This window comes from Paenibacillus thiaminolyticus, from assembly GCF_003591545.1.
In the GTDB taxonomy this organism is placed as follows: domain Bacteria; phylum Bacillota; class Bacilli; order Paenibacillales; family Paenibacillaceae; genus Paenibacillus_B; species Paenibacillus_B thiaminolyticus_A.
Genome location: NZ_QYZD01000016.1, coordinates 1 through 57,671, shown reverse-complemented (window position 1 = coordinate 57,671; position 57,671 = coordinate 1). Strand labels below are relative to the sequence as shown.

Below are 57,671 nucleotides of genomic sequence, written 5' to 3'. Positions count from 1 at the left end.
AAACGATTTTATCCACATGAGCGGTTCCCCTTTACTGAAGATACATTTATTTTATCGAGGCAGGGCGGTAATCATCCGGCGGAAAGTCATATTCAACCATGGTAATTTTCAGTATTGCTTCGTGAGCGTTATACGTGAGCGCGATACAGGATCAGCAGCTTCGCGATCAAAAAACACCGCCCTTATTGGACGGTGGAGGCAAACGAGTTCAATTGTGATTCGGCGGCAACAAGCACAGGCGCAAGACCATTCCTGCATTCCAGCTTTCTTCTGTAATAAAGGGAGCGCACCATGTTTTTGCTGTTCACCTGGGCGAAGCCGGCCCTCTGCATCGCATTCCGGACACTGCACCAGTTCCGTCAAAGCATCCGCCGCGTGGGCGGCGCTGTGAGCCCAGCCTCCTTCATTCACATAAATCATCCGTTGCTCGCTCACTTCCCCATCCCCTGTAACATAATTAAGATCTCTTCAATGACAACATCCGGCTCATCATGATGAATATCATGCCCGCTGCAGCAGGCTATTCGCTGCTTGCTAGACGCGGACCATCGCATGAATTCGGCTTGCAGCTTCTGCTCCACGGCCAATATGGCTTGAGCTGGCCATTCCTCCCCGCTGTCATCCGGTAAGCCCCTTGTAATAATGGCGAGAGGAATGCTGCTTGTCCGGGCATGCTCGGCGACCTGGCGGTAACTCTCGACCTTATCGATCTTCTCCCGGTTCACCATTGGATTTTCGTAATATTCTCGGTTGCCGGCTATCAGATGCTCGGGCAACACCTTTTCATAGGCTAGCTCCTTAAATTCGGGCGCAGCATCCACCAAGACGATGCCGCATATGGACTGCGGATATAGGCTGGCATACAATCGGGCGACCAAGCCCCCAAAAGAATGACCCACCATCAGATAGGGCGGTTCCATATCAATCGCCACCAGCAACGCGGACAGTTCCTCGGCCAGATCCAGGCAAGTCCGCGGTACGGGCGCCGCTTCGCTCCTGCCAACGCCAGCCCTGTCATAAGACAAGGTAGACGTTACCTGCGATATCCGGTGCTGGACCTCGTTCCATGTCCCGAAGCTATCGCCAAATCCGGCCTCACGCATCTTCCCTTCTCCTATACCCTTTCATAGAGATAATTAATGCTATTAATTATTTGCTATATTATGGCATCTTCTAACGGATGTTATCTAATTCTCCAATATTCGTAATAATCCTGCATCCGATAAGCGCTCCAGCCATACATTCTTGAGCGAATGGTCAAAATAGGCACATTGGACAGCGCAAAGTAATATTAATGGAAAGGGCGACGGGATTTCCAAGAATTATCGATTACAATGATCCCACTACTCCCTTGGGTCCATTCACGCGCTGGCAATTGTTCCAAAAGCCGAATGGTCAACGGGAAAGCGCTTCGATGGCATTCCTCTCTTCTGATGTAGTAACGCCGGCCGGCCGGGGCGTTCGCGGGCGCAAGCTGACAATACGTTATAAGACAACCGCGCTCCGCATCCTCTTTGCCCGTAAGCGGGCGATTGGAGTGGAGTATCTGCAAGAAGGCAAATGCGTTCGCGCATACTCACGCAAAAAGGTCATTATTTCCGCTGGCATTAACAGCGCTCAGCTTTTACTATTATCCGGCATCGGACCAGCCACTGAGCTAAAGGAAGCCAGTATCCCCGTTATTTTCAACAATCCCAACGTAGGGCTGCGCTTACGGAATCACACGTTAAATTTTGCCGTGTTCTCCACGAATCACAATGATCGCGCATTGCCTGCGAGTGATCCCGATGCCCTGTATACCGGCGGAGCCTTTTTGCCTGATCCAACGGGCGCAGATCCGCATCGCCACGCGGTTCAACTGATCGGTATCGGTTCCGGCGACATGTTAAGTATTGCAATCCTCTGTTTACGTCCGAAAAGCCGCGGATCGATCACGATCCAAAATAAAGACCCGCCGACCATCGTGTTGGCTGATGAAGGTTTCCTCGCCAACCCGGATGACATGGAGTCCGTTAACAACATTTATTAAATATATATTAGAAGTATCGCTTCGGAACTGTCGCGAATTGATCCCTCCTACCAGCTGATTTCGCCCGATCCAGCTACGCTGGACAATGCTGAACAGCTTGAGGCCTTTATTAGAGACAATTTCGATCACAATCATCATCAACAAGGTTCACTTCGAATGGCTCCATTACGAAAAGGCGGCGTCGTTGATCGCACAGGCAGCGTTCACGGAATAAAAGACTTAATCGTTGCTGACGCTTCGATCATTCCAATTACGGTAGACGGCAATACGTCAGCAACCGCATATCTTATTGGGTACACTATTGCGCGACAATTGACCCGCAAAGGGTTGGGCCGAAAAGCACGGCTTTCTCAAGAAATGGAGTGGGAAGAAGAATAACGATCGGGAAGGAGAGCCGTCTTCTCCAAGCTCCGCATGAATCCGGACCCAGCGGTGCATGGAGAAAGACGGCGTCTTCCGAGGAATGGCCTTACGTTGAGCTTAGCCCAAGAAAGCAATCGACCGCTTCGTTTTTCTGGCAAAATCAATAGGATTGTCAATCGACTCCCAGTGGATGTACATCAAACGGGGGCTTTCATTTAACCAGTGGTTGTGGAGTGCCGTTACCTTAATTCCGTTCCGTTGAAGATTACGAATTAACCGGTTGGCCTGATTCTGGAATACAGCTGTTTCCCCTAGGCAAAGAGCGCGTCCGGATCGATCCAGCGATTCGAAGGAGAAGAGCTGAGCACGAACCAAAGGTGAAGTCGTACGTCTTCCGAGAATGGTCGCTCTGAAATTTCTTAAACGGCTGACAAAACAGACAGGCCCCGGGTCGATCTCATGAGTCCCTCCTAATATTCTGGCAAACTGATTACATAATCTTCTGAACCGTGCACTCGCTATTACACTCGCCATGATAAACCTCCTCTTGGTTTTGCTACATTGTATTACTGTCATGGGTGAAGTGTATATGTGAATGCCCAGTTGAACCGGAATGTCGCTAAAAACGGTTTCTTTTTTTCGTTTTGGGTGTACGCCGTGCTCCCGGCAGGCATTTCCCCATAGACTGTTGTTTTCGCCTCTGCTCTTCCCCATCACACAAAAACGCGCCACGCGCGTGTTCAAGGGTAACACACCGTTAAATGCAATACCGCTTCTTCCTCGCCGGCATTGTGATAGCGGTGGGATTCCATCGCCGAGAATTGGATGGAATCAAATCTATTTAACGAGTACGTCTTCTCCCCGATCGTTAATTCGATCGACCCTGCCATCACCGTCACGATCTCCATTGTGCCAGCATGATGGTTCTCCGGGATATAGACGGTATGCGGCTGTACATACGCGCGGTGCATCTCCAGCTTCTCGCGGACATCGCTGAACATCGGTTCAAGCGTCCAGCCCGGATGGTCGCTGTCATATCTCGGCCCTTCGCCGGCACGGGAGAGCGCCACCGCATGTCCCGGCTTCAACAAGGCCATTAAAGAAACCTCCAGCTGCTTCGAAATTTTCCACATCATCCCGATCGTCGGATTCGTGTCCCCGCGCTCGATATTGCCGAGCGTCAATTTGCTTACCCCGGTTAGCGCCGCAAGCTCCTCCAGACTCAGCTTTCGCTCCTTCCGCAGCCTGCGGAGGTTGCCGCCGACTGACTGCATCAGCATCTTCGTCTCCTCTTCATGAACAGGCTTCATACCGCACCACACCTTTACCAAAGATTCATTATAATATTATAGTTTACTTTTATTTATTTATAGTATATTATTCCTTACTATATACGATTGAAAATGATTATCAATGAGGTGAGACAAATGAGAGCCATCATCGTTGGCATATTATCGTCGTTATTCTTCTCGGCGACCTTTATCATCAATCGGGCCATGAATCTGTCAGGCACGAGTTGGGCATGGACCGCGTCGCTCCGTTTTCTGCTGGCGCTTCCCTTTCTGATCGCCATCGTCGCCTTCCGCGGCAATCTGGCCGGCCTCTTCCGCGAGATGCGCAAGCATCCGCTGCATTGGCTGCTCTGGGGCATCCTCGGCGGCATCGGCTTTTACTCGCTGCTCAGCTTCGCGGCTGTCTACGCCCCGTCCTGGCTTACTTCCGGAACGTGGCAGATTACGATATTGGCAGGTGCCTTGCTGTCGCCGCTCTTTTTCGTCACCGTGCCTGCGCCGGACGGGCCGCACAGAGTGCGGCAAGCCATTCCCTATCGAAGCTTGCGTATATCTGTCATTATATTAATCGGGGTCATCCTCATGCAAGTAACCGAAGCGGGGCAGATTACGATGACCGATCTGCTGGCGGGATTCATACCGGTGCTCGTCGCCGCCTTCCTCTATCCGCTCGGCAACCGCAAAATGATGGAGCTGTGCCACGGCAGGCTGGACACCTTCCAGCGCACCCTGGGCATGGCGCTCAGCAGTCTGCCGATCGCGCTCCTGCTCGGCCTGTACGGGACAGCAACCGTCGGCTGGCCCACAAGCCCGCAGCTGCTCCAGGCGCTGCTGCTCGCCGTCTGCTCAGGCGTTATCGCCAGCCTGCTGTTCTTCCTCGCCACTGACATGGCGAAGCATAACACGATGCTGTTGGCCGCGGTCGAATCGACCCAATCCGGCACGATGGTCTTTACCGTACTGGGCGAAGTGCTGCTGCTGAACGGCTCTTTCCCGGAGGGCTGGTCCATGGCGGGCATGATCATCGTCATTATCGGCATGGTGGCGACCAGTTTGTCGGGCCGGCGGTTCGCGCCGGCGAAGCCTGCGGCGCCCGCCAAGGAGCAGGGCGCGTAAGGGCAGGTGGCGACGGGAGAACAAAAAGCGACACAATGGTGTCGCTTTTTGCTTCTTTCTGTGTTTCTTATGTGAGATATATAAAAGACACGCCTCGAGCTCTCCCGGGGTCCCGGTGATCTCCGAAGCATGTCTTTTCCTTTTTCATATCTTCTTGGTATGTGTGTCTATCTCTTGTTGTCTATGAGGATAACTCTTCCTGGATTCCAATGACGCCGGTCGGATCGATGCGCGCCTTCACGCCGAATACATCCGCAAGCGAGCCGAACGGAAAATACAGCTTGCCGTCCTTGATGATCGGGGCCGTGTTCAGTTCGACGTTCATGTTGCCGACCGCTGCCGCCGTCCCGCCTTCCTTGAGCGCAATCCACTTCGCGCCGCGCACGAATTCGTACGCACCCGTATCCTTGTTATACTCGACTGTATAGCCAAGCGCCTTCCCAATCGCTTCCGCCGGCACCATCACGTCATCTTCCGTCGTGAATACGTCCTCAGTCGGGACGCCGATGCTCTCGCCATTGACGACGATCACCCAATGCATGCCCCCGAAGGAATCTTGCGGGATCTGCTCCGGCCGGCTCTGTATCGTGATATCGCCCTGCTCGTTCAAGCTCACGTCTGCCTTCAGCACCTCGGAGGCGAACTGCAGCGGCACATACATCATCTTGTCCTTGAGCATCGGCGCTTTGCCAAGCTGGATCGGCATCTTCGCGTATGGATAGTGGTCCTTGTTCAACTCCACGCTCGTCCATATGGGGCCCTTTACGGCTTCGGCCGACTTGTTCTTGGCGTTCCATGTCAGCTCGTATCCGATGCCCTCCATGACCGGCCGCAGCGGTATGAGAAGATAGGTCCCGTCCAGCACAATGTCGGCATCGACGCTCTGGCCGTCAACGGTCAGGCTGTTCCGCGCGGAGACGTTATGCAGCCAGTCCGTGTTGAGGCTCGTCTCGCGGGTCGTGCCAATGATCTCTCCGTTCTCGTTATGGACAAACTGCTTCATATACTTATCATAAAAATCACGTTCTTGCTCCACGGGCACTGCCGTCCCTTGTTCATTCATCGCGTTCACCGGCGCGGCAAAAGGCTGTGCAGCCGCCAGGGCGATCGCAAGAGCGATAGATGCGGCGATAGCTTTGTTCATTCGATGTCATCCTCTCTGGAGTGCAGGTCACAGGATGGAATCCAATTGCGCAAATGGTTGACCCTTTACTCACAATCTCAGACGGAAAACATACACGGAAAGTTGCACAGAGCGGCGCATTTTTTGGCCGGGAGCCCTGTTCGCCTCCTGCCGCACGGCCGATCAGCGTAGGAGACGCACGACCAGCTTCTCAATGAGCGTCCATGGCAGAAGCGTCTTCGCGGTGAGGAGCAGGCGCACCCCGCTCCCAATCGGGTAGCGAAGGCGCGGCCGCTTGTCGGCCGCGATACGTGCGATCAGATTGGCGACTTCCCATGGATCGGCCTTGGAGGAGGCGCTTTGCCGGGAGAAGCGCAGAATGCTCTCAAGACGGTTCCGGTATGGCGAAGCATCGTCTATCGTAATCGACGCGAACCCTTTCTCCCAGATGTTCGTCGGATACGAGCCAGGCTCGATCAGCACCACATCGACGCCATATGGCTTCATTTCCAGACGGAGCGATTCGCTGAAGCCTTCGATAGCGAACTTGGCCGCGGCATACGGCGCGTACCCGGGGAACGCGATCCGTCCGCTGATGCTCCCGATATTGATGATCGTGCCGCGTCCTTGCTCCCGCATATGGGGCAGCACCGCCTTGGCGGCGGCAATGGCGCCGAACACGTTCGTCTCGAATTGCGCGCGCCATTGCTCCATCGTCACTTCCTCCACAAAGCCGCCCTGCGCATAGCCCGCATTGTTGACGAGCAGGTCGATCCGGCCATAGGTCCCGCTCGCATGCGCCACGGCCGCTTCGATGGAAGCCGCATCCGTGACATCGACTCGGCACACTTCCAAACGGGACTCCACGCCGCGCGCAGCCGCCAGCCTTGTCAAAGCCTCCGGCCGGGACGTGGCCCGCATCGTCGCGATAACCCGGTAACCCTGTTCCGCCAGCTTCACGGACGCCAGCATGCCGAACCCGCTCGAAGCGCCCGTGACGAAGGCCACCGGGCGTTCTGCCGCTTCATCTGCGGCGCGCGTATTCCTATCCATTCTCTCTCCCCTTCCCTACAGCTTATATTTGCGCAGCACCGGAATGCCGACGCGCGTCAGCAGGCCCGCAAGCGAACGCCACGCGATCTGCGTGCCTCGCGGGAGATGGTCGCAGAACACGGCGCTGTACTCGATATCCGCCCGAGCCCCCCGATTCCGCTTGAACTGCGCGGCTCCCGAGCTTTCGTGCAGCAGATGGCCGTTCTCCCGCGCCAGCTCCAGAAGAGCCGCCGACAGCATCCGGTACAAGCCAAGCTCCTGCGGCAGCGCCGTATCGTAGCCGAATAGCGGCGTCGTCATCACCCCGTCACGGCAAAAAAATCCGAGCACCGCGTCCAAGCGGCCCTCTCGGCGCAAGCCATGCAGCTGCAAAATCCCGTCCCGCAGCGCAAGGCGAATGTATTCGCCGGAAAAGTCCGGGTTGAAGCGCGAGTACTTCTCCAGATAGAGCTTGCCGTACAGCTCCTCGATGCGGGGCACATCGGCTTCCCGGATCTGGCCGGGTCCATCGATCGTATAGCCATGCCGTTCGATGAGCGCGTAGTCCCGCTTCAGCAACCAGCGCGCCTTCGCGTTTTGCCTTGTGGGGTCGGCGGGATGAAGCAGATACACCTGCCGGCTCGGCACGAGGCAGGCGCCTTCTTGGCGGCAAGCCTCCAGCAGAGGGGCATGCAGAGAAGAAGTCAGTGAGCGAAGCATGATCGCATGCCGCGGGAACTGCCGCTTCAGCGAGCGGACGATGTCGCGAATATGGCTTGCCGCGAACCATGCCGGATACAGATTGGTGGACAACAGCCAATTGTTGACCATCACGCAGGAGTCGAACTGAGCCGCACGCAGCCCGGCGCCAATTCCGTTCAGCAGTACCGACAGGCACGCCCGCAGCGGCCGGCTCGGGAGCCTGTCGAGCTCCTGCTTCGCATAACGGACATAATGGGTGTACGGGGAACAGACGAAGGTATTGTCGCCGTATTCCCCGTCTCCTGCCGTGACAGGCAGAATCATGCCGTCCACGCTTAATGCCATCAGCCTCGTGTTCGCGTTGCGGATATACGCGGACACATTCGCTTCCATCAGCGGCAGCAGGAAGGTCTTCGCATACCGCCCGTCCGCGGTATCCGGCCAGGCGAGAGCGGAAATCGTGGACGCATCATAGAGCTGAACGGAGTCTGTGTTCATGTCCAGCACCTCCGCACCCGTCTGAGCTTCCGGTCTCCTGCCGTATGCGCATACGACGCGAACTCAATCTCCATCGGCTGGCAGCCCGTCCTCCGGCACAGGTCGTCCAGCATGGCGCGTACAGCTTCCTCTGCCTGCGGACGCGATGCAGGTGCGATACGCAGAGCGACGCGCATCCGCTCCGGCGACAACTGCACCGCCTCATATTCCTCAATCCGATCCGATGCCCCGATAATCGCACGGGAGATGAAGTCCGGGAATAGCGGAATCGTCTTCCCGCTATCCTCGGCGGCCGGCACATAGAACAGATCGTCGCAGCGGCCATCGATCGATTCGATCTCCATGAACGGCGACCCGCATGGACAGCGGTCCCTTTTCTCCGTCAGCACATCGTTCAGCCGATAGCGGATAATGGGCTGCGCAAGACGGGAGAAGTCGGTCACAATCGGAACAAATTTGCCGTGAGCCGCGTCAACGTATTCTTTGTCAATGTGGACGATATCCTCATTGACATGAATCGTGCCGTAAGCGCAGGTCGACGCGAGAAACCCTTCGGTGCATTGGTACACCTGGTGGAGCCGCTGCTCGAAGGCAGCCTCGATGAAGGGGCGGTCGAGCGGATCGAGCACTTCCGCGACCGAGATGATCTTGCGCGGCCGGATCGCTAGCTCCCCCGCCCGCCTGGAGGCCGCCAGCATCCGCAGCAGGGATGGCGGGCCTACGACAACGGTTGGGCGCAGCGCGTTCAACCGTTCGATATGCTCTGCATACGAAGACAGCAGATCAAAAAAGGCGAACTGCAGCCGCCCCTGCCGCACGCTCTGATACAGCTTGCTGTCCGCCCGGAGGAAGAAGGCGATCCGTTCGCTGCGCAGCAGCGCTCCCGGCAGCAGCTTCGCCACGACGGCTCCCGCCCAGGCGAGACGTTCCCGCTCGCTGACAAGGAACAGGCCGCGGTTCCCGCTCGTTCCCGACGACAGCCCGATCGTGACCGATCCGATCGCAGAACGGAAATCCCGAGTGCGCTCCGCCCGCAGCGCGATCTCCAGCGCCTCCTCCTTCTTGACGCCGACCGTGTTCAGCCGATCAAAATGCGCCATCATCTCCGCTTTCTCAATTATCGGAAATTGTCTCCACTCCGTGTCGGGCCATCCTTCCCACAGCTCGCGGTAAAAAGAGGATCGCGCGCGCACGGTTGCGATATGGCGCATAATTTTCCGCTCCTGCCACCGCTCCAGCGCAGACCGGGAGCGAGTCTTCCCGATGCGCATCGTATGAATATAACGTGAAGCAAACGCGATGAGCGGTGCCGCTCTCATGAATCCCCCTCCTGATTGACCTGCCGGTCTGCCTCTCGGCAATGGCTCGGCACGATGCGAATATCCGGGCGTGCGTCATGGAGCCGGCACAGCCGCTCGAAGCGGTCCCGGTAATCGGCCCGGCTAGTCATTATGAGCCCGGCGGCCGGATGAGGCGGCCGGCGCTCCCGGATGGCCCGGCTGGACCAGGCGGCGTCCGCGCACAGCAAGAATGTCCCGCGCTCCGTCGTCACGAAGATCCCCATCTGCCCATGCGCATGCCCCGACACGTCCACCCCCACGACGCTGCCGTCCCCGAACAGGTCGCAGCCGTAAGCAAACGGAAGCCCGTCCGGCAGCTTGATCTGTCCCGATCCTTCGCCAGTATTCGCTATCATAATGGAACGCGCCTCGAAATCATCCGGCATCAGTTCCGGCAAAAAACCGGCCCGCAGCGCAGACCACCCGCGCTTACCCCGAATTGCCTCGTATGCGGAACGGAAGCAGTGGAAGCGGGCGTTCGGGAAATCCTTCAATCCCCCGATATGATCGGCATGGAAGTGGGAGACGATGATCGTTCCCACATCGGCCGCCTCCCCCCCGAATCGTTCCTTCACCTGCGCGGCGGCGCCGTCGGCGTCTTCGAACCGGACGGGCGTGATCATCCGGTACAAGCGGTAAGGCCATTCCGCTGACGCGGCGAAGAAGCGGGAGGCGTAACCCGTGTCGAAGAGGACAAGTCCTCTGTCAGGGTGTTCGATGACGGCGAACCCGGCCGGGAAGACGGCCTTGCGCAGCGAACCGTTCCGTATCGTCACCCACTCCGGGTGTGTGCACCAGCCGGCCATCAGCCACGTAAGCCGAACTTGGGTGCGATTGATGCTGCTCATGGCTTCCACTCCGTCCTAACAATCTTATCTAGCCAATCTATCCTATCAATCCTATCTATCCTAATATACAATCTATTCAATCTATCCTGTCCTATTATCCTGATTATTCCGAAAAGTTAACTGATCAGCAACTCCGTATGCTTAACGGGACGCATTCTCCTTCTTCCACCATGCCGCAAAGCGCGCGAACCCTTCCTGCAAGCTGACTTGCGGCTCGTATCCGAGCTGCTGTCTCGCCTTGCGGATATCCAGCGTCTGGCTGCGGCTGACGACACCGACCGAATAGCGCGTGAGCGGAGGCTCCCCGTTCAGCTTGAACAGCCGGTACATCGCCTCCATTCCCGCGGCCATGCCGAAAGCCGTCCGATACGGCACATGGCGATACCTTGGCGTCTCCCCCATCTCCGCGAACAAGCGGTTCACCGCATCGACGAACCGGATCGGCTCGCCGTTGCTGATGTTGTACACTTGCCCGCAGGCAGACTCCGGCGCTCTCGCGCAGCAGACCAGCGCCTCCGCCACATTGTCCACATAGGTCAAGTCCAACAGCGCCCGGCCGCCGTCGATGAGCGGAATGCCGCGCTCCCGGTTGGCCCTCATCAAGCGCGGGAACAGCGCCCGGTCGCCGGGGCCGAACAGCGCGCGCGGGCGCAGGATGATCGCGGACAGTCCGCTGTTCATCGCTTCGCGCACCCGCTCTTCCGCCATATATTTGGTGCGGGCATAATCATTGACGAAGCGGGCGGGCAGCTCGCTATCCTCGCCGACGTCAAAGCGATCGGTATAATCGAAGTAGACGCTCGGCGTCGAGACGAATACGAACCGCTGCGCCCCGTGACGCCGCGCGGCTTCGAGCAGATGCTCGGTGGCCGTAACGTTGCCCGCATAGAAGTCGGCATACTTCCCCCATACAGTGGACAGCCCCGCACAGTGGAACACCGTCTGCTGCCGTTCCACCGCGCGCAGCACAGCATCCTTGTCAACCAGATCCAACGGGAGGAACCGGATGCCGGAGGACGTCAGCAGCGCGCCCCGCCCCCGGTCGCGGCCGACTGCGGTGACATCCCAGCCCATCTGCTGCAGCCGCCGGGCCAGGCACATGCCGAGAAATCCTGTTGCCCCTGTTACCAATGCCTTCATGTCGTATCACCATTCCATTCCAGATCGATTGTGCTTGCTTCCATTAGCGGCACGCCATGCTCCCGCCCAAGGCGCAGCAGAGCGAACATCGCCGGGACTTGCCCCAGGACGGGCCAAGGATCGCGTGCCCGGAACAGCACATCCCGGCTCCGGCACAGCGCGCGGAGCGCTTCCCTGCGCTCCGTCCACGCCAACCCGCGGCGCAGCAGACATGCGGCCATCGCGAGGCCGAACATCGCTTGGCGTCCGCCCGGCGGAGCGATCAGCGCCTGTTCGCGCTCCGGCTCCCCATGGCGCAGCGCCGCTTCCGCAATCCCGTCCTCCGGAGCGAACAGATGAATTCCGCTTGTCGCCCGCGGATTGCATTCGATCGGGAACAGCGCCCCGCCGGGCGCCTCAATGAAATCGAATGCAATCTGCCCCGTCAGCCGTTCGGCCTCTGCGAAGCGGCGAACCCAGCGGAGCGCGCCCGGGTGATCAAGCGCCGCGAACTGAACGGCCGCTCCGAGCCCGACCCGGTAGCGGGCCTCATAAGCCGCATGCGCCACCACGCGTCCGTGGCTCACGATACTGTAGGTGCAGATCGGCGCTCCTTCAATATATTGCTGGAGCACCCACGGATTCCCGGGCGACAGGCTCGCGGGCGCTTGAATATAGCCGCGGCCCGGACGGGGGCTCCCGATCTGCACCTGGGAAGCGAACCGGGAATAGGCCGGCTTCAGCACGACCCGTTCCCGGTCATTCCAAGCGGACAGCGCTTCCCTCAAGTCGGCCGGCGTCCCGATAAGACGCGTATCCGGGACGCGGAGGCCGTGGGAGGCTGCGGTCCGGATAAAGTCCAGCTTATGATGAAGCCGCAGCAGAGCCGGCAGACGGTCCGCGAACAATGCGGCGCCGGCTTGCTCCAGCCGTTCGCGATATCGGGCCAAATAAAAAATCTCCTCGCATGTCGGTACGATCAGCCCAATGCCATGCTTCGCAACCGCTTCCGCGACCGCATCGGCAAAGGCTTCCGCGCCGAACCTCGGCGCCGGCACGGTGAACGCGCCGGCTGCCGCGCGCGAGTAGCGGCTCACATAAGCGGGCAGACTGTCGCAGACATAGACCCGGCAATCCGCCGCATGAAGCAGGCGGGCCCACTCCAGCGCCGCCGGCGCCCTCGCTCCGGTGATGAGAACGCTGGTGGGATCCGCTTCAATAGTCAATAATCATTCCTCCGAGCGTCAGGCCCGCTGACGTCCCGAGCAGCAGGATGCGGTCCCCGCGCCGAATGCGCCCCTGCGTCACCGCTTCATGCAGGCCCATCGGAATCGAAGCCGCGATCGTATTGCCGTGATTCGGCGTTATGTACAGAAGCTGCTCCTCGGCGATTCCGAGCTTCCGGCGCAGCAGCCTCATCGCCATCGCGCTGCCTTGATGCGGGATGACAAGCCGGAAGTCAGCCATGCGCGCTCCGGCGGTCTCCAGAAGCTCCTTCGTGAACTCCGGCAGCAGCTTCGAAGCCATCCGATAAATGGCCTGGCCGTCCATCCGGAACAAAAAATCGTCCCGATTTTCCTCATTGTAGGCCGCTGCATGCAGCCTTGAGCCGCCGCCGCGAATTTCCGACAGCTCGGCGCCGTCCGCATAAGTCGAGATCGCCGCATGCGTGATTCGCGACGATTCCGTCTCCTCTGCCTTGGTGGCAATCACTGCGGCGGCCCCGTCACCGAACAGGGCGGCGCTCTGTTTGTCCTGCCAATTCAGACCGGTGGAAGCAATTTCCGACGAGACGATCAGCACCCGGCGGTAGCGGGAAGCTTCGATCATATAAGATATGACATCAAGAGCGACCAGGAAGCTCAGACAAGTCGAATTCATATCAAAAGCCGGGATGCCGGCCCATTCCGGTCCCAGCTCTTTTTGCAGCAGGGCCGCATTGCACGGAATCGGCTGTTCCTGCGTGCCGCTCGCGCATACAATGCAATCAATGTCGCCTGGACGAAGCCCGGCCTGGCGCATCGCTCCCCGGGCAGCCTGCGCCCCCATATAAGAAGCCGTTTCATCTTCAATGAAATGACGAACCAATACGTCGGATTTTTTCTGCACCCAACCGTCAGGCACGCCAAGAAGCCGATCCATATCGGCGGATGTCAGTTTTCGTTTGGGCAAATATTTGCCGCTAGCTAGTAGTTTCACTTGTCGGCTGCGCACTATATGTCCTCCCCCATGATGAAAAAATGCTCATTATATGTCATTTTATCACAGAGATTCGGACTGTAGATGAGGAAAATAACCTCCTGCCTGCGGCTCATCCCACTTTTATTATCCTGTAGCGCGGACAGCGGCAGGGTCAGAGAATCAAAAAGCCAGCTCGGCTTCCGCTTGTTTGCGGGAAGTCAGCTGACTTTTCTACTTGCTCACACCCATTCATTACATCCCTTACGCGAATAACCTCATTAAAGGAATGACATGCTTAATCATTCCCATGCACAATTGAATGCCCTGCAGCAATTTCCCGCCATCGAACGCGCTTGCCGCACGATTTTCGGGACCCGCCTCTGCTGTTCCTTTCTCTGGTCCGTTATTCCGTGCACCCAAAAACATATCGAGAAGGCCTGAGGTTTGTACCGGTTTCCCTTTTCTACTCTTCTGATTACGAACTGTTTTTTTCGTCGTCACTGCGCCATGCAGAGTGATTTTGCTTTTATTCACCGCCGTGATCTCCCCGATATAATACCTGCCATCTCTCGTAACGACAAGTACCGGCTGATTACGCCACTTCTGATGAAGCGGTAACGCCATCATCATCACCTCTATGTTCATTCTCACTAAAGCATATTCATAGCGGGACAACGATGCGTGTATGTTTGCAATAGAGCGGGAACAAATTATAAGCTGTCGGATTTGTTATTAATCGGCAGGATGCGCCGCTCCGCTCGTTCATACAGATCTAGCAAGCGCTTGACGAAACCGAGCTTCGGAACGAGCCAGTACATGGCCAAGGCGGACACTATTCCCAGAAGCGCCCCCGCGGCGATATCCACAGGATAATGAACCCCGACCCAGATCCGGGAGACGGCTACGCAGCATGCGAGCGCCAGCCAGATCCACCCTTCCTTCTTGCGAACGAGCCAGAAGGAGACACAGACTGAGAAGAAGAGAATCGTATGATCGCTCGGAAAAGAGTTATCAATAGCATGGTCGATCAGCTTATTCACCTCGGGCAGCTCCGCGAACGGCTGATGATGGGAGTAGAGCTTGCCGGCCGCTTTCCCCATGATTTCCGCCAAAATAAACGCAAGTCCGGCCTGGATGACCATCATTCGGTTCCGGCCGCTGCGGGTGAACCAATAGACAAGCATGGCTAAGGCGAGCACATACAGCATATATTCCGCCACGAAGACGGCGGCCGGATTGAGGGAAGCGAACTGCTTGCCCAGATCATTAATGGCCCGAAAGATATCGATATTCCATTGAGACATGATGATATTCCTCCTCTGTTTCTAATTCATGAGACGACGGTTGACGTTAATGAATATCCGTTTTGTTGAAGTACACGATCGTGGCTCCCAGGCCGATGACCGCAACAGCAATAATCACCGCAAAGGAAAAGAGCGGAGGATAAGCGGGAACGAAGCCGTTCTCCGCGATCACATGGGCCGCCGACCACGGAAAGAGCGCTTTATATTCCCGATTGGCCAGCCCCACGTTCCCCATCGTAATCACGGCCGTAAAAATAATGGTCGGCACATAGTTTTTGAACAAAAAAGAAACGAACATCGTCGGGGTCGACAAAAGAAACAGCAGACTTCCCCCGACGAAAAACTCCTTCAGCGATTGCAGCACGGCGCCGGCAGTCAAGCCTTCATACTGCGCGAGCAATCCGAAGATGAATGTCAGTCCCCACGCCGTAAAGGTCAGGATCATCATCCACAAGAACAACAGCACCAGCTTGCTGGCGATGAGACCGGTTCTGGAGACCGGGATGGTCAACAGATTTTTCAAAGTGTCTTCCGCATATTCACGGTTGAACAGACAGGCGGTGATGACGCCGTACAGCAGCGTCCCGATAAGCAGGGGTCGTATACAGATTGGTCTGCGACCATGCCTCGCTGAATAAGACGGGCATGCCGGGTTTTTGGGCCAGGTAATCCAGATAGCCGATAAAGACCATGGTCGGGGCTGCGGCCGCTCCAATCAGGCTGACCACGAACATTTTGGCCTGCTTCAGCGCCGCGGTCATGCCCGTCAGCTTCGTCCGGAATCGGAGACGCATGAGCAGCAGAATGACCGTGATCACCCCAACCGCAATAAATAAAGCCCCGCGCAGGAAGCCTTGGGGCTGGTTCATTGCCTCTATCGCAATAAGGCCCGTCATAAGCAATAATTGGGCGCCGAGAAGAAGGAGCGTTTTGTCACGCTTCATCTTTTTCACCTGCGAAACTTGTACCCGATTCCCCACACGGTCTGGATCCATTTCGGATCGGACGGGTCGGCTTCGATCTTTTTTCTGAGCTTGCGGAAGTGAACCATCACCGTATTATCGTCTTCCACATAAGCGCTTCCCCACACCTGGCGAAAGATTTGCGTCTTCGTAAATACTTGCTCCGGATGGGAGGCCAAAAACTTCAACAGCTCGAATTCTTTGGCCGTCAGCGCAATCTCCGGCACACTTCAATGCCATCGATTTTCGGCATCATCAGATCCAACAGAATGAAGTTATATTTATGCCTCTCGAATAGGCGAAGGGCTTCCCCTCCATCAGCCGCCGTATCGACCTGATACCTTTCTCGTTGCAGATACTTTTTCACCAAGTCTCGTATTTCTTTTTCATCATCGGCTATAAGTACGCGAATCTCTTCCATCTTCTCACCGTCTCCACAACGTAATTTGCGGTCATTGATAACATGGTCTCATCTTGGGACAAGCTGGCTCCCGCTGCAGAACATCGCGTATGGCCGCTTGCTGATCGAATCGTCCATGATCATATTACAGGATAATGGGCTTGTTCGCTATCAATGTGACGGAAATGAAAGGGTTCCTTCTGATATGAAGACAGAACTGAAGAAAATTCTGATCTACAGACAAAGCGGAAGAAAAATTGGATATTACTTGGGGGATTTAAACATCGGAGTACAGAGGGCATATGTCAAAAAAATCAGGGGCCGGTTGCAGCCCCTGACAATTACAATTCCACTTCATTCTGCTGGCGGAACCCTTACCGGAATCGGTCCGCGTATTCCTGCAGGAAGGCGTCCATCGTTCGCGGTTCTCTGCCGAGCAACCGCTTCACCGTATCCGTAGGCTTCTCGGGAATCGCTACGGACATGGCCTGAATTTCGACGAGGCTACACTGAGACAACCCCACTTGCTTCTCGCAGCTCGACTTGCCAAAAAACTGCGAAATTACAGTTTTCTCTTGTGAAGTTTCCTCCGTTAACGGAATTCCTGCAAAACCGCAGGAATTTCACCTATGCCAATGGATTGAAAGCAAAAATCGGCGAAGTTGATGCACTTTTGCAGGAATGGCATCAGATAGCGGCTGGAATCGCGTAAATTCCTGCACATATGCAGGATTCGCTCCCTCTTCCTCTTCCGGCGCTTATCCCGCCACTTGTCCCGCCGCCGTCTCCCCCGCCTCCGCAATTCACCGCTGTCCCGTCTTGCTCCTCCTCATTTTTCATTGACGTATGGGACTGCCCCATTCATGTCTTACATACCCGCTTCGCCCGCCGCAAAGATAACCCATTGAATATCCGAGGAACCCCATAGACGCCATTCGCCGCTGTGCAAGCGACGACATGACGGCTTGTCTGCAGCGGACGAGTAAAGCGCGAACGAACGCTCATTTGTTGCAGCTGAGCCGCAGTCATGCTTTTTTTCGACAACGCCTCGTCAAATTCTTGCTGTGCCGCCTGCTTGGCTTTAAACAGCATCATCTGCACCCGGCTGTACACGTTAATCGCTCCGTCGCCCGTCGTCTCGATCGGCAGAAAGATCGCGTCGGGATATTTCTCGGTAATTAACGACTGAACTCCGTCGGATACCCCGGAAGATGGCATGCAGCCGAACGGCTTGACCGAGATCGTCATGTTCACCTTCCGCTTCTTGACGTTCAAGATCAGCTTGCCGACCTCCATATGGCCTTCTCCGCCCCGGAGATGATTGTTGTAGTGCTCATGGGCCACCCGGGCGATCTCCTCCATGTCGGGCAGATGATAGTGATACAGGCCAATCGTCCTCGCATACGCGTGGAACATGACCCGCAATGCGCGATCGGCGAGCCATAGCATCCGCAGCCGCTTCTGCGGATTTTTCCCTTCCAGGCCATGTCTCCCGGAGTCGGCTTGACGAAGCGTCATCCGCTCCTTCGTATCGAAGCGTCCGGACCAGATCAGGAACAAGATCCACGCCGTCATCGACTGTACTTCGACCTCGGCCCCTTCATTCTCCAGGAAGCGCTGCAGCTGATAATTCCCGTCTCCCTCGGTGGTCATCGCCCAGAACTCCCCGATAATGCTTACTTTCGGCTTGACCTTGGTCCGGTCTACCCGGACGGCCTGCAGCTCCCGGCGGGATTTGAGCAGAGCCGGCCGCAGCCGTTGGCGTTCGCTCAGCGCTTCATAGATATGCCGCTTGCACCGTTCCAGCGCGGCATCCGTCGCACCGGCTTCCACTTCATAGGGGCGGATGCGATAAGCGAGCGCATTCAAGATGTCTCCCAGAAGCACGGCCTTCAAAAAGCTGAGAAAAAACGCGGTATCCAGCTTCAAGGCCGATTCGCTGCCGGTCGCCTGCTTCAACCCGTCCGTCTGCTGAAAAATGAGTACCCGAAACCCGTCGAACCCCGCATCGCGCAGCGCCTTCCGGTACTCTGTAACATAGGTGCCGAAGCGGCACGGGCCGCAGGAACCGCTCGTGACGAACAAATAGCTGGAGATGATCTCCTCCTTGGACTTCCCTTCCACATCCCGCAGGTGATGCAAATATTTGATCAGATTTCCTACCGTGAAGTAGGTTGGATTGCACTGTCCGCGATTGCCGAACTCTTTGCCAAAGCGCAAGGACTCATTGTCCGGACAATCCATATGCTTCACCCGATACCCCAGCCCCGTCAGCGCGCCCTCGACCAAAAAATCGTGAGCCATCGTCAAGCCCCCGAACAGAAGGGTTGTCGTCGCTTTGTCCTTGGCCAAGAACTGGCGCGGTACCGGATCGAACCATTGGCTCGCCGTCTGCTGATCCAGGCCCAGCGCCTTTTCCTGCTCCTTCTGAAAGTTCAGCAGCGTCTCCTCGATAGACGTTTGCTCCTTGACTCTTTTCTTACTGCCCGCAACAGACATACTCTAAGTCACTCCCTCGTTATCATTGAATGTTATATAACCTTCTCGGCTTGATCTCCCGGTTTTCTGCCCGTGAGCTCAGCGAGCTTTTGATCCAGCCGCTGCTGCAGCTCCGCCTTTTTGCGGGCCACATCCTGCAGCCGCTCTTCATGCAGACTGAGACTGTGCGCATACGTCTTCACCCGGATCTTGATCGAGCCGCCCGGTTTATTGGCGTCGATATCATGCAGCGCCGAATATGGCGTCCCGACCGTCGATATAATCGATTCGATCAGCCCGTAGGTAGGCGCATCATGACCGCATTTGAAGCTGGACAAGTCCAACACCGCCACATTCGGGTGACGCGCTGCGAACTTGGCCGCCCATACTTTTTGCACACTGTTGGAGCTGAAATTTTCAGGCCATACATCGCTCACTTCCAGAGCGTACTCCACGCGTCCGCTCTTCAGATCCTCGCTGAAAAAGCGCTGCAGCCATGCCTCGTCCTTCGGAATGGACCGCATGGACAATACAGGGTAACCAAGCACCTGGAACTCTTCGAGCACGCCGTGATTCAAGCCGGGGTCGGAATGATAAGGCCGCCCGATCATCAGAATGGCAAGGCGGTTTTCCTGCTCGATCTGCTCTAGAATCTCCCGGCCCTTCTCCTGCATGTCAGCATCGAAGCGATCCATCGCCTTCCAGCCCTGCTCAGCGGCAAAATCACTCTCGTCTTCCGTGATCTGCAGCTTCTCGGCGAATGCCTCGAACAGCTGCTTTTTCAGCATGTTCGGTTCGGTGAAGGTAACCGCCGGATCCAGGTAGGTGATTCCTCTCGTCTCGAAAAAATCGACCTCCTTGGTAAAGGCAGCTTTGATCACGTTCGGAGCGCCCGCCACAATCGGGCAGCTCGACGAGTCCATCACATGGTGAAGATGGGTCGGAATATGCGTGATGCACGGGAAAAAGATGTAATCCAGCGGTTTGGACTCATGGTGCTTGAACAGCAGATTATGGACATGAGCCTGCGCCACTTTCGACGGATAGCAAGGATCGATCGAACCGTATTTGCCGCCTTCCTGCCACATTTCCTCGCTCGTATTATCACTGAATACAATGTTGCGCTTATCGATGCCGAGCGTCTCGAAGTATGTCCGCCAGAACGGAGCGGTGGACCAAATGTTCAATACTTTCGGAATCCCGATCCGGATCCGCTGGCGGCGCTCCATCGATTCGGCGGAAGAGCGCGCGAACGGGCGCCGGTTCGGTATTTTGCGCATGCCAAAGCCGAACAAGCGGCGTTTCATCAGGACGTTCTCCACCTCCACCTCCGCCTCCGGAAGCGGTTCCGCATCGTAGAAATGCTGGAACATGCGCCGCGCTTCATATTCGACGAGATTCGGATAATGCTTTTTCAACGCTTGCCGCTCTTTCGTTAATTTCAAGACCGCTTCCTGATCCTCCACTGTCCCTTTCTCACAAGAGAACCCGCTAATATAACGAGCCGTCTTGCCGTCCGGCGTCTCGGAATCGATAAACGTCCGGCTGCAATGGTTCGGACAAAAATTGCAGCGGGTCGATTCATCATTGCGGCTGACATAACGCAGATCGATAGCGGCATCCAGGCCGAGGAAGCTGGAATACCCCCGCCGCTTCACGACGCGCAGCGTTTCCATGGCGGCTCCGATCGCCCCCGCTTCTCCCGGATGCGGATGAACATATACCTCGGCATCGGGAACCCGCTCCTTGATATAGTCGACCTGGGCCTTGACGGCTGCCAGATTGTATTGGGTTCCGCCCTGCAGCACGAACTTGCGCCCGAGCTCGGACATGCGCGGAATCTGCACGACATACTGCCATACGTTTTTGGGCAGGACGAGAGCGAGTCCGGCGAGCAATTCCTCCTTCGAATACCCTTCCTTCTGAAAATTGACCCGGTCCGCATCGAGGAAGACAGCGCAGCCGTAAGAAAATTTGGGACTCAAATCGGCATGAAAAGCGGTATTTGCATACTCTTGAACCGGAATGCCGAACTGATCCGCCATCGCTTGCAGGAGCATTCCGTTGCCGGCGGAGCATTGATTGGACAGCTTGAAATTGCGAATGTCCCGGTTTTTGAGAAAGAGTACCTTGATATCCTGACCGCCGATATCGCAGATCACATCGATGTCGCCGAATTGGTGAACGGCGCTCATCATATGCGCGACCGTCTCCACGATATTGACGTCTGCCCGCAACGTTTTTTCCAGCACGTCTGCGGCGTATCCCGTAGCGCCGAAGCCGATGATCTCCAGCTCGGCCCCCTGCCCCATCAGCGTATCCCGGATCCGCTTCAGCATTTCTTTCGTATCTTCCAGCGGATTGCCTTTGGACAGCTGATATTCTTTCAGCAAAATATCCCCTTGTTCATCGACCAGCACGGCTTTGGATGAAGTGGAACCGCCATCTAATCCGATGACCGCTCTCACCTTCTGTCCCGGCTCGAACGTGGCGGGAGTGAACTTGGGAATGCTGTAGCTCCGGCGGAACTGCTCCAGATCCGTCTCGCTAGCCACCAGCGGCGGGCCCGCCTTCTCGCCCAGCTTGGCCTTGCGGCCGTGGGCAATGAACTCCTTCAGCATTTCCAATCCGTTGTATAAGCCGGCATCCGCCGGTTCGTGCAGCCCGTACAGGACAGCGCCGTAAGCCGCATAATATTGCGAATTTTCCGGGACGAAGATCAAGCTGTCGATCGGCACATCTTGGGGATATTCATAGCCCCGCTCCTTCCAGGTCTGAGGAATTCGCAACCGCCAGCATTCCTGGAGGAAAGGCAAATAGGTGTTCGGCCCGCCCAGCAGCAGGACACGATGCCGCAGCGTATTGCCCCGAGTAAGCACGGAAAGGTTCTGCATGACGATGGCATCGGCGAGCGAGCACATGATCTCCCCTGATGGAATGCCGCTTTTCACGAGATTGACGATATCCGTTTCGGCAAATACGCCGCATTTGGCAGCGACATGATGCAATTTCGAATCGTCAAAACGCAGCTTGCCTACTTCGTCCGCTGGCATCCCTACTTTGATCATGCACTTGTCAATCGTGGCGCCTGTACCTGATGCGCATTTGTCATTCATGGAGGTAAGCGCTTGCTTATTGCCCGTTTCTTTGTTCTCCTTGAAAATGATAATCTTCGCATCCTGTCCCCCGAGCTCGATGACGCTCCCGACATCGGGATGGAGATGCTCCACGGCCATCGTGACCGCATTGACCTCCTGCACAAATTTCGCACCGATATGAGGAGCGATAGGTCCGCTGCCGGAGCCCGTCGCGAAGACACGGATGTTGTCCGGCTTCACATCCGGAAATTCGTTGCCGATGGCAACCAGCAGCTCCAACACTTTTTCTGCCTGCTTCGTATGATGGCGCTGATAATCCGACCATACGATCTGCTTGCTGTCCGGATCCACCACGGTCGCTTTGACCGTCGTTGAACCGACGTCAATTCCAATGATGAGAGAATCCAGTTCCCGGGCTATGGTTGACATTCGATTACCTCCTTATCCCAGTCCAAGTTTTGCTTAGTTTACACTTCTGGTGTGATATTTATCACACCGAAAATTCGTATGAAAATGAGAACAAACCATAAAGGCGGCGTGAGCGGTTGCTCAAGCTGCTTTTATGGCTTCAGGAACGCAAGGAGGCGATTCCAAAAAAGATTTCGTCCATTTCCGTTTTAATTTTGTTCGTGATGGCCTGCTGTTCCTCTGCGGTTATTTCCGCTTTGGAATACCCGAATAAATAGTTATTTATATCGAACGCTTTGAGCCGGCACTTGGTATGAAAGATATTCTCTTGATACACATTGACATCAATTAGATCGAATTGTTGGAGAATACGATCGTCAATATAGTCTTGTATCGAACGGATATCATGATCGATATATAATTTGCGGCCATCCATATCTCTGGTGAATCCCCGCACCCGGTAATCAATTGTCATAATGTCAGTATCGAAGGAGTCAATCAAATAATTCAGCGCTTTCAATGGCGAGATCTCGCCGCAAGTGGCTACATCGATATCCGCTCTGAAGGTGCTGATCCCTTCATTCGGGTGGTATTCGGGATAGGTATGGACCGTAATATGGCTTTTATCCAACTGCATAACCACCGACTCGGGAAGCGGCTCGGGAATTTCGTCGGTTGTTGTCCGGGGAACCTCAATGACAGGCCCTTCGGATACGAGCATGGTCACGCTCGCTCCTTGAGGAACATAATCTTGCTTGGCGGTGTTGACGATATTCGCGCCAATCATATCCGATACCGTGTTCAAGATCTCTGTCAACCGGTCCGCATTATATTGATCATTAATATACTCGATATAAGCTTCACGCTCTTCTTTTGTTTTGGTATAACAAATGTCGTACATATTGAAGCTTAATGATTTCGTCAGATTGTTAAAGCCATGCAACTGGATGCGCTGCTGTGGAGAGACTGCCATGGTAGATGCTCCTTTGGATAATGAACTGTCACGCGGTCACGACATGCCGCATGGACGGGAACTCGCCTATTGATTCACCGATTACCTCAGTATCCCTCTTCTTCGCCTATTGTTATACAGGTGACTTCCTTTATTTGCAGATTACATAAGAAAAGGCCGCCGGATATGCTCCAGCAGCCTCGTTGTATAGATACGTTCAACCTAGAACGTTGCCTATAAATTTCTCCAATGTGCCGACATTCGTAATGTGCTTGTTGCAGGCGTCGCTATTCATGCATACGTAGTTGCCGATTGCTTTGTAGTAATCTGGCGAGGCGTTGGCCGGCTTCGACTTGGTAACGGCCGAGAATAACGCGACCTCTTGATGCCGGTTGCACAAAAAGCATACGCTCTTCTTGTTTGTCGGGGTATATCTTCCCTCAATGCCGACAAGCTGGCCATTTAGATGGTATACAAAAAACATTCGATTCGTCGCAATGTCGGTCCAGCCAACATAAGTGACATAGCGGAAATCGATGGCGGCGGCATCGGGAACCTTCAACTTTTTGATCTTCGGGAACAGCTTCCTGATCTGCTTCTCCGTCACGGGCGCAAATTCCGCCAAGTACGGCACCAGCGATTCCAAATAGTCCTGGAATTCAACCATCGAATGCAGCGTCGAGATGTTCTCCAGCGCTTGCTTTTGCGCCTCTTCCGCATCCGGGAACGCTTCGACGATTTTGGTGAGCGCACTGTATCTTACCGATTCCACGACTTTCGGATCGGTCACCGTGTTGCAGGCGTGCTGCAGCAGATCGGTCTGCTTCTTAATCAAGTTATATTGATGGTTTCTAATAAATGTTTTTACCATTGCTTTTCAGCCCCTTATTTATGATGGAATGGAAATAAGGTGCAAAGCCCACTATTAGAAACGATATCAAGCTCTCGCGGGCGACATGTCCTTATGATCGCTGTCCGCCCCATGCAAAGTATCGCCCCAATATTAGGCTTTGCATGAGTCGTTGCCGATTCCGGCAAACTGATTTGCCATTTCTACCGACCTCCCTTGTGCTGTCCATTATAAGGGAAATATGACCTTAACGGCAACTCTCCTTTTTTTAGGAGAAGAAGCCTATCTTTCCCTTTTCCATGAATCTTTGAGCGACACAATCCGATTGAACACGCGTCTGTCCACCGTCGTATATTTCGTATCGAGGCAGAAGTAGCCGTGCCGCACGAACTGAACTTTTTCGTTGGCGGAAGCATCCTTCATGGCAGGCTCCAGCACCGCATGCTTCATGATGACGAGCGAATGAGGATTGAGCAGATCCTCCCAGCAATTTCCCGACTCCTGCAGCACAGCGGAAGGCCGCAGCAGTGTATCGTACACATGAACCTCCGCCGGAATGCCATGCGCCGCAGACACCCAATGAATCGTCGCTTTCACTTTTCTGGCGTTGAAGCCGGACCCGCTTTTGGTCGCGGGATCATAGGTGCAGTGCAGCTCCTGAATCTCTCCCGTGACCGGATCCTTCACCACATGCTCGCACCGAATGAAGTATGCCCCCTTCAGCCGCACCTCCGATCCCAGAGAGAGCCGGTGGAACCCGGCAATCGGCTGCTCCATGAAGTCCTCCTTTTCGATGAACAGCTCTCTGGCGAAGGGAACCTTCCTGCTGCCCATCGCTTCATCGCCTTCCTTATTTTTGAGGAGGAGCATTTCCGTCTGATCGGCCGGATAATTGGTAATGATCACTTTTACCGGGTTGAGCACAGCCATATAGCCGATCGTTCTCTCCTTCAGATCCTGGCGGATAAAATGATCAAGCATAGCGGAGTCCACTACGCTGTTCTGTCTCAGTATCCCGATCTCCTCCATGAAGCGGTCAATGCTGTCCGGGGTGACCCCTCTGCGCCGCAGCCCGCGGAGGGTCGGGAGCCGCGGATCATCCCAGCCGTCGACGAAGCCCCCTTCCACCAGCTCCCGCAAATACCGCTTGCTTGTCACCATCCCGGACAGACTTAACCGCCCGAATTCCCGCTGCTTCGGCGGCTCCTGAACTTCCAGCTCACGGAGCACCCATTCATACAGCGGACGATGGTCTTTGAACTCGGCAGAGCAGAAGGAATGGGTAATTCCTTCGATCCAATCCTGAATCGGGTGGGCAAAATCATACATCGGATAGATGCACCAGTCATTGCCCGTCCGATAGTGCTCCGCATGCACGATGCGGTACAGCACGGGATCCCTCAGATTCAGATTGGGCGAGGACATATCGATTTTGGCGCGAAGCACTTTGGATGCAGTCGGGAAATCTCCCTTCCGCATTCGTTCGAACAAGAGCAGGTTCTCCTCCACGGGCCGATTGCGGAATGGGCTGTCTGTTCCCGGTTCGGTCAATGTCCCTCTGAATTCGGTCATTTGTTCGGGCGTCAGCTTGCAGACATAGGCTTTCCCCTTGCGAATCAGCTTGACGGCACATTCATAAATTTGTTCTGAATAGTCCGAACCGAAGTACACCGCCGGTTGATATCCCAGCCACGCGATGTCTTCCCGGATCGCATCCACATATTTGATATCCTCCTTCAGCGGATTGGTGTCATCAAATCGCAGATGAAACGCCCCGTTATACTTGCTCGCGATAGAATGGTTCACATGAATCGCATACGCGTTCCCGATATGCAAATATCCATTCGGCTCCGGGGGAAATCTGGTGGCGATAGGCCTGAGGTATTCCCCTTGTGTCATATCCTCCTTCACCAGCTTCGCCAATAAATTGGCGGCTTCCGCCGTTTCTTTGCCATGACCCATCATGCACAACCTCCTTGAATGTTTTGTCCTTCTTGCAGAAAATAAAAAAAATCCCGCCTCCAAGACTGCTGTCTTGGGGACGAGATTTGCTGTCGCGGTGCCACCCCGGTTCGCCGATATATCGCGATATCCGCCTCATCAGGTACGGCAGCCGCGTCGGATGCTTATACCCTAGCTCTGTAACAGGAGCTCCTGTCGCACCATCCCGGCACCCCGTTCCGATGCGCCGCTCAGAGGCTTGGTTCAACGAAGGGAATCCTGCTCCTTTTCAGCGTGCCGGAGCTCTCTGTACGGCTTCCTCATTCATCTACTCTTCTCTTCATGGCGTTTCTTATTTGGTACATAGTATCATCAATGATAGTGAAAGTAAACATGCGCGGCAGCGATCGGGCTTGCCAATGAGGGTAAATATCGGTTAGCAGTCAGGCGATGATGCGATAACATATGGAGTACTTCCACATCGTTCATCACTGCCAATTGCTCGCAATCCAAAGCTTCGGCATGGAGCAGCCGTTCGCACCCATGAATCCAAATGATCGCAGTGGACATGCGGGTCTTGTCAGGTTATGCGCCTCAATCCGATTCCTTCCTCTTATTGAAGGGGAAGTTTTGTGAAGCTGCCAACGGGACATCATGTGAGTTGCGTAAGCTGCTCCCTGTGATCAGTGCCGTATTTGGAATCGGCGCATTCTGGTATACTTGCTACAAATGTATAGCATTGAATTGATTAGCATTGTTCACAAGACATTTCGAAGTATCCGTTAGACTCGTGAGCGATTTCTCATCGACGCACAAAATTTCAGTCCGAAGCAGGTGTACAGTACTATGAATACCGTTCTAATCGATCCTCAACGCTGTCCGTTATGCGGACAGCCCAATCATTGCGCGTATGCGGCCGGGCGGCCTCATACCGAATGCTGGTGCATGAAGCGCTCCGTTCCCCAGGAGTTGCTGGAGCATATACCGGCGGAACAGCGCCGGCAAGCATGCGTATGCGAAGAATGCGTCAAAGCATTCGTGGAGAAAAATAAAGGTTGACATCGATGGCCGTGCCATTTTAAGATGAATGTATATTTTGGAAAAGGAGGTTGATGAAGATGACATGGAATCAAGCTGCTGCACTGCAACTGCATATCGATTGGGAACAGTCTCTCGTCGGCCTCTACGGAGTGAGAACAAGATAATCGGTTGATCCCCTCGCGGGGAGGCTTATACCGGTTGCTAGCCATGGACGATGACGTCTATGGCTTTTTATTATTGATCAAATGGCCGCAGGACGAGAGTCTGCGGTCTTTTATTTTGAATTATTCCATAAATCGAACGGAAATAGGAAAGGAATTACGATTTATATGCATACTAATCATTTTGTATATGGCGATGACCTGCCGGCTCAAGAGTGCTATTACCGCACCGTCGAGTTGCCTTCCGGCACGCTCCATATTTATGCCAATAATGCCCTCTATCAAGAGCTGGGGGCCAAAGTATTTGAAATGGCCAACAATAATTTGCAAATCCCGAACCGCGTTTATATGAGTTATACGCCCGACGTCCACGTCGGTGTCGGCACCTGCATCGGCACGACGGCGGTCTGGAACGCAAGCGATGGCTATGTCTCCCCTTCTATCGTGGGGAGCGATATCGGATGCGGCATGCGGGTGCATCTGACGAATGTGCACCGCGACGACTTGCAGGATGTGAAGCTGCGGCGCAAGCTGGTGAAGGCGATCGAGAAGCTGGTTCCGGTCGACTCTCATGCGCGCGGCCATTTCTCGGACATCCGCCTGGAGCATGTGCTGGTCAAAGGGCTTCATGGCTTGCCCAAAAAATATCTGCCTGACTCGTATACACCGAAAAAAATGACCTCCCTCACCCATGTGGAGCATAGCAAATTCGCGTTCGACACGGAAATGCTGAATGAGATGCCGGCCGCAGCATGGCATCGCTCCCACCGCCAGCTTGGAACGCTCGGCGGCGGCAACCACTTCGCCGAAATCCAGGCGGTGGAGATCGATGAGTCGAACCGGGATACGGCCGAAGCTTGGGGATTGTTCGACGGCCAAGTCATCATCATGATCCATTCCGGATCGCGAGCCTGGGGCGGCGCCGTCAGCCAGCAATGCAGCAAGGAGATAGCACAATGGATGCGCTCAGCCGGAGCCGGGACGGCCGATCCAAGGCTGGTCTTCGCCCCGCTGGCGGAGCCGGTTGCGGAGCGCTATGTCCATCTGATGTCTTCGGCACTGAACTATGCCGTAGTGAACCGCCATCTGATGGCGGTCGGCATTCGCGAAGCGTTCCGCGATGTGCTCGGGTCGAAGGCCGAGATGACGACGCTGTATGATCTGATGCACAACTATGCATGGGAAGAGAGCCATGACGGACACCGCATGTTCGTGCACCGCAAAGGGGCGACCCGCGCGCTCCCGCCGCATCATCCGGACAATCCGAAGCCGTATGCGGCGATGGGACATCCGGCGCTCATCCCCGGTTCCATGGGCAGCGCGTCTTACCTCATGGTCGGCCGGGATACCGGTGCGGCCAACTACTACTCCATCTGCCACGGCGCAGGGCGCGTCCGTTCACGCAGTGCCACGAAGCAGCTCATAACGGTTGACGAGTTCGCAGCTTCGCTTCAGGTCGGGACGGAGGATGAGGTCGTCGTGAACCAGCGCATGCTGGAATCGATTATCGACGAGGCGCCGCAAGCCTACAAGGATGTGGAGCAGATTATCGAGAGCGTCGTCGGAGCTGGTCTTGCCGGCGTCGTGGCAAGATGCAAGCCGTTGGCGACAGTCAAAGGCGGTTAACTCGCTGAGCAAAGCGGAAAATGGAGGTACCTATCAATGAATGTAAGGGTTACGGAATATAACGAGAAATGGGAGCGCATGTTCCGCGAAGAATCACAAAAAATAAGAGAGATATTGGCGGAGGAGTTAGTTGATATCCATCATATTGGCAGCACCTCAGGTTCATGTCTTTCAAGCGGATAACAAGGAGGATATTCAGCGCCATGTGGCGGTAAGAGACTACCTCCGGACCCATCCCGAGGCAGTCAAGCAATATGGAGATCTGAAGGAGAACCTGGCGAACCAATTTCCGAAGGATATTGAAGCATATATGGACGGAAAAGATACGTTTGTGAAAGAACTGGAAAAAAGAGCATTGCATTGGTATAGAAATCTTTAGTGCTGCGATAAATACGAGAAGCTAAAAGCTTTTGAGGGGCAGCCATGCGGACCGCGAATCCGTTAACCGTGAAATATGCGAGGAACCATGGTCCGCACTCCCCTTTTTTCTACTGCTGAAAAATATCTTTAGTACCTTGCGCCCGGTTCATTCTGGAAAAATCAACTTTGGCAAAGGCAATCGTCGAGACCAATAAAAATAAGATCCCGAATGAAATGATAAAGAGGATGCCAAGTTGAGGAGTTATCACAACATCACTTACTTTAAACGCAAGCTGTTCGGCGACTAACTCGTCTGGCGGCAAAGACATTTTTTCTAAACTAAGCGCTCTGAAAAATGCCGCGGCATAGGTCATCGGATTAAACAACGCAATATACTGCAAGCCGTCTGGCAGCAAGCGAAGCGGAATGTACACGCCGCATAAAAAAGTGAACGGCGTTGTAACCGCGACCGAGACAATCTGAAAGGTCTGCGAATTTTTGGCTAATGTCGCTAAAAATAATCCGAACGCCGAAAAGACAAGTCCGACTAAAATCATGAAGCCGATGATGGCAAAGGGAGTCATGATGGATGAATAGGTCATGCCGATAAAATAACCGATGATCAAAATCATAATGCCTTGGAACGTAGCAATCGTTGCCGAGGCCAGCATTTGTCCGGCCGCGATCTGTATTCTTTTGACAGGACTAACAAGCACTTCTTTCATATAACCGGACACGATATCTTCAATCGTCGAGGTTGCGATATTCAGCGATGTCTGGAACACTACAATGATTACAATACCGGCCAGCACATAATGTACCGGATTGGTTACTGATGTGCTTGCAAAAGCGGAGCTTAATAAATATAAATAAAAAAACGGCATAATCAGCATTAACACCAACTGCACACGATTTCTAATAAATAGTTTGACATTGCGAAACCATATCGCCGCCACAATGCGCACCCCCAGTTACCCCCTTATATCCTTTCCCGTAATTTCGAGAAACACATCGTTTAACGTACCTTTTTTAATTTCGATATCGGTAATCGCCGGCCTATGTTCGCTCACGATGTCCAGCAGGTCGGATAAACGGGTAAATTCCGTGGCGAAGTAACCGTTTTTTCTCTCATACCTCATCTCAAAATGTTGTAACAAGTTTTCTAGTGCACGCTCGTCGCTGCTAGCGATATGGACTTTGTCTTTGGTGTATCGCTGCTTCAATGCATGCGGCTCATCGAACGCAATGATTTTGCCGTGGTCCATAACAGCTACTTTATTGCAAATTTCAGCCTCGTCCATATAATGAGTCGTTAAAAATATCGTTAACCGTTGTTTTGGAATACCCTTTTGTCGTGAAAAGCATCTCGGCGGCGTCCAATATTTCATTTCTTCGTTCTTCCGGTTTTTTAGAAATCCTCATTTTTCATTCCTACGCCACTACCGACAGACTGTCGGTCTATAAAAATCGTAACATTTTTCCTGTTCGTAAGTCAAGGACATTATTGCCAGTTCTTTCATCTTAACCCTATGGCACGGATGGCTCGTCCGCTGCCATTTCCCCCATTTCCTGATTAAAATCCCTGCTTTATTCACACACTAACCGCAATTGAGGAGGTTGAGAGCATGTACATTAAAGAAACCGACCTGCCAGGCATCGGCCATAAATACGAAATGATTACGCAAAGCAGCGACAGGCTGGTCATTGTCATCCATGATGACGGCCGGCGTGAAGTGTATCATTTTGAAAATCTTGATCAGGATGATTGCACATCCATGGTTACGCTCGAGGATGAAGAAGCAAGACAACTTGCCGCCATCGTCGGCGGAATGACTTACCGGCCGAAGGCATTGGAGACGATGGATGTCGCTTTAGAGGATTTGACGATTGAATGGTACAGAGTCGCGCCTGACGCAGCTTGTGTCGGCAGCACGATCGGCGAAGCGAATATCCGGCAGACCGCAGGAGTCACCATTATTGCCGCCATCGAGAAAGGTGCCAAGCACATCAATCCCGGTCCGGAGTATACCTTTAAGGCAGACACCATCCTCGTCGTTGCGGGCGAACGCCACCAATTGAAACAGTTGAAGCAGCTGCTGCAAACCGGGAGACGCTGATCATGGATCATCTCGTACTGGAAGTTGGACTTGCCGTTATTCTCATTGCCCTGGTTGGACTGCTCGCGGCCAGCATTCGAACTTCGGTCATTCCTTTTTATATTTTGGTCGGCATGGCCGTAGGCCCCCATGCGCCGCATTTTGGCGCATTCGACTTCCGATTTGTCGAGAGCGCGGAGGTCATTGCATTTATGGGACGGCTTGGCGTGCTTTTTCTGCTGTTCTATTTGGGGCTGGAGTTTTCTATCGGCCGCTTAATGAAATCAGGCCGCTCCATCATCGTGGGCGGAACGATCTATATCCTTATTAACTTTACTTTAGGCTTGCTCTATGGGTGGGTCAACGGCTTCCCTATTGAGGAAACGATGGTTATGGCCGGCATTACGACCATTTCATCCAGCGCGATCGTGGCGAAGGTGCTCGTTGATTTGAAGCGAACCGCCAATCCCGAGACTGAGATGATTTTGGGAATCATCATGTTCGAGGATATTTTCCTCGCATTATACATCTCCGTCCTGTCCGGGCTGGTCCTCAGCGACTCGTCCTCTGTGGGCGGGGTAATATTGTCAGCCTTGTACGCTCTGGGATTCATGCTTCTCTTGCTGATTGTCGGACGCGCAGCTGCGCCTCTTCTGAATAAGGTCTTCAACATCCGTTCCAATGAATTGTTCTTGCTGCTTGTGTTCGGCTTCTTATTCCTCGTGGCCGGGTTCGCGGAGACGATTCATGTAGCTGAAGCGATCGGTGCGCTTCTGACCGGGCTCATACTTGCTGAAACGATACACTTGAAACGAATCGAGCAAATGATATTGCCGTTCCGTGATTTCTTCGGCGCGTTATTCTTCTTCAGCTTCGGACTGACCATCGTTCCTTCCGCGCTCGGCGGAGCTTTGTGGCTGTCGGTGGGAGCCGTTGCGGTGACATTGCTCGGCAACTTCCTTGCCGGTATGATTTCTGGCAAGAGCGCGGGCTTATCGCCCAAGGCTTCCGCCAATATCGGGCTAACCATTGTATCCCGCGGCGAGTTCTCTATCATTATGGCGAACCTTGGCAAATCCGGCGGACTGCTTGAACTGCTCCAGCCGTTCGCGGCACTGTATGTGCTCATTCTTGCCATTTTGGGACCTCTGCTGACGAAGGAATCCAGACTCATTTTCAAGGGACTGAATAAGATCTTCAGATGGGAAAAAAGCAAAGGAAGCGTACCCGGACAAGCGAAGAACCCCTCTGGCAAAAGCTAAGCGTCATCAAAGGGAGGAATCCGTCAAGTTTTGCGAAGGAGCAACAGTTTTTAATGTAAGCTACATGACGGCGAGTATGAAAAAAGGTTTCTGTAGACCCACTCGCCTTTCGTTTGTTATTGTATATGAACAATAACGAAGCTTGGGGTTGTGATGCATGTGAATGGTCCGAAAACAGCTATTTTATCGGTGCTCAGTAATACCTTTGTCGTCTTGTTGAAGCTCGTTGTCGGCATATTCACGGGCTCCATTGCCGTCATCTCGGAAGCGATCCACTCCTCGCTGGATTTGGCGGCTTCCTTGATTGCTTTTTTCTCGGTGCGGTTGTCGAGCCGTTCGGCAGATAAGAACCATCCTTATGGTCACGGCAAGGTGGAGAATATATCGGGAACCATTGAGACGCTGCTTATTTTTGTGGCGGGTGCCTGGATTATCTATGAATGTGTTCATAAGCTCTTCGAGCCTACGCCGATTGAGCTTCCTTATTTGGGCGTCATCGTCATGTTTGTCGGGGCGGGCATCAATTTCATCGTATCTCGCCGGGTAAGCAAAGCGGCAACAGAGCTGAATTCGGTCGCCATGAAATCCAATGCGCTGCATTTGCTAACCGATGTGTATACATCATTAGGCGTCGGATGCAGCCTGTTGCTGGCCACCTTGACAGGATGGACGATATTGGATCCGATCATCGGCATCATACTGGCTCTGTACATCATGAGAGAGGCGTACAAGCTGATGAAGGAATCCTTCCCTCCTCTGCTCGATGCACGCTTGACCGATGAAGAGGAAAAAGAAATTGTGCAAGTGATTCAATCTTATCAAGGACAATATATTGAGTTCCATGACTTGCGCACCCGACGTTCCGGTCCCGTCGAATATGTCGATTTCCATCTCGTGGTCCCCTCCAGGATGGATATAGATTCGGCGCACCAACTATGCGATGACATTGAGCAAGCAATTATGGCGGCATTCCGCCGTGCGCAAGTATTCATTCATGTCGAACCGGAGCATGAAATAAAACATCGATAGCGCAGCGGCTGCGATGTTCTGTAGAAAGTAACAGGAGGCGGCCTGGCCGCCTCCTTGTTATTCACCGTTCGCTAAGCATGTTAACCGGAACGTCCCGTTCCTCTTCCGGATTGCTAAGAGGGTAAATTCTTGCGATGCCGTCCTCTTCATTCACATGTTGAATGTATACGGGCTCCCCTTGGTAAGTCACGTCTACCATAACCGGCGATGCTGAGATTTCGATCGCTCTTTGCGTATTCATTCCTATCAACCTCCATCTGGGCCTCTATCATGATACGCTCTATAATATACGTAACATGCCATGTTGTTATACGTTGGCTCAAGGTACTGATCTCAACATCCCGTTACAGCCTCCGGATCATGCTCAACGAATGCGGGTACGTCAGCTCGAAGCCGTATTTTCTATAGAAGCCAACAGATGGAACATCGGCCATGAGCAGGATATCTGCCCCTTGCGGCGCCTGCTGCTGCACATACTCCATCAACACGTTCATTATCGTCTGCTGCCATTCCTCGCCTTCGCGGGAAGGATGGACCATCACGTCGACAATCTGAAAATAACAGGCTCCGTCGCCGATGATTCTCCCCATTCCGATCAGCTGCCCCTGATCATCTCTCATCACGACAGACAACATCAAATTCATCAATGCTGTATGGGCAACCGCCTCCTCCTTCGGAGCGAGACCCGCCGCGGCTCGCAATTCCATATACTCTCCTATGCCGGGCACTTCATGCAACATATTCATATGGATATCCTCCTCATGTCCTCTTTCGAAAAAGCTCCTTCATTAACCACGATACTACATTTATGCAAGTGCTAAAGTTCTATTTAAGGTCCTATTGGAGGCTATAGAAAAGGAACATTCAAGCCCTGTCATGGAGCATCCGGAAAACGGCTACCGCCTGTTCACGCCAACGCATATCCGCAAAATCTTGCTGATTCGCACGCTGCGAAGCACCGTCTACTTTTTGAAGAGCATGAAGGATATTGTACAGGCATTGGACAACCACAGCATCGAGCAGGTTACAAAAGTGACGGAGAATGCCCTCCTCATCATCCACGAGCGCAATCGCCAGCAGTTCCAGGGGGTGCACCGGCTGGTCGAGCTGTGCAGCGTGCTGGAGCTAATGTGATAATATTACTTCTACTCAGCCATGATGTTCTGCCCTCGGCATATGGGAAAAAGAACCGGCTCAAGTCATTCGGCAGCACTTTGCCTTTCATACGACGATCGATTATATGAAGCATGCTGTTCCGTTTTTACAAGAACGTGGACTTCCTGTGCGGAACTTCTTGAATGATGGCACGGAACGCCCCTTTGTTTTCGCATGGATGCCAGCCGTATCCATCTACTTTGCCGACCCCGACGGGCATTCTCTGGAATTCCTCTCCATGCTGCCCGATAAGCCGCAGCCAGAATTAGGCGTTGTGCCCTGGGAAGAATGGGAAATGGCGCACGGCAGACAGGTAGACTGGTAACGGATCGCCAAAATGCAAAAGGACAGCATCGCTATCGATGCCGTCCTTCTATCACTTCTTCAACGCTCTTGGTATTGTTCTGGGCGGCGGCGAACTCATTAATGAACAATTCATTGATTTGCGAGTAGTTCGCGACCAAATGGTTGAACGATTCCACGCCGTATTTGTTGGCTCCGTCATATTCGTTTTTAATAACTTGCGGATCTACGCCTTCGAAGCTATTGTAATATTTTTCTTTCGCCTGCTCATTGATCGGAGGCGTACCGCCGCTCAATTCGATCGATTTTTCCTGCACGTCCTTGGAGATCATAAATTTAATGAATTCATAGGCTACCTTCGGATGCTTGGAGTCTTTCAGTACGAATAGCGGGTGAATATACAGTACGCTTCGTTCCTTCTCATTGCCGCCGAACGGAACGGCAGCGACACCCACCTTGAAGTTGAATTGGTCCTGACTCGCCAAACTCCAGGAGCCGCCTACCGACATGCCGATTTTGCCGGACAGGAACGGATCGCCGAATTGTCCTGCCACGGACTTGGACCAGGCTGGAGATGGAGAGACCTGCTTATCCCAGATGGGTCCAATCCATTTCTTATATGCGGCAATCGCTTCCGGCGAATCGAAATGCGTCTCGCTTGGCTTGCCGCCGTTCCAGTTCCGTTTGTTTTGACAATACCTTTTTTTGTATGTTCTGTCCACATCTGGAACCGAATGTAGAAAGGCCGGGCCACTTCGCGTAGCACGGACTTCTCCCCTCACTCGTTGCTTGTCAGATCATTCACTGCGATCTTTTTTGTATTTCTCTGTCCGGCTGTCCTGAATAACGCCGCTCCAATTGAGCCCGAACCCGAAATCATACCGATGGTTCTCCGAATCGGCATGACACTCCATATCATGAGCCGCATCCTCCAGTTGCGCTTCCACGGTCTCCATACTGGCGGGCATTTGCATCGGCAAGAGACCGGATGGCTCGGCGGCGCCGGTCAGCACATCGAGGATGGCCTGATCTTGGACGCCGAAGTGAGCGAGGATTCCGTCTGCCGCAGTCTCGAATTCAGCGACGATTGCCGGGGTGGACAGCAAGAGGGAGACGATGACCGGCTTGCCTTTCATCCGCTCCGCCGTGTCCAGCAGGGCGTCCAGATCAGCTTCGTTATGCGTCGTCACCGTTTTGCCGTAGTAGGAACGGTTCTGCGCATCTCCTTCCCGGGCATCCCCGGCAAGGCTCTGCTTGCGCGCCTGCGCTGCCGTATAAGATTTATACTGCAAGCTGATCGGCACATACCCGTTCCCGCCATTGTCCGCCTCTTCCTGACTAAATCCCGTCCCCGACTTCGGACTGCGCATGCAGACGAGCGCGAAGTCAGCCTCATCCGGGTTATCCGTCACCTTGAAATATTTTGCGGCAATCTCCAGATTAAGTGGATATTCGAGCGTCTCCGGCGTCGGATTGCCGAACCAGTCCTTCCCTGACGGCGTGTACCGCTGCGGAATATAGATCGTGCTGCCAGGCTTGAGCGGTAAGATAGCGCTCTTGTTCTTGAGCATCACGATCGACTTGAGCTGCGCTTCATAACCGGCCTGCATGTAGCTGGGGTTCCCGACAACCCGCGCGCTCGCCTCGACGTCCAGATACGGGTTCTCGAAGAGACCGAGACGGAACATATTGGCCAGCAGCCGCACCGCAGACTGCTCGAACCGCTTCCGCATAGCCGTCTCGCCATGCTCAGCCACGCCCATTCGGTATGCTTCCAGCACGGGTTGGACTTCGTTGTTGCCGCCGAATTGATCGACGCCGGCCATCATCAGCTTATAATGCCGCTCGGCGACGGACAACTCTTCGACACCCCATGGCTTGCCCGACAGGAAGCTGTCCTTGCACCCCGATTCATCGGCGGTAATCAGCCAATCCGTGCAGACGACGCCATCATAGCCGTATTGCCCCCGCAGCAGATCGCGGATGAGATAGGCGTTATACGAATTGCCGACATTCTCCCCGTTCACGGTATCCTGATCGGTGGATATCGTGTAGTACGGCATGACCGCGGAGGCCATCTTCGTAGGTCCGTCAAGCCGGAACGCGCCTTCCGTGAACGGCTTCAGATGCTCCTCGAAGTTGTTCCCCGGGTAGACCGCGTATTTCCCGCACGCATAATGCGCATCCCGTCCGCCTTCGCCCGAGCCGCCTCCCGGCCAATGCTTCACCATCGCATTGACGCTGTCATACCCCCAACCGTCGGCAATCTCGGCGTCGTCCGCCGAGGTCTGGAAGCCGTCGATATAGGCGCGCCCCATATCCGTCGCCAGACGCGAGTCTTCGCCGAAGGTGCCGTTGAACCGGAACCAGCGCGGGTCGGTGGCGATATCGATCTGCGGCGACAAGGCCGTGGCGATACCAAGCGCCCGGTATTCCTTGGCCGCGATCTCGCCGAACCGGCGCACGAGTTCCGGGTCGAAGGTGGCCGCCAAGCCAAGCGGCTCGGGCCACATCGAGATGGCGCCCCCCGCCCCGGCATTGAATTCGGAGCTGGAATCGGAGCTGTGCCGCGGGTCAGAGCTGTTGTTGGCCGGAATGCCCAAGCCCGTGCCTTCCGCGAAGGCCTGCACCGCATTGCTCCATCGGGCCGCCGTCTCGGGGCTCTCCACCGAGGTGACCAGAATATGCCGCACATGATCCTCCGTCAGGAACTTGATCTGCTCATCCGTCAGATCCCACGGATTCGCGCCGCTCTCTTCATACGGTTTGCCGTCATAGGTGCTCGCGAACCAGCCGCGGCTTGCCGCCGGAATGGCTTGATGCCGGCTGTACAGCATCAAGCCCGCGATTTGCTCAATCGACATCTTGCAAGCGAGGTCCTTCGCCCGCTCCTCCGCGGGCAGCCGCCAATCTTCGTATTTATCCAGGCTTCCATTCCGATTCAAATCCTTGAAATAGAATCCGTCCTGCTCCAATATCGAGACGCCGGACGCCTTGGAATATCCGAGCGTCGGCCCTTGCTTATTGTGTACATATGCAATGGTTTCTTCTTGCCGTTCGACCGTTCTCTTTTTCTGTGTCACGTCTCCAATCCCTCCACTATCCATTCTCTTTACTTCAATCCCAAGACTTCATTCAGCCGCTCAATCAGCTTCTCCAGCTCGGCTTCTGTCATGCCGCTGCCCATCATGCCCGACAAGGAGCGAAGCCCGTCATATTTTTTCCACTCCACGACGGCTTCGAACAGCTGCGCCAGGCCGCTGTCATCCATGCTCTCCGCGAACATCGCCCCCATTCGCTTCACGCTCTCGAGGCTGTCGTTCATCGCTTGCTCGGCGAGCTGGGCCGTGGCCGGAAGCGCCAGCAGCTCATGGAAGCGCGTCGTGCGGGTCACCTTCGTGAACGGAATCGCCGTCGAATGAACGTCTATCGCTACCGTCAGCGGCGTATCCGCCGAGGAAGGGCCGACCAGAATCTCATAGGTTCCGCTCTCGGCGAACCAGTCGTGAATATCGGTATTAAAATAGGCAAAGGAGCGTTTGTCCAGAGTGAAGCTGACCGCTGCCGCTTCACCGGGATCCAGGCTGATCTTGGCAAATCCCTTCAGCTCCTTCACCGGTCTAACCACGCTGCTGCCGGCGTGCTTCACATAGAGCTGCACGACTTCCTTCCCTGCGCGGCTGCCCGTATTGCGCACCGTAACGGTTACGGTCGCCGTGTCCGTATCCTTCATGCTTGACTTGTCGAATTGAATTTGTTCATAAGCGAACGTCGTATAGCTGAGACCGTGCCCGAACGGGAACAGCGGCGTTTCTTTCTTCGTCTCATAGTAGCGGTAACCGACAAATATCCCTTCCCCGTAAAAGACTTCTTTTTTCCCGCCCGGGAAGTTCAGATAGGATGGCGTTTGCTCTAGCGAGACAGGGAACGTTTCCGCCAGCTTGCCGCTCGGATTGACATCGCCGTAGAGCACGTCCGCCGCCGCGCTGCCTGCCGCTTGCCCGCCCAAGTAGCCCTCGAGCACCGCCTTCACCTTGGGCAGCCATGGCATCGCCACCGGCGATCCGTTGGACAGGACGACCACCGTATTCGGCTGCACGGCCGCTACGCGCTCGATTAAGGCGCAATGCGACGCCGGCATGTCGAGATGGGTTCGGTCCAGTCCCTCCGACTCAAAGGCATCCGGCAGACCGGCAAAAATCACGGCGATATCCTTGCTCGCGGCCAGTTCTGCCGCTTCCGCGATGAGAGCTTCATCGATCGCGTCCTCCTCGAGCCGATAGCCTGGAGCGAAGTTGACCTCCCCTTCCGCCATCGAGGACATGAACTCGAGCGCGGTGTCCATCCGCGTCGGCACAATATGCGAGCTGCCGCCGCCCTGGTAGCGGGGCTGCGCCGCGAAGGCGCCGATCACCGCGACGGATTGCCTTTTATCCAGCGGAAGGAGGCCGCCGTCGTTTTTAAGCAAGACCATGCATTCCGCCGCCGCCCGCCGCGCCAAGGCATGATGCGCTTCCTTGTCGTAGGTGAAGCCCGCTTTCTTATTGTCATAGGCTTGGAAAATAACAGTTAGCAGGCGCTCCACCGTCTGATCCAGGACCGCTTCATCCAGCTCGCCCGATCGCACCGCATCCACGATCAGTTGGTCGTGATCCGGTCCGGCATAAGGCATTTCCAGCTCCAGCCCTGCCTCCAAGCCCTTCACCCGTTCGTTAATCGCGCCCCAGTCGGTCATGACGAAGCCTTCATGCTTCCAGGTCTCCTTCAGCACGTCCGTCAGCAGCTGCGAGTTCTCGGAGCAGAATTCGCCGTTGACCTGGTTGTAGGCGCACATGACGGTCCACGCCTTCCCGTCCATGATCGGGCCTTCGAAGCTGCGCAAGTAGATTTCATGCAATGACCGCTCGTCGACGACCGCATTGATGGAATTGCGCAGCGTTTCCTGATTGTTGACCGCGAAGTGCTTGACCGAAGTGCCGATACCCTGCCCTTGCACTCCCCGGACATGATGGGCGCCTATTTCCGAAGACAGATACGGATCCTCCGAGAAATATTCGAAATTGCGGCCGCACAGCGGAGAACGCTTAATGTTCACCGCGGGGCCAAGCAGAATCTGAACATCCTCCGCCTGGCATTCTTCCCCGAGGGCAGCCCCCACTTCCTCGATAAGCTCCCGATCCCATGAGGACGCGAGACCGGCGCCGCTCGGAAAGCATGTCGCCGGAACGGTCTTGCTCGACATATCGGCCGGATTTGCTTGCTTGCGAAGCCCGTGCGGGCCGTCGGTCACGACGATGGAGGGGATGCCCACCCGCTCAACCGCCTTCGTCTGCCACATATTCAGTCCCGAGCACAGACTTGCTTTTTCTTCCAGTGTCATTTCCTTTATGATGTCTTTCACTTGCCTACTCATGCGATAATCCTCCCGTACGCGGTAATGAAATGTCTTTGTTCGTCTGTCCGATTTCCGGCAAAGGCTTGACGGCCACCATGCCCAGCACGACGCAGAGCGCCAACACGATATAGAAGAACGTCCAGCCGCCGATGCCGAGCAGCAGCGGAGCGATCGCCGGCACGATCGATTGAGGCAGCGCATTGGCGACGTTCATCAGGCCGAAGTCTTTGGCGGCATCCTCCTTGCGCGGAAGAATCCGGGCCACCAATGCCATATCGACGGCGCTGAAGCAGCCGAAGCCCAAGCCGATGATGGCCGATGCCACAATATATGCCGTGTACTGAGGCACAAAGCCAAATAGCAAGATGCCCAGCACCATAATGAACGCCGAACCATATAAGAATGGCTTCTGCTTCTTGAATTTGTCGGACAGGATGCCGCCTAAAATACTCGTTACCGCCGACGCAAGCAAGCAAACAATGTTAAGGGTGCCGACGCTGTTCGTCGCTTGACTCTCTGTATAGCCCATCCGGTTCACCAGCATGACCGTCAAGTATAGCGTGCTGCAATATCCCATCATCAGCAGGAACTTCGAGACGAGAGCCCAGGTGAATTCCGGGAACTTTCTCGGGCTCGGATAGATTTTGCTGATTTTCTCGCCGAGCGACAGCTTCTGATGCCCGGTCTTCACGATCTCTACCTTGCCGTCGCGAATCACAAATAAACTGACAATCGGACCCGTGATACCGATGATCGCAATCACCAGCCATTTCATGTCCGAGGAGGCGGAGTTCATCAGCATCATCAGCACCATGCCGATGCACACGGCCGCCGGCAAGACGAGCCCGACCATACCGGATATCGTTCCCTGTCTCTCCTCCATGACCTGATCCGGGATAAGCGCCGTATAAGCCGCCATGCCGAAGTTGAAGAATAGCTGCGCAATCGCCCAGCCGATCAGGATTTGCCATATTTCCGTGGCCATCCCCACCCACATCAGCGCAGCGCATCCAACCAGCGGGCCGAGGAATATCCATGTCCGTCTTCGCCCGAAAGAGATGTTCGTCCGGTCGCTGATCGCGCCCCCAAGCGGGTTGCCGATCAGGGCGAAAAATGCGCCGGCGCCGGCGACTAAGCCGTACGAAGCGGTGTAGCCATTCGGATCGACCTCAATCATTTTGAAGGTGAGCAGCAGTATGGCCGGAGTCATCAGTCCGAGCATCATGCAGCCATAACCGAAGATGATGCCGAACGTCAACCGGCCCAGCGGAGTTCGGACTTGCCCTTTTATCATTGGTTCAGCCATCGTAAGTTCCTCCTAAGAGAGAATTGAAAACGTTTGCAAATATATTATAAAAAAAAGCCCCTGTTCCGAGACAGGCGGCTATTTATAGTCTTCTGTAGTTATTTTTAACGTCTTTTTTACAAACGCTTACATGACAGCATGATCCGAGATTAAAAAGTGACCCAATCGTCAATACACCGGGATCAGCTCCATCAGCTGCACCCCGTGAGGCTCCAGCACCGATACATAGGTCCTGCGGCCTTCTTCCAGATCGACATACTGGACATGCATCCGGGGGCCGGAATTCGCCTTCAGGTAAGCGATCTCCTCGGCAGACAGCGGCTCGGGCGCTCCCATCTCCACCCAGCGGTCATAGCTGCTCCCGTGCTTGCGGCCGATCGTATAGGTGACCACCCGGTAGGCGCCGGGGCGGATTCCTTTTAGCTCGACCTGCATTTTTACCGTTTTTTCATTCTTGAACCCGTTATACCGGTTCGTGCAATTGATGAAGGATGTATCCCCCATCGCATACAGGTCGTCGAAATGACAGTAATTGAAGGTCAGGATCTGATACCCTCCGCGGCCGGCGGTCGCGATGTAGCGATCCCCGCGGGCAAGGAGGCGATCTCCGAGCTTGGCAAGCAGCTCGTACGCAACGAACGCGGCCTTCGGAATGCCGTGCTGGGCGATCAGTCCCAGCCCTCCGTGATACAGATGGGCCGAAGCGGCGGTCTCCTCGATATTGTCGCTCAGCACCCAGTAGCCGAAGCCGCTGATGCGGTCCAGATTATCGATAATGTTTTTGGCGAGATAAGCCGCCTTGTACACAGTGTCATTCGTCAATTCCCGATGATACGCGGTCGAATTCCATTCCGTGAGAACCAATTCCTTGTCGGACAACCCTTGTTCGGCAAGCAGCTCCATCTCATGCGCCAGCATATCCCGCAAAAAATCCGGATTCGGGGAAATTCCGATGAACTCCTCCAAAATTCGACGGTACGGCTGCAGCGGCAGCGGATTCGCCGGCTCTGAATATAGCATGCCCTCAATATTTTCATGCGGATAGAAATGCAGCGGAATGAAGTCCGGTAAGCACTGATTGCGGCGGCAGAACGCATAGAATTCATCATTCAGCTGATGCGAACGAATGGTAATGATGCGGCCGGGCGCGCCGATGCGCAGCCGCTCCGATACGCCCTTCAATGTCTGATAGGTCCGCAGATACAGCTCCATATATTCCGTCAACGTTCCCGGCCAGAACGTCTTCAGCTCCGGCTCATTCCAGAATTCGAACTTCCATGTCTCCACTTCCTCCGCGCCGTAACGGTTCAGGCAGTGGCGAAGGAACCGTTCCACGAGCAGGCACCACCGATCGATCGATTTCGGCTTGCTGACGAAGCTTGCCTTGTAGAACACCTTCTTGCCCGGATCGTCCGCCAGCAAGGAGGGCATGAAGCCCAGCTCCACGAACGGCTTCAGGCCGACGGAGAGCAGGAAATCGAACAACTGGTCCACGAACCGGAAATTAAACCGGGGCTGTCCCGCCTCGTCTTCGTCATATATCATCATTTCATCGTCGAAGATGCCGTGGAACCGCAAATAGCGGAAGGGGCATATCCGCTGAACATGACGCAGCTGCTCCTGAACATCGGCATGCAAGCCTTCCTTCGCTTTGCCGATCGTGATCAACTGCTTCCACGTATGCCGAATCGGCTCGCCCGGGACGGACAGGTCCACTTCATAGGCGGCCTCTTCCACCTCGCGGATATCAGCCGCCATGCCAACGGATTGGCTTCGCTGCAAATACTGGTTGATAATGCCCAGAGCGCTGGTCTGATTGAACGCCAAATAGTTGTCCGAAGGCTTTTCCTTGTGATCCGTCGGCGGCCGGTATTGCTTGCGATACTCGTTGGGCGTCATATGATACTTTGCTTTGAAGGCGGCGTACAAAGACTTGGCATTCGGAAACCCGTGGTTCATGGCCAGGTCTGCAATCGGCGCGTCGGCATGCCGCAATAGATCCTCAACGGTGTTTTTCAAGCGGATGCTGGTCAGATAAGCCTGGAAGTTCAGGCCGATGTTCTCGCTGAAAAATTTGGACAAATACGGCACGGACAAATATTCCCGCTCGGCGATCGCCTGCAGCGTGATCGACTCCTGATAATGCTCGTCGATAAAGGTAATGATGCGCAGCATCCGATCCATATACTTCTCATTCATTACGCCTTCGATCGCGGGCCGCTTGAATTGCTTCAGGAGGATCGAAAGGACGCTCAGCATGCGTGCCTGCATGTCGAGCTCGTAGCCCTCCCCCTTCTTGTGCTTCAACTGCACCATCTCCGCCAAGCATTGGCGGATGCGGTCCAACGCCAGCTTCTCCTCCTTGCCGGCCTCCCCCGAATAACATGCGAAATTGATGGCTTCGACGCCGTTCACGTTATTCTTCATATATTTGGACGGGATAAGAAACGTCGCAATGATATTGACGTCCAGCCCAATGACTTCGTGAACATGGCCTTGATTGATCAGCAACACGTCCCCTTCGGACAAGGCATATTTCCGCTGATTCACCGTTGCTTCCAACGTACCCCGAAGCACGAAGATGACTTCCATGCTGTTATGCCAGTGATTAGGCACGTAGTTCACGCTGTGCAGCGATACATCGAATGGCAATGCCTCGTCCGTTTCCACGAATTCATAAATCGGATTCACCGGGATATCCTCCATTAGTACGATTTCTAGCTATGCGTATATCTATATACCTACATTCTATATGAAGTCGGGAGGAAAGCAAAAAATTTCATTGCGCCCGCCACTTCGTTCGGCAGATCAACCAAAGCTGCGTAGGCATTTTAGATGCTCCAGACTTGGAGAAAGCTCGGCTATTGCTGGATAAAACGTTAGAGACCTGCAGTGAGAAAGCAGAACGAGCCATGCGTATATTGGAGCAAGGTTTCGACGATGCTACGGCGGTAATGTCGATTCCAGAGAAGTACCGCAAGCGTCTGCGTACGACGAACAGCCAATAGCGTGTAAACGAGGCAGTACGGCGTCGTGAGCGTGTTCTTCGTATCTTTCCAAGCATACCGATTACTTGGATCCTTGCTAATGGAGATAGATGAAAAGTGGAGCAATGGCCGAAAGTATCTGGATATGACGGATTATTTGGTGTGGAGAAAAACAAACGTAAAAACCCAATCCAAAATTGTGCGATTAATTGAGGAGCGAGTTTTAATTGAGGGAAATTTACACACAATTTTGGACTTGACCTTCACATGTGTCGCGTCAATAAAGAGTAAGTCAGGTTCAAGGAAACCATGGCAAGCAGCTTCTTCGGGGATGCGATGAAAGATTCCTTCAAACAATCCCGTATCCCGAAAACGGCGTACATAATTCTTACCTGTTGTCGAATGACAAGAATTTAGAGATATTACCTCACCCAACCTTTTTAGTTAATACAATCCACTAGATTAGGCTCCATCCCTACAGCAGATATCATCCTGAATATAAAACTGCAACCTATTATTTTTCAAATCTTCTTGATTTCAACATAAATAACTTAGTTGAGGTGCGTATTTAAACCCGAGTCATGATACCACCCCATATCCCTAACGAGACATAAACCAATATCCGCTCGGCAGTGCTCCAGATTCCAACTTATAATATCCGATCATCCTGACAGCTCCTTGTCTTTTTTACAGAGGCGGCAAAACAGAACCGGCAGCACTGGTTCCAAAAGTGATTTTAAAATATTTATATTTATGGAAGGAAATATAATATATTCGCAGAATAGTACATACGTGCACATATAATTTGTGCATAAATTCGTAATTAGAAGGAGGTAATGTGGTTGTTGAAAAAGAAGTCTATCACCGGTTTGGTCGCGTTTTTTTCACTGTTATTAGTTTTTTCTACTTCAGTTTCTGCTAATGCAAAAATTCACTCTGCATCTCCAAAATCAACTGTTGCATGCGAAGACATCAGAGGCGAAGTTAGTTATCAAAAAGATGAAAGTGGTAAAATTGTAAAGAAAATAACTAAAGTTAGTGATGTCGAAGAATACTCAAAGAAATTTGGAATCACTCTCCCCTCACCAGATGCGGAAATTCTTCATATTAGCCCTGTCACCGAGATTGCTGATAAATCCACACCAACAAATCAACCTCTTTGGATAGGGGATCTTTATATAAAAAACCTTGAAGGTCCCAGAGAGGCATGCGATTCAGAACTACTTAAACATTCCTACTATGATTATCCAGGTGGAACAATGAGTGTGTCTCAAAGCGTACAAGCCTCGTATGGGGGAGCCGTTTCCGTATCTGCCGAGATCATAAACGCATCAGTTAGTTTCAATGTAACTCATTCTTATGCAGTTTCAGATTCACAAAACGTAGAGGTACCATTCGGAAAAAGGGCAAGTGTTAAAGCGTTTCCGGTAGTTTATGTCTGGCAGTATGATATATACAAAAAAGGCATATTCTCTGACTCTTATGAAGGTTACGGGTGGGCTCAGAAACCAACAGGTGTTTGTTTTTCCGTTGTAATTTATTAAAGATGTCCCTTGAATGAACTTCCCCCCGTCAAGTAGACAGTACAAAAAATAATCATTAATTAAGCGGCTTTGGTCCTGAATTCCATCGGACTGAAGCCGTTTAGTTTTGTTTGTAAACGTTCGTAAGGCCTGAATATCCCTCTCGAGCTCCTCAAAGGTATGGTAGGTGTGTAAATAATACTTCTCACAAAATTTGAGTTCCCCAGAAAGATTCCATTGGATCGTTAATGTAAATGACGGTATCGAAGGTTCGCTCGACTTTCACATAAATGGCATCATGACATACGTCTGCTCTGCATATTGAGATAACTCTCACTCTATGTATTCCTTCATCGCTTTAAGCTTAAGCTCAGCACTATAACTTCGATTATGGTTTCGTTTTTCTAACCCCTCATAACCATACACCCTGTAACGAGGACACCATTTCGCCAAAGTCGTTTTGCTGCTACCGTATTTCTTGGCTGCAGCCTTAACACCAATTTCGCCAAGGACGCATCATATTTTTTATTAGCCATAAAAACTCCCCTTACACATGTCTTATTATTTCACCTGTCTACCGTAAGGGAGCATATCAGAAACTACAGGGACAGCCTATCATTATTTTTTCAAGAGACGAATTAATCCTATACTTAACAGTACACCACCAAATATACGATAGGTTCCTGTATACGCATTAAAATGAGCCAGCAAATTTTCAGTATCTACACTCCCTCCCATACTCTTTACAAACTTACTTGCTTGATCATCGCCCATTCTTGTGCTATTTAATAAAAAATAAGCACCTACTAACACGCATATTATAGAAAGTATTTTTAAGATAATGTCTTTATTTTTATCCAACTTTCTCCCCCCTTAAATAATTTTCCTTAAACAGATGTCGGCCGTTTTTCAAACAAAGTTAATTTTACCATTTTTAATGTTTATTCACAAATCAATTGTTTCATTCTCACTATTAAGGAATATAACGAGATTATCAATATGTTTCCCATTTAAAATTACCCTAAATTTCGAAAGCCCATAAGATTGAGGCAAGTGACCGGGTCAATAGCAAATTGAGATGTTATAATGTGGTAATTACCCATGTTTGATAGAGACAGGGAGTTGTTGTGAATGGTCTTCCCCCCCTCCCGAGGCACACCCCCATTTTCCATGTGAAATTTTGGGGAATACTCATTCCAATTGAGCCAGTCTGGTCTCAATTCGTTTCCAAGCATTACGGTTGACGAAATCTTTAACACGACACTTCTTCCATGCCATCTGCAATGTCTTTAAGTTTTTGAGGAGCAGTAATTGTGATTGCAGAACCATCTTCATTGCTAAAAACAATAGACCAACCGTACGCTACATTGGTTTTAATTGATCCTCAGGTACAAACTCGTCCAAAGGGACCATGGAGACTCCAGAACTAATAATTTTTCTTCATTATATTAATGCGGTTAATAATTTAAAGTTCTCTGATAAAACAAGACTGTCGACAGGACTTTGTCGACAGTCTTAGCCGAACATCAAGTTCGGCCAGCCTTACTATTTCCGGGCACTGCCTGCCCTTGCGCTCCTCACTGATTCATATACCGCAAATAAAGACGGGTCTCTGCCACGACCACGCCGGACAATCCCAACAGTGCGATCAAATTCGGGAGAGCCATCAGCCCGTTCACGATGTCCGACAGCAGATAGATCGCATGCAGCTTGATGAACGCGCCAGCCGCGACCATGGCGATGAACACGATGCGGTAAGGCAAGATCGCCCGCACGCCGAATAAATAGACAATGCAGCGCTCGCCGTAATAATTCCACCCCAGAATCGTCGTAAAAGCAAATAAAATAAGACATAGCGTCAGAATGATAGAGCCGAAAGGCATCGCGGCATCGAACGCCGCCTGCGTCATCGCCGCACCTTCCGCCATACCGTTCCACGCCCCGGTCACAATCAGCGTCAGTCCGGTCAGCGTACAAATAATAATTGTATCGATGAACGTACCGGTCATCGATACAAGACCCTGTTCCGCGGGCCATTTCACCTTGGCCGCCGCCGCCGCGATCGGAGCGCTGCCGAGCCCGGATTCATTCGAGAACACCCCTCTAGCGATGCCGTTCCGAATGGCCATCATGACGGTCGCGCCGAGGAAGCCGCCTCCGGCCGCCGTCGCGCTGAAAGCGCTCTGGAAAACAAGCGACAGCGCGTTCGGAATCTTGTCGGCGAAAGTGATCAGAACGATGCCGCTGGCTACGACATAGATGATAGCCATCGCAGGCACGACTTTGGTGGTCACCCTAGCAATGCTCTTGAGACCGCCAATCGTCACTAGAGCTATCGCGAGGGTCACCACTCCTGCGGTTACCGCCACAGGAACCCCCAGGCTGGTCTGGCTGGATGATACGATCGCATTCACCTGCGGAAGAGTGCCGATGCCTAACAAGGCCACCAATACTCCGCTCACCGCGAAATAGATCGCAAGCGGTTTGAACTTCGCACCCAAGCCTTGTTCGATATAATACATCGGGCCGCCCGACACTTGCCCGTTCTCGTCGATTTTCCGGAATTTCACGGCCAACAAGCCTTCCGCATACTTCGTCGCCATGCCAAAAAATGCGGCCAGCCACATCCAAAACAGTGCGCCCGGCCCGCCTATCTGAATCGCGGTGGCGACGCCGACAATATTCCCCGTTCCGATCGTGGCCGCCAGGGCGGTAGCCAGCGCGCCGAAGCTCGTGACGTCCCCTTTGCCTTCGTTTTTCGCCGTGAATATGAGCTTGAGCGCCAGCGGCAGGCGAAGCACCTGCAGCAGCCCGAGCCGAATCGTTAAAAAGATACCGGTCCCCACTAGTAAGATCAGGAGCGGCGGCCCCCATACAAATTGATTCACCCGATCCAGCCATACTTCCAACCAATGCATTACAATTCCCCTCTTCATCTTGAAATCAATGTCTGACGACATAAAAAAGAGCCAAATCGATAGATTTGACTCCGGGGGACATTTTTGCAGAACAGCAAAAAGAATGATATGTGAATGCAATCACAATACCAACATAAAGATGCCTGACATCTGCAATCCCTGTCCTTTTACCTGAGAGTTTTAACGCGCGTCTTGCCACGTCTTGCCCCTTCGGTGCTCCGCGATGGAGTCTCTCCAGAGTCCTGTCCGTATACGGTCCTGCTTCATCCAATTCGGTTACGAACGATAACAAGCGCCTGAGAGCTTTGCCCCTTCGGCCAGGCTTGATCCTGTCTCCCGTATACTTCATCCAGTTATGAAGTTGTTCATCTATTATAGAGAACGATCTCAGATTCCGCAAGGATCAATTATATGGAAAAAAAGGACCACACCTGCTTTCTCCCGCTCACAACGGGCATGATTCGTCCTCCTGGAGAATACATATCTTGTGAGAGCCTGCAATCATTGTCAAAGAATATTCTCACGAAGGAGTGATTATGCTTGTCATCGTTCCAAATCAGTCCGAAGGTTAAAGCTTTTTTGCAAGGCACGAAGAAGCTGTTCATCAATGGAGAGTGGGTCGAATCCGTCCAGAACAACGTCTTTTCGTCGATCAATCCGGCTACGGGAGAAGTGCTCGCGGTCGTGTCAGAAGCGCGTGAGGAGGATGTGGACCGGGCGGTCAAGGCGGCGCGCCATGCATTCGATCATGGAAAATGGTCCACCATGAGCGCGGCGGATCGCAGCCGCCTCATCTATAAGCTGGCCGATCTCATCGAGGCGAACAAGCAAGAGCTGGCTGAGCTGGAGACGCTGGACAACGGCAAGCCGCTGCGGGAGACAAAGGCAGCCGATCTTCCGCTCACGATCGAGCATTTCCGTTATTATGCCGGCTGGGCTACAAAAATCGTCGGACAAACCATTCCTACGGCAGGCAACTTCCTTACCTATACGAGACATGAAGCGGTCGGAGTGGTCGCCCAGATCATTCCGTGGAACTTCCCGCTGCTGATGGCGGCCTGGAAGCTCGGCGCCGCCCTCGCCACCGGCTGCACCGTCGTCCTGAAGCCGGCGGAGCAGACGCCGCTGTCCGCCCTCTACCTGGCTCAGTTGACCCAGGAAGCCGGGTTCCCGCCTGGCGTCATCAACGTCATCCCCGGCTTCGGCGAGACGGCGGGCGCACCGCTCGTCCAGCATCCGCAAGTCGACAAGATCGCCTTCACCGGCTCGACGGTTGTCGGGAAATCGATCATGCGCGAAGCCGCAGATACGGTCAAAAAAGTAACGCTTGAGCTCGGCGGCAAATCACCGAACATCATTCTCCCGGACGCCGATCTGTCCCGGGCGGTGCCCGGCGCGCTGCGGGGCATCACCTTCAATCAGGGGCAGGTGTGCTCGGCAGGCTCGCGGCTCTACGTGCAAAAGAAATTATATGATAACGTCGTAGCCGACCTGGCGTCGGAGGCGAAGCGGATCCGGGTGGGAAGCGGCCTCGATCCGGATACGGAGATGGGCCCGCTCGTCTCGTCCGAGCAGCATGACATCGTGAAGCGCTATATCGAAGCGGGGAAAGCGGCCGGTGCAGAGCTGGTTACCGGCGGCAAAGTGCCTGGCGGACAGGGATACTTCGTCGAACCGACAATATTCGCGCATGTCGATCCGAAGATGACGATCGCCCGCGAAGAGATCTTCGGGCCTGTCGTGGCGGCGATGCCGTACGATACGCTCGACGACTTGATTGAGCAGGCCAACCAATCCGATTACGGCTTGGCTGCGGGAGTATGGACGCAAAATCTGAAGCAAGCCCACTATCTGGCAAGAAAACTGAAAGCGGGCACGGTCTGGGTGAACTGCTACAACGTCTTCGATGCGGCCGCTCCGTTCGGCGGCTACAAGCAATCGGGCCTTGGACGCGAGATGGGCTCCTATGCGCTCGACAACTATACTGAAGTAAAGACCGTGTGGGTGAACCTGAACTAGGACAACAGCGCCTAACTTACGCCGGACGGCTCAGGCCGCATCCGGACCGGAATCGTGTACATCGGGATTCGGCAAGACGTCAAGCCGCGCGGCTTGGCGTCTTTTTACCATGTTTGCTCCAGCCCGTTCCCTGCCCAGGCGCAGCAGCCGTCCCTCATAATTTTTTTATTTTTCATTAATAAGACATAAACCGCTTGAATAAAAATATTATCGAATCCGCCATTCCCCGATCATACATCCGCGTGCGACAAAGTTAAAGCGTATATCTCGACGCCTGTGCGGCGGACTCTTTGCCCTCATCCGGTATAAGCTCAGCTTGAGTTCTTATACACATCCATTCCAATCGCAAGGAGGAAAATGAAGTTGGCAAATCGTTGTGTACCCCATCCATTATTCCGGAGATTGCTGCTATCCAGCGGCATGGCGCTCGCCCTCATGTTCGTCATGATCGTCTTCTCCGGCAAGGCGCTTGCCCACGGCTACATTGATTCCCCAAGCAGCCGCGCCGACCTGTGCGCCAAGGGCGTCAACAAAAAATGCGGGTTCATCATCTACGAACCGCAAAGCCTGGAAGCGCACAAGGGCTTCCCTGCTGCCGGTCCGGCCGACGGCAAGATCGCAAGCGCGAATGGAGCTTTTCCGGAGCTGGATCAGCAATCGGCCACCCGCTGGAGCAAGGTCAGCATTACGCCGGGAACGACGACGTTCCATTGGACCATTGAAGCCAATCATGCGACCACGAGCTGGAAGTACTACATCACGAAGCAGAACTGGAATCCGGATGAGCCGCTCACTCGTGCTTCCTTCGACTTGACCCCGTTCTGCAGCGTCGATTACAAAGGCAAGCAGCCGCCACATTCCTATTCGGATACATGCGATGTCCCAAGCCGCACTGGCTATCAGGTCATCTTGGCGGTATGGGAAATCGCGGATACGGCGAATGCGTTCTACAATGTCATCGATGTGGACTTCGGTGGCGGTTCCCCGGTCGATCCGACGCCTCCTACGGCGCCATCATCCTTGACCGCTTCGGCCATCACTTCGTCGAGCGTGACCTTGACCTGGAACGCATCCACAGACAATGTTGGTGTAGCCGGATACCGCATTTATAACGGAACGGCACTGGCGGTAACGACGAGCGGATTGAGTTACACCGTGTCCGGTCTGCAGCCGGAGACCTCCTATACATTTACGGTTGTGGCGTTTGATGCAGCCGGCAATGTCTCCCCGCCCAGCAGCGCGTTGAACGTCACGACAGCGCCCGCCCCGGCCGCGACGCCTTGGGCTCCCAACACTTCGTATGCGGCCGGCGCGCTTGTCACGTACAACGGCAAGACGTATGAGGCGCGGGTCGCGCATACCTCGCTGGTCGGCTGGGAGCCGCCGAATGTCCCTGCGCTGTGGCTGTTGCAATAATGTGCCGCAGCGAACGGAAGCCCTGATCGCCAGGGCTTCTTCCTTTTTCATAAGTGAGTCTGCCCGATGCTGAGTCACTTGCATCAACCGGCAACAAGTGGAAATTCTAGTCTATCTCCACTAAAATAATAGAAAGATATGGGTGAACAGCATCCGTACATAGACAACTATAGGAGGCAGCAAGGAAACATGCAGATTTCATATTGGAAGGGCGCCGCCGTACAGCTTAGCGCTCCCGACACAGAAGATATTGAAGTCTACTTCGGCATGACTAAGGAAGAGTTTCAAGAGCTATATCCCCAATGAGCTTGGAAGCCCGTAACGACAGAAAAGGGGCTCACCGCCCCTTTTCGCTTGCTACTACATAAACTGCCAGCATCACAAGGCCTTCTTGTCAGCCCTTGCGAGCATTGACGAGAGAAGCATAGGTTTGCTGATACTCCTCCCGCAGCTCGGCGACGACCTCGGCAATAGGCGCCGTCTGCTTGATCGCCCCCACGCCTTGTCCGGCCGACCAAATATCTTTCCATGCCTTGGCTTCGCTGACTTGCGCAAAAGAGAAGTCCATCATGTCCTTCTTCTGCAATTGGTTCGGATCAAGCCCTGCATTGCGAATACTAGGAACGAGATAATTGCCATGGACGCCGCTAAGCGCATCCGTATAAATCAAATCTTCCGCATTCGATGCCATGAGCATGCTTCGATAAGCCTCACTTGCGAAGCTTTCGGCCGTAGCAATAAAGCGCGTTCCCATATAGACCATATCGGCGCCTAGCACCTCCATCGCTACGATATCCTGCCCGCGGGAGATGCAGCCGGCGACAATCGTAATCCCATTCCAGAATTCTTGTACCGCACTCAGAAAAGCAACCGGGTTGAGCGTTCCCGCATGTCCGCCGGCGCCGTTGCACACGAGAATCAAGCCATCAATGCCCGAATCGGCCGCTTTTCTCGCATGAGTCAGATTGATCACATCGGAAAAAACAAGCCCGCCATATTCATGCACGATATCGACAACCGCTTGAGGATTCCCGAGCGATGTAATCACAATCGGCGGCTGGAACTTCTTGATCAGCTCGAGATCTGCTTCGAAGCGCTTGTTCGTTCGGTGCACGATCAGATTGACCGCCCAGGGAGCAACGGGCTGAGCTCCCTCTTGTTGCTTAGCTGCGGCCAGCTCTTGCGTAATCCGCTCCATCCATTCTCCCAAAATTTCGCTCGTACGGGCGTTCAGCAGAGGGAACGAGCCGATAATACCGGCTTTGCAGCCTGCAATAACCATTTCCGGGCTTGACACGAGAAACATAGGAGCGGCAATAACAGGCACTGTTAGCCGCTCTTTGAGCCGTGCGAATTGCTGTTGCGACATGATCCTCATCCCTTCAACCATTTCTATGTGACACTGAAATCTAGTAACCAATTCTGTTGATTAATTACAGGTTACCAATTATGACCAGATATTTCAATCATACGATCCAGTTCTTCGCATTATCACTTGTTCTTATTGGCCTCCACTCCTCATCACCGTCATCCGAGAAAAAACGCCGAGCCTCTCGGATTCGAAGACTCAGCGCTTATGTTCCATTATCCACTTGTTCAAAGTCCCTATGCGGCAGCGCTCCGATTATTTGAAGGAAGCATACCCTTCATCCGCCATCACGACACTTCCGTTAATCGCGCTGGCTTCCTCCAGAGACATCAAATAGACCGCATCGGCCACTTGCTCGGGCTGCGTCAATTTGTTGCCGATGACTTTGGCTTTCATCGTGTCTACCATGCCTCTATCCTTATAGCCCTGAATAATCGGCGTGTCGACGGCGCCCGGCGCGACCGCCACGACGCGAATACCGTATTCCGCTAGCTCTAGCGCCGCCGACTTGGTCATCATAATGACCGCGCCCTTCGTCGCGTGGTAAGCGAACGTTCCCGGCGAAGCCAGGAAGCCGAATACCGAGGCCGTATTGATGATGACGCCCTTGATGCCCAGCTCTCTCATCTTGCGGCCGGCTGCGATAATCCCATAGGCTACCCCGTGCTGATTCACGTTGATGACATCATGATAATCCTTCACATTCTGGTCGAGCACCGGCGTAACCCGTCCGATGCCGGCATTATTGAACATGACATCGATGCGGCCGAACGTCTCGACCGCTGTGTCCACCAAGGACTCCATGTCCTCGAGCTTGGATACGTCCGTCTTGACAAAGATGGCTTGTCCGCCCTGCTCCCGAATAAGATCAACCGTGGCTTGTCCGGCCTGTTCGTTGAAGTCAGCGACCACGACGCGATCGCCCTTCCGCGCGAACTTCAGCGCCGTTTCCTTGCCGATTCCGCTTGCTCCGCCAGTGATAACCGCTACTCTGTTCTCCGTCATGCTTCATTCCTCCCTATGTTGTTGTTCAGAACTGAATTGCTGAATTGTGAGAAAGCTCATTGACTTCAAGCACTCTCTTATGCCCCTATTGTAACACCGCTTATAATTAACTAAAATTTATATAAACTAATATATAATTAAGCAATACTTAATATGAGGTGTAAGCTATGAATCTCGAACAACTCGAATACATTGTCCAAGTGGCCAAAACCGGATCATTTACAAAAGCGGCGGAGCATTCGCATGTCACGCTGTCGGCGATAAGCCAGTCCATCTCCTTGCTCGAATCGGAATTGGGCGTGAGCCTGTTCCACCGCTCGCGCGGATTGGGAGCCGTTCCGACGCCGGAAGGCAAAGCCCTCATCGCCAAGGCGAATGAAGCGCTAGTCGCGCTCCATGAGCTCAGGGCCGAAGCCCAATCCTATAGCGACGCCTTGAGCGGACAATTGCGAATCGCCACCATACCGGGACCGATGCATCTGCTGGTGCATGTCATCTCCGGCTTCAAGCGGGATTATCCAGGGGTAAGGGTGGAGATTATGGAGAAGGGCCCGAAGGAAATATTGGAGCTGCTGAAGCATGATAAGATTGACATTGGATTAATCGCACTGCCGGAAAGTCTGCTCCATCAACAACGCTGCCTTGCCTTTGAACGGCTCTTGGAAGGCAAAATGGTGGTCGGCGTCCATGAGCAGTCCCCTCTTCGTCTGGAGAGCGCGATAACGCCCGATAAATTAGCGAAGCAGACGTTCGTGCTGTATGATGACGAGCATATCCGGGACTTCATGGATCAGTTCGTCGCGGCCTATGGCGAGGTTGACATTCTATTCATTAGCAACAATACACAGGCGATTTACAATGCGGTCAAGGAAGGCATCGCGGTGACGATCGGACTCGATTATTCGTTCAAGGAAGACGGAGAGCATATCATCACGCTGCCGCTGGAATCCCCTAGTACCGGACCGGTTTATTACGGGTGGGTGCATCCGGAGGAGAAGCATATCGCGCGGGCGGCGAAGCGTTTTCTGAACAGGCTTCAGGCCGAGCTCTAATCTTCATTTGTGAGATCTGCTGCTTCAAAACAAAAGGCAGCCCCCGGTCCGTCCTGCGCCCTCCATGCAGACGTCAAAACGCCGGGGATTGCCTTATGTTCCAGCACGATAGCGGTCGTGGACTCTCCCTCTTCAGCTACTGCTCATTCCACAGGATATCGGCCACAACCGGCATATGATCCGAAGGGAAGCGGCCGTTCTGCTGATCCGCCAGAACCCCGTATTGCAGCACGCGAACCTGTTCCGTGACGAAAATATAATCGATTGGCGAATCGAGATCCTCTCCATTATCGCCTTTGAAGCATTCGCCGTCGCGGTACAGGCATTCGATCAACCGCTGAAGCTGAAAGCCGTGGAACGTGAACGACGGCCCGAAATGCGGGTTCTGCGCCGCGTAGCGGGCATCCCGCAGCGCGCCGAAGCCATCCCCGACTCTGGTTAGGATGCCGTACGGCACGGATGATTCGGTGCAGTTGAAGTCCCCTGTAACGATGACAGGGCAGCGTTCTTCCCGCTTCGCGATCCGGTTCAACAGCAAGTGCGCGCTCTGCTCCATCGCTACCGTCCCAACATGATCGAAATGAGTATTGAAATGGATGAACCGCGTACCCGTCAGCTTATCCTCAAATCGAACCCAAGTCACGATACGCGGGCAGGCGGCGTCCCAGCCGAGCCGGCCAGGCACCTCCGGCGTCTCGGAGAGCCAAAATGTTCCGTTCTCAAGGGGCTCGAGGCGGCTCTTGCGGTAGAAGACTACGCAGAATTCCCCTCCATCGGCTCCATCGTCTCTGCCCTTGCCTACCCAGCCGAAATCAGGCAGCATTCGTTCCAGATCGGCGATCTGATGACGAAGCGCTTCCTGCATGCCGACCGTATCTGCGCGGTGGAAGCGGATCATGCTGGCGACCATATCGGCCCTGCGGCTCCATCTCTGCTCCCCATCCTCTATGTTATCGCTACCATACCGAATGTTAAAAGACATGCATCGCAATGATTGGTTCTCATTATGTAGCATCATAACTGTTCACTCCTCTTGGCGATGTGGCGATCGATGTGCGATGGTTGGTGTACGCTGCACTCTTCTATTTTATCTCACCCGATCCCCGATTGGAACTGCCCCTCCCATAAATTTCAGTGCTGCGGCTTGGAGCAGGCCGCATCTGCACCTGAACTGAATAGTGGGGACGAAGCCAGTAGAAGGCTTATCCAGGCGATGAGTCCGATCCACCCGTCCCATTCGAGCATGAAGCCGCCGCTCCACCCGCTCAGACTGGATCCGGCATAATGCTGGCAGCGGCGCACGCTAACGGCCGCGAGAGCTTCGCGTGTTCGTTATTCAGCCAGCGAACCATTTCTCATTTCGCTGCTATTTCTGTTCCACAGCCCGGGCACTTCATCTTTTTTCGTTTATACCCTAAAACGGCCCCGTCATGTTTTAATGTATCTTTCCAGACATACTGTTTTTTACAGCAGGGACAACTGTCAAGCCTAACATGCTCAATATTGTCACCTCCCCATATCGTCATACTTCGACATAAGGAAGGATATTCCGGCATAAAAAACCAGCTAATGTTTGTCAAGCTGCACCCTTGGTGATTTAATGAATTACTGA

The 57,671-nt window shown here is 53.8% G+C and carries 48 protein-coding genes, 7 pseudogenes, 1 riboswitch and 1 other annotated feature (1 of these 57 running past the window's edge); of the genes and pseudogenes, 16 read left to right on the top strand and 39 right to left on the bottom strand.

Annotated elements, in window-relative coordinates; all coding sequences use genetic code 11:
* From DQX05_RS17455 to DQX05_RS17445, 3 genes are all read right to left on the bottom strand, one after another.
* Positions 1-18: the start of a YkoP family protein gene (locus DQX05_RS17455; protein ID WP_259392078.1), read on the bottom strand. It extends 552 nt beyond the left edge of the window; only the first 18 of its 570 coding nucleotides appear in the window; the start codon lies at positions 16-18; its stop codon lies off the left edge, out of view.
* Between the two features lie 90 nt (positions 19-108).
* On the bottom strand, positions 109-435 hold the full coding sequence (locus DQX05_RS32225) for a DUF2785 domain-containing protein (protein ID WP_259392077.1): 327 nt from the start codon (positions 433-435) through the stop codon (positions 109-111).
* Entirely contained in the window at positions 432-1,103 is a 672-nt protein-coding gene (locus DQX05_RS17445) for an alpha/beta fold hydrolase (protein WP_119794807.1), read from the bottom strand. The genes DQX05_RS32225 and DQX05_RS17445 overlap by 4 nt, the downstream gene beginning before the upstream one ends.
* Before the next feature lie 191 nt (positions 1,104-1,294).
* Here DQX05_RS17445 and DQX05_RS17440 point away from each other — a divergent pair.
* A pseudogene (locus DQX05_RS17440) lies at positions 1,295-2,407 on the top strand (GMC oxidoreductase); the annotation flags it as partial.
* 102 nt (positions 2,408-2,509) lie between these two features.
* Here DQX05_RS17440 and DQX05_RS17435 read toward each other — a convergent pair.
* Both DQX05_RS17435 and DQX05_RS17430 read right to left on the bottom strand, forming a co-directional pair.
* Positions 2,510-2,926, bottom strand: a complete 417-nt coding sequence (locus tag DQX05_RS17435; protein WP_119794806.1) for a DUF1259 domain-containing protein — start codon at positions 2,924-2,926, stop codon at positions 2,510-2,512.
* A 206-nt stretch (positions 2,927-3,132) separates the two neighbouring features.
* Positions 3,133-3,702, bottom strand: a complete 570-nt coding sequence (locus DQX05_RS17430; protein ID WP_119794805.1) for a helix-turn-helix domain-containing protein — start codon at positions 3,700-3,702, stop codon at positions 3,133-3,135.
* Between the two features lie 117 nt (positions 3,703-3,819).
* Here DQX05_RS17430 and DQX05_RS17425 point away from each other — a divergent pair, with 117 nt between their 5' ends.
* Complete coding sequence (locus DQX05_RS17425; RefSeq protein WP_119794804.1) at positions 3,820-4,800, top strand: DMT family transporter; 981 nt, start codon at positions 3,820-3,822, stop codon at positions 4,798-4,800.
* A gap of 181 nt (positions 4,801-4,981) precedes the next feature.
* Here DQX05_RS17425 and DQX05_RS17420 read toward each other — a convergent pair whose 3' ends face one another.
* From DQX05_RS17420 to DQX05_RS17335, 18 genes and pseudogenes are all read right to left on the bottom strand, one after another.
* Entirely contained in the window at positions 4,982-5,944 is a 963-nt protein-coding gene (locus DQX05_RS17420; protein ID WP_119794803.1) for a stalk domain-containing protein, read from the bottom strand.
* A gap of 162 nt (positions 5,945-6,106) precedes the next feature.
* The gene (locus DQX05_RS17415; RefSeq protein WP_119794802.1) at positions 6,107-6,976 is read right to left on the bottom strand and encodes an SDR family oxidoreductase; all 870 of its coding nucleotides are present in this window, start codon (positions 6,974-6,976) and stop codon (positions 6,107-6,109) included.
* A gap of 15 nt (positions 6,977-6,991) precedes the next feature.
* On the bottom strand, positions 6,992-8,155 hold the full coding sequence (locus tag DQX05_RS17410) for a GNAT family N-acetyltransferase (RefSeq protein ID WP_119794801.1): 1,164 nt from the start codon (positions 8,153-8,155) through the stop codon (positions 6,992-6,994).
* Entirely contained in the window at positions 8,152-9,474 is a 1,323-nt protein-coding gene (locus DQX05_RS17405) for a F390 synthetase-related protein (protein ID WP_119794800.1), read from the bottom strand. Before DQX05_RS17405 ends, DQX05_RS17410 begins: the two co-directional genes overlap by 4 nt.
* The gene (locus tag DQX05_RS17400; protein WP_119794799.1) at positions 9,471-10,343 is read right to left on the bottom strand and encodes an MBL fold metallo-hydrolase; all 873 of its coding nucleotides are present in this window, start codon (positions 10,341-10,343) and stop codon (positions 9,471-9,473) included. The genes DQX05_RS17405 and DQX05_RS17400 overlap by 4 nt, the downstream gene beginning before the upstream one ends.
* 141 nt (positions 10,344-10,484) lie before the next feature.
* Positions 10,485-11,483 carry an NAD-dependent epimerase/dehydratase family protein gene (locus DQX05_RS17395; protein ID WP_119794798.1) on the bottom strand — a complete coding sequence of 333 codons (999 nt, stop codon included), beginning with the start codon at positions 11,481-11,483 and terminating at the stop codon, positions 10,485-10,487.
* Positions 11,480-12,688, bottom strand: coding sequence for an ATP-grasp domain-containing protein (locus DQX05_RS17390; protein WP_119794797.1), 1,209 nt, complete (start codon positions 12,686-12,688; stop codon positions 11,480-11,482). The genes DQX05_RS17395 and DQX05_RS17390 overlap by 4 nt, the downstream gene beginning before the upstream one ends.
* Entirely contained in the window at positions 12,678-13,676 is a 999-nt protein-coding gene (locus tag DQX05_RS17385; RefSeq protein WP_119794796.1) for a beta-ketoacyl-ACP synthase III, read from the bottom strand. Before DQX05_RS17385 ends, DQX05_RS17390 begins: the two co-directional genes overlap by 11 nt.
* A gap of 228 nt (positions 13,677-13,904) precedes the next feature.
* Positions 13,905-14,276, bottom strand: coding sequence for a hypothetical protein (locus tag DQX05_RS17380; RefSeq protein ID WP_220483193.1), 372 nt, complete (start codon positions 14,274-14,276; stop codon positions 13,905-13,907).
* Between the two features lie 77 nt (positions 14,277-14,353).
* Positions 14,354-14,953 carry an undecaprenyl-diphosphatase gene (locus DQX05_RS17375; protein ID WP_119794794.1) on the bottom strand — a complete coding sequence of 200 codons (600 nt, stop codon included), beginning with the start codon at positions 14,951-14,953 and terminating at the stop codon, positions 14,354-14,356.
* Positions 14,954-14,993: 40 nt separating this feature from the next.
* Positions 14,994-15,708, bottom strand: a pseudogene (locus tag DQX05_RS17370) (ABC transporter permease).
* Positions 15,709-15,896: 188 nt separating this feature from the next.
* Positions 15,897-16,330 (bottom strand): annotated as a pseudogene (locus DQX05_RS17365) (response regulator transcription factor).
* A 353-nt stretch (positions 16,331-16,683) separates the two neighbouring features.
* Positions 16,684-16,812: pseudogene (locus DQX05_RS17360) on the bottom strand (SDR family NAD(P)-dependent oxidoreductase); the annotation flags it as partial.
* Between the two features lie 358 nt (positions 16,813-17,170).
* On the bottom strand, positions 17,171-18,808 hold the full coding sequence (locus DQX05_RS17355) for a 2-hydroxyglutaryl-CoA dehydratase (RefSeq protein WP_119794793.1): 1,638 nt from the start codon (positions 18,806-18,808) through the stop codon (positions 17,171-17,173).
* 32 nt (positions 18,809-18,840) lie between these two features.
* Entirely contained in the window at positions 18,841-22,314 is a 3,474-nt protein-coding gene (locus DQX05_RS17350) for a BadF/BadG/BcrA/BcrD ATPase family protein (RefSeq protein WP_119794792.1), read from the bottom strand.
* A 139-nt stretch (positions 22,315-22,453) separates the two neighbouring features.
* Positions 22,454-23,266 (bottom strand): adenosylmethionine decarboxylase, encoded by an 813-nt coding sequence (gene speD / locus DQX05_RS17345; protein WP_119794791.1) that lies wholly within the window; start codon positions 23,264-23,266, stop codon positions 22,454-22,456.
* Between the two features lie 196 nt (positions 23,267-23,462).
* Positions 23,463-24,116 (bottom strand): FusB/FusC family EF-G-binding protein, encoded by a 654-nt coding sequence (locus DQX05_RS17340; RefSeq protein ID WP_119794790.1) that lies wholly within the window; start codon positions 24,114-24,116, stop codon positions 23,463-23,465.
* A 261-nt stretch (positions 24,117-24,377) separates the two neighbouring features.
* Entirely contained in the window at positions 24,378-26,057 is a 1,680-nt protein-coding gene (locus tag DQX05_RS17335) for a glutamine--tRNA ligase/YqeY domain fusion protein (RefSeq protein ID WP_119794789.1), read from the bottom strand.
* Positions 26,058-26,129: 72 nt separating this feature from the next.
* Positions 26,130-26,389: a binding site (T-box leader), on the bottom strand.
* A gap of 493 nt (positions 26,390-26,882) precedes the next feature.
* Here DQX05_RS17335 and DQX05_RS17330 point away from each other — a divergent pair.
* From DQX05_RS17330 to DQX05_RS17320, 4 genes are all read left to right on the top strand, one after another.
* Positions 26,883-27,095, top strand: coding sequence for a cysteine-rich CWC family protein (locus tag DQX05_RS17330; protein ID WP_119794788.1), 213 nt, complete (start codon positions 26,883-26,885; stop codon positions 27,093-27,095).
* Between the two features lie 311 nt (positions 27,096-27,406).
* Complete coding sequence (locus DQX05_RS17325; RefSeq protein WP_119794787.1) at positions 27,407-28,864, top strand: RtcB family protein; 1,458 nt, start codon at positions 27,407-27,409, stop codon at positions 28,862-28,864.
* Between the two features lie 36 nt (positions 28,865-28,900).
* Entirely contained in the window at positions 28,901-29,047 is a 147-nt protein-coding gene (locus tag DQX05_RS32860) for a GrpB family protein (RefSeq protein ID WP_310735675.1), read from the top strand.
* Positions 28,995-29,243 carry a GrpB family protein gene (locus tag DQX05_RS17320; RefSeq protein ID WP_310735674.1) on the top strand — a complete coding sequence of 83 codons (249 nt, stop codon included), beginning with the start codon at positions 28,995-28,997 and terminating at the stop codon, positions 29,241-29,243. Before DQX05_RS32860 ends, DQX05_RS17320 begins: the two co-directional genes overlap by 53 nt.
* A 109-nt stretch (positions 29,244-29,352) precedes the next feature.
* Here DQX05_RS17320 and DQX05_RS17315 read toward each other — a convergent pair whose 3' ends face one another.
* The 3 genes and pseudogenes from DQX05_RS17315 to DQX05_RS17305 form a co-directional block, all read right to left on the bottom strand.
* Positions 29,353-30,189, bottom strand: a complete 837-nt coding sequence (locus DQX05_RS17315) for an ABC transporter permease (protein ID WP_119794786.1) — start codon at positions 30,187-30,189, stop codon at positions 29,353-29,355.
* Between the two features lie 6 nt (positions 30,190-30,195).
* A complete protein-coding gene (locus tag DQX05_RS17310) occupies positions 30,196-30,489 on the bottom strand; it encodes an ATP-binding protein DrrA1-3 family domain-containing protein (RefSeq protein WP_259392088.1) in 294 nt (97 codons plus the stop codon).
* A 25-nt stretch (positions 30,490-30,514) separates the two neighbouring features.
* A pseudogene (locus tag DQX05_RS17305) lies at positions 30,515-30,646 on the bottom strand (TetR/AcrR family transcriptional regulator); the annotation flags it as partial.
* A 203-nt stretch (positions 30,647-30,849) separates the two neighbouring features.
* Here DQX05_RS17305 and DQX05_RS17300 point away from each other — a divergent pair.
* The 3 genes from DQX05_RS17300 (at position 30,850) to DQX05_RS17290 (ending at position 33,611) form a co-directional block, all read left to right on the top strand.
* On the top strand, positions 30,850-31,341 hold the full coding sequence (locus DQX05_RS17300; RefSeq protein ID WP_119794785.1) for a cation:proton antiporter regulatory subunit: 492 nt from the start codon (positions 30,850-30,852) through the stop codon (positions 31,339-31,341).
* A gap of 2 nt (positions 31,342-31,343) precedes the next feature.
* Complete coding sequence (locus tag DQX05_RS17295) at positions 31,344-32,582, top strand: cation:proton antiporter (protein ID WP_119794784.1); 1,239 nt, start codon at positions 31,344-31,346, stop codon at positions 32,580-32,582.
* A 159-nt stretch (positions 32,583-32,741) separates the two neighbouring features.
* On the top strand, positions 32,742-33,611 hold the full coding sequence (locus tag DQX05_RS17290; protein ID WP_472924372.1) for a cation diffusion facilitator family transporter: 870 nt from the start codon (positions 32,742-32,744) through the stop codon (positions 33,609-33,611).
* 61 nt (positions 33,612-33,672) lie between these two features.
* On the opposite strand, the gene DQX05_RS17285 is transcribed toward DQX05_RS17290, so the two are convergent.
* The gene (locus DQX05_RS17285; RefSeq protein ID WP_119794782.1) at positions 33,673-33,852 is read right to left on the bottom strand and encodes an H-type small acid-soluble spore protein; all 180 of its coding nucleotides are present in this window, start codon (positions 33,850-33,852) and stop codon (positions 33,673-33,675) included.
* A 103-nt stretch (positions 33,853-33,955) separates the two neighbouring features.
* The gene (locus DQX05_RS17280; RefSeq protein ID WP_119794781.1) at positions 33,956-34,357 is read right to left on the bottom strand and encodes a GNAT family N-acetyltransferase; all 402 of its coding nucleotides are present in this window, start codon (positions 34,355-34,357) and stop codon (positions 33,956-33,958) included.
* A 106-nt stretch (positions 34,358-34,463) separates the two neighbouring features.
* On the opposite strand from DQX05_RS17280, the pseudogene DQX05_RS17275 reads away from it, so the two are divergent.
* Positions 34,464-34,745, top strand: a pseudogene (locus DQX05_RS17275) (MerR family transcriptional regulator); the annotation flags it as partial.
* Positions 34,746-34,851: 106 nt separating this feature from the next.
* A complete protein-coding gene (locus DQX05_RS17270; RefSeq protein ID WP_182914800.1) occupies positions 34,852-35,091 on the top strand; it encodes a VOC family protein in 240 nt (79 codons plus the stop codon).
* 31 nt (positions 35,092-35,122) lie between these two features.
* Here the strand turns inward: DQX05_RS17270 and DQX05_RS17265 are convergent, their stop codons facing one another.
* The 5 genes from DQX05_RS17265 to DQX05_RS17245 all read right to left on the bottom strand — a co-directional run bounded on the left by DQX05_RS17265 (position 35,123) and on the right by DQX05_RS17245 (position 44,461).
* A complete protein-coding gene (locus DQX05_RS17265; RefSeq protein WP_259392076.1) occupies positions 35,123-35,791 on the bottom strand; it encodes an extracellular solute-binding protein in 669 nt (222 codons plus the stop codon).
* A 75-nt stretch (positions 35,792-35,866) separates the two neighbouring features.
* A complete protein-coding gene (locus DQX05_RS17260) occupies positions 35,867-38,176 on the bottom strand; it encodes a glycoside hydrolase family 3 protein (protein WP_119794780.1) in 2,310 nt (769 codons plus the stop codon).
* 5 nt (positions 38,177-38,181) lie between these two features.
* Complete coding sequence (locus tag DQX05_RS17255; protein WP_119794779.1) at positions 38,182-40,482, bottom strand: beta-glucosidase family protein; 2,301 nt, start codon at positions 40,480-40,482, stop codon at positions 38,182-38,184.
* On the bottom strand, positions 40,475-41,770 hold the full coding sequence (locus DQX05_RS17250; RefSeq protein ID WP_119794778.1) for an MFS transporter: 1,296 nt from the start codon (positions 41,768-41,770) through the stop codon (positions 40,475-40,477). Before DQX05_RS17250 ends, DQX05_RS17255 begins: the two co-directional genes overlap by 8 nt.
* Positions 41,771-41,938: 168 nt before the next feature.
* On the bottom strand, positions 41,939-44,461 hold the full coding sequence (locus DQX05_RS17245) for a GH39 family glycosyl hydrolase (RefSeq protein ID WP_259392075.1): 2,523 nt from the start codon (positions 44,459-44,461) through the stop codon (positions 41,939-41,941).
* A gap of 92 nt (positions 44,462-44,553) precedes the next feature.
* Between DQX05_RS17245 and DQX05_RS32220 the strand changes: the two are divergent.
* Together DQX05_RS32220 and DQX05_RS17230 are read left to right on the top strand one after the other, a co-directional pair.
* Positions 44,554-44,929, top strand: a pseudogene (locus tag DQX05_RS32220) (transposase); the annotation flags it as partial.
* Between the two features lie 670 nt (positions 44,930-45,599).
* Complete coding sequence (locus DQX05_RS17230) at positions 45,600-46,301, top strand: restriction endonuclease (RefSeq protein ID WP_119794775.1); 702 nt, start codon at positions 45,600-45,602, stop codon at positions 46,299-46,301.
* A 312-nt stretch (positions 46,302-46,613) separates the two neighbouring features.
* Here DQX05_RS17230 and DQX05_RS33220 read toward each other — a convergent pair whose 3' ends face one another.
* From DQX05_RS33220 to DQX05_RS17215, 3 genes are all read right to left on the bottom strand, one after another.
* On the bottom strand, positions 46,614-46,781 hold the full coding sequence (locus DQX05_RS33220) for a helix-turn-helix domain-containing protein (protein ID WP_119794774.1): 168 nt from the start codon (positions 46,779-46,781) through the stop codon (positions 46,614-46,616).
* A 117-nt stretch (positions 46,782-46,898) separates the two neighbouring features.
* Positions 46,899-47,141: a hypothetical protein gene (locus DQX05_RS17220; RefSeq protein ID WP_040731680.1), complete on the bottom strand. Its 243-nt coding sequence runs from the start codon at positions 47,139-47,141 to the stop codon at positions 46,899-46,901.
* 716 nt (positions 47,142-47,857) lie between these two features.
* Complete coding sequence (locus DQX05_RS17215) at positions 47,858-49,198, bottom strand: alanine/glycine:cation symporter family protein (RefSeq protein WP_119794773.1); 1,341 nt, start codon at positions 49,196-49,198, stop codon at positions 47,858-47,860.
* 149 nt (positions 49,199-49,347) lie between these two features.
* Positions 49,348-49,446, bottom strand: a riboswitch (glycine riboswitch).
* A 292-nt stretch (positions 49,447-49,738) separates the two neighbouring features.
* On the opposite strand from DQX05_RS17215, the gene DQX05_RS17210 reads away from it, so the two are divergent.
* Positions 49,739-51,217: an aldehyde dehydrogenase family protein gene (locus DQX05_RS17210; RefSeq protein WP_119794772.1), complete on the top strand. Its 1,479-nt coding sequence runs from the start codon at positions 49,739-49,741 to the stop codon at positions 51,215-51,217.
* 420 nt (positions 51,218-51,637) lie between these two features.
* Entirely contained in the window at positions 51,638-52,633 is a 996-nt protein-coding gene (locus DQX05_RS17205; protein ID WP_259392087.1) for a lytic polysaccharide monooxygenase, read from the top strand.
* A gap of 394 nt (positions 52,634-53,027) precedes the next feature.
* Here DQX05_RS17205 and DQX05_RS17200 read toward each other — a convergent pair whose 3' ends face one another.
* Positions 53,028-54,002 (bottom strand): NAD(P)H-dependent flavin oxidoreductase, encoded by a 975-nt coding sequence (locus DQX05_RS17200; RefSeq protein WP_119794770.1) that lies wholly within the window; start codon positions 54,000-54,002, stop codon positions 53,028-53,030.
* A 255-nt stretch (positions 54,003-54,257) separates the two neighbouring features.
* Positions 54,258-55,007, bottom strand: coding sequence for an SDR family NAD(P)-dependent oxidoreductase (locus DQX05_RS17195; RefSeq protein WP_119794769.1), 750 nt, complete (start codon positions 55,005-55,007; stop codon positions 54,258-54,260).
* A gap of 167 nt (positions 55,008-55,174) precedes the next feature.
* On the opposite strand from DQX05_RS17195, the gene DQX05_RS17190 reads away from it, so the two are divergent.
* Positions 55,175-56,059 carry a LysR family transcriptional regulator gene (locus tag DQX05_RS17190; RefSeq protein WP_119794768.1) on the top strand — a complete coding sequence of 295 codons (885 nt, stop codon included), beginning with the start codon at positions 55,175-55,177 and terminating at the stop codon, positions 56,057-56,059.
* Positions 56,060-56,195: 136 nt separating this feature from the next.
* Here DQX05_RS17190 and DQX05_RS17185 read toward each other — a convergent pair whose 3' ends face one another.
* On the bottom strand, positions 56,196-57,077 hold the full coding sequence (locus tag DQX05_RS17185) for an endonuclease/exonuclease/phosphatase family protein (protein WP_119794767.1): 882 nt from the start codon (positions 57,075-57,077) through the stop codon (positions 56,196-56,198).
* Positions 57,078-57,671 lie beyond the last annotated feature (594 nt).

Bases quoted from the DNA above. Each gene is read 5' to 3' on its own strand.
- DQX05_RS17445 (WP_119794807.1), bottom strand. From the start codon at position 1,103: ATGCGTGAGGCCGGATTTGGCGATAGCTTCGGGACATGGAACGAGGTC.
- DQX05_RS17435 (WP_119794806.1), bottom strand. From the start codon at position 2,926: ATGGCGAGTGTAATAGCGAGTGCACGGTTCAGAAGATTATGTAATCAG.
- DQX05_RS17430 (WP_119794805.1), bottom strand. From the start codon at position 3,702: ATGAAGCCTGTTCATGAAGAGGAGACGAAGATGCTGATGCAGTCAGTC.
- DQX05_RS17425 (WP_119794804.1), top strand. From the start codon at position 3,820: ATGAGAGCCATCATCGTTGGCATATTATCGTCGTTATTCTTCTCGGCG.
- DQX05_RS17420 (WP_119794803.1), bottom strand. From the start codon at position 5,944: ATGAACAAAGCTATCGCCGCATCTATCGCTCTTGCGATCGCCCTGGCG.
- DQX05_RS17415 (WP_119794802.1), bottom strand. From the start codon at position 6,976: ATGGATAGGAATACGCGCGCCGCAGATGAAGCGGCAGAACGCCCGGTG.
- DQX05_RS17410 (WP_119794801.1), bottom strand. From the start codon at position 8,155: ATGAACACAGACTCCGTTCAGCTCTATGATGCGTCCACGATTTCCGCT.
- DQX05_RS17405 (WP_119794800.1), bottom strand. From the start codon at position 9,474: ATGAGAGCGGCACCGCTCATCGCGTTTGCTTCACGTTATATTCATACG.
- DQX05_RS17400 (WP_119794799.1), bottom strand. From the start codon at position 10,343: ATGAGCAGCATCAATCGCACCCAAGTTCGGCTTACGTGGCTGATGGCC.
- DQX05_RS17395 (WP_119794798.1), bottom strand. From the start codon at position 11,483: ATGAAGGCATTGGTAACAGGGGCAACAGGATTTCTCGGCATGTGCCTG.
- DQX05_RS17355 (WP_119794793.1), bottom strand. From the start codon at position 18,808: ATGTCTGTTGCGGGCAGTAAGAAAAGAGTCAAGGAGCAAACGTCTATC.
- DQX05_RS17350 (WP_119794792.1), bottom strand. From the start codon at position 22,314: ATGTCAACCATAGCCCGGGAACTGGATTCTCTCATCATTGGAATTGAC.
- speD (WP_119794791.1), bottom strand. From the start codon at position 23,266: ATGGCAGTCTCTCCACAGCAGCGCATCCAGTTGCATGGCTTTAACAAT.
- DQX05_RS17340 (WP_119794790.1), bottom strand. From the start codon at position 24,116: ATGGTAAAAACATTTATTAGAAACCATCAATATAACTTGATTAAGAAG.
- DQX05_RS17335 (WP_119794789.1), bottom strand. From the start codon at position 26,057: ATGGGTCATGGCAAAGAAACGGCGGAAGCCGCCAATTTATTGGCGAAG.
- DQX05_RS17330 (WP_119794788.1), top strand. From the start codon at position 26,883: ATGAATACCGTTCTAATCGATCCTCAACGCTGTCCGTTATGCGGACAG.
- DQX05_RS17325 (WP_119794787.1), top strand. From the start codon at position 27,407: ATGCATACTAATCATTTTGTATATGGCGATGACCTGCCGGCTCAAGAG.
- DQX05_RS32860 (WP_310735675.1), top strand. From the start codon at position 28,901: ATGAATGTAAGGGTTACGGAATATAACGAGAAATGGGAGCGCATGTTC.
- DQX05_RS17310 (WP_259392088.1), bottom strand. From the start codon at position 30,489: ATGGACCACGGCAAAATCATTGCGTTCGATGAGCCGCATGCATTGAAG.
- DQX05_RS17300 (WP_119794785.1), top strand. From the start codon at position 30,850: ATGTACATTAAAGAAACCGACCTGCCAGGCATCGGCCATAAATACGAA.
- DQX05_RS17295 (WP_119794784.1), top strand. From the start codon at position 31,344: ATGGATCATCTCGTACTGGAAGTTGGACTTGCCGTTATTCTCATTGCC.
- DQX05_RS17285 (WP_119794782.1), bottom strand. From the start codon at position 33,852: ATGAATACGCAAAGAGCGATCGAAATCTCAGCATCGCCGGTTATGGTA.
- DQX05_RS17280 (WP_119794781.1), bottom strand. From the start codon at position 34,357: ATGAATATGTTGCATGAAGTGCCCGGCATAGGAGAGTATATGGAATTG.
- DQX05_RS17270 (WP_182914800.1), top strand. From the start codon at position 34,852: ATGAAGCATGCTGTTCCGTTTTTACAAGAACGTGGACTTCCTGTGCGG.
- DQX05_RS17260 (WP_119794780.1), bottom strand. From the start codon at position 38,176: ATGGATAGTGGAGGGATTGGAGACGTGACACAGAAAAAGAGAACGGTC.
- DQX05_RS17255 (WP_119794779.1), bottom strand. From the start codon at position 40,482: ATGAGTAGGCAAGTGAAAGACATCATAAAGGAAATGACACTGGAAGAA.
- DQX05_RS17250 (WP_119794778.1), bottom strand. From the start codon at position 41,770: ATGGCTGAACCAATGATAAAAGGGCAAGTCCGAACTCCGCTGGGCCGG.
- DQX05_RS17215 (WP_119794773.1), bottom strand. From the start codon at position 49,198: ATGCATTGGTTGGAAGTATGGCTGGATCGGGTGAATCAATTTGTATGG.
- DQX05_RS17205 (WP_259392087.1), top strand. From the start codon at position 51,638: ATGGCGCTCGCCCTCATGTTCGTCATGATCGTCTTCTCCGGCAAGGCG.
- DQX05_RS17200 (WP_119794770.1), bottom strand. From the start codon at position 54,002: ATGTCGCAACAGCAATTCGCACGGCTCAAAGAGCGGCTAACAGTGCCT.
- DQX05_RS17195 (WP_119794769.1), bottom strand. From the start codon at position 55,007: ATGACGGAGAACAGAGTAGCGGTTATCACTGGCGGAGCAAGCGGAATC.
- DQX05_RS17190 (WP_119794768.1), top strand. From the start codon at position 55,175: ATGAATCTCGAACAACTCGAATACATTGTCCAAGTGGCCAAAACCGGA.
- DQX05_RS17185 (WP_119794767.1), bottom strand. From the start codon at position 57,077: ATGATGCTACATAATGAGAACCAATCATTGCGATGCATGTCTTTTAAC.